Origin of the sequence: Erythrobacter sanguineus (genome assembly GCF_900143235.1) — a bacterium.
GTDB lineage: Bacteria > Pseudomonadota > Alphaproteobacteria > Sphingomonadales > Sphingomonadaceae > Erythrobacter > Erythrobacter sanguineus.
The window spans coordinates 113,025-170,012 of sequence record NZ_FRDF01000007.1 but is presented as its reverse complement, the minus strand read 5'-3'; the positions used below and the strand labels follow the sequence as shown (position 1 = coordinate 170,012).

Genomic DNA, 56,988 nt, shown 5'->3' with positions numbered 1-56,988 from the left:
CGACAATGTCGATGGTGTGACGATTGACGGCGAAGGCAAGGTGCTGCGCTTCACCGGTCTGGTGTTCGACGACGATGGCAAGGTAACGCAAGTGCTGGCGCGCGGGGACGAACGCCCGCGGGTCGATTACCGGCTCGACGGCGAGGGGCGCGTGATGATCCCGGGCATGATCGACGCGCATGTCCATGTCGGGCAAATCGGCTTTGCCGCGATGACGCTCGACCTGTCGGACACGAACAGCCTCGACGAAGCGCTCCAGAAAATCGCACAATTCGCCAATGACAATCCGGGCCGCCCGTGGATTCTGGGGCGCGGCTGGAATCAGGAGAAATGGGGCCTTGGCCGGTTCCCCACCGCCGCCGAGCTGGACGCAGTCGTGTCTGACCGCCCTGTCCTGCTCGACCGGGCCGATGGCCATGCGGCCTGGGCCAACAGCCTTGCCATGGAACAGGCAGGCGTCACTGCTGCCACGAAGGCCCCGGCCGGGGGCCGGATCATCCGCGATGCAGCGGGCAAACTGACCGGGGTTTTTGTCGATAGTGCCATTGGATTGGTGGGCAAGAGCGTCCCTGACCCGCGCCCGGCGGATTACGACAGGGCGCTGGCGCTGGCGCAGGAACGGCTGATCGCCAATGGCGTCACCGCCGTGGGCGACATGGCGGTGAGCATGCATGAATGGCACGCCTATCGCCGCGCCGCCGATCTGGGCCAGCTGCGCATTCGTGTCATGGCCTATGCCAATAGTCCGGAACTCATGGAACTGGTCGGTGGGACCGGCCCGACGCCGTGGCTTTACGATGACCGGCTGCGATTGAACGGGATCAAACTTTACGTCGACGGCGCCCTGGGATCGCGCGGGGCTGCGCTGAAAGAACCCTATGCCGATGAACCGGGCACCAGCGGCCTTGCCCTGACCAAGCCTGCCCAATTGCGCAACCTGATGAGCCGTGCCGCGATGGGCAATTTCCAGACCGCCATCCACGCCATCGGCGATGCTGCCAATGCCGATGTCCTCAACGCGATCGAGGAATTGTCCGAAACCTACACCGGCGACCGGCGCTGGCGGATCGAACACGCGCAGATCATCGACCCGGCGGATATTCCGCGGCTCGGTCAGCACGGGGTGATTGCCTCGATGCAGCCGCTCCACCAGACATCGGACCGCACCATGGCCGAAGCGCGGCTGGGGCCGGACCGGCTGGACGGCGCCTATCCGTGGCGCAGCATCATACAGGCGGGGGGGCGGCTGGCCTTCGGATCTGACGCGCCGGTGGAGCCTGCCGATCCCTTTGCCGGGATGGCCGCCGCGATCAGCCGCACCGATGCCGATGGCGAGCCCTTTGGCGGGTGGTTCCCGCAGGAAACCGTCAGCCGCGAGGCGGCACTGGCCGGATTCACCTCCGACGCTGCCTTCGCCGGGTTCGCCGAGGGACGCTTTGGCCGGCTGATGCCCGGCGAACGCGCTGACTTCCTGCTGGTTGACCGCGATCCGCTGCTTGTCTCGCCAGATGACATCCGTCAGACGAAGATCATCGGCGTGTGGATCGGCGGAATAAAGGTGAGCGGCGAATAATTACTCCGCCGCCGCCTGCTCGGCCTTGTCCGCTGCACGCTCGGCCTCGACCTTGCGCTCCTGCAACCGCATCAGCAGCAACGAAATCTCGAACAACAGCAAAAGCGGTAGGGCAAGGATCACCTGCGAGCCGGGATCAGGCGGCGTGACGATCGCCGAAGTCGCGAAGATGCCGACGATCACATAACGCCGCGCGCCCGCCAACTGCGCGCGGGTGATGATCCCGGCGCGGTGCAGCAACAACAGCAGCACCGGCAGCAGGAAGGTCAGCCCGAAGGCGAGGATGAACTGCATCACCAGGCTGAGGTATTCCCCCGCACTTGGCAGGGCCTGCACCTGCATGCCGCCAGCCTCCCCCCCGAACCCGAGAAAGAATGCAAAAGCCGTTGGCATGACCACGAAATAGGCCAGCGCCGCGCCGCCAAGGAACAGCACCGGGGTGGCGATCAGAAACGGCAGAAACGCCTTTTTTTCGCGCGCATAAAGCCCTGGCGCGACAAACGCCCATAACTGGTTGGCGATCAACGGAAAGCTGATCATGAAACCGGCAAACAGCCCGACCTTCAATTCGACGAAGAACACTTCGGGCAGCTTGGTGAAGATCAACTGCCCCTCGCCATCGGGAAAGGCCTGTTTGAGCGGCGAGACCAGAAAGCCGAGAATTTCGTCAGCGAAGTAGAAACACACGCCAAACCCGATGGCGAGCGCCAGGAGCGATCGGATGATGCGGGCGCGCAATTCGATCAGGTGGTCAAGCAGCGGCGCGCGGCTCTCGTCGAGATCGTCGATCTCAAACATCGGGACTGCCCTTGGGCGCGGGCTCGCCGGTTGCGGAGGGCTTTGCATCGGGTGCGTCCGCTGGTGGCATGTCGGCAGCAGGCGGGCCGGTCATCACTGGTGTATCGGTGGCAGACTTGGCCTCTGCCTCGGTCAGGGCAGAAGATCGGCGCATGATCTCCTCGTTCTGCGCCTTCCACTTCTTTTCCATGTCCTCAAGCTCGGCCTCGCGCACCATGGTGTCGATTCCCGAGCGGAAATGGGCGGAGACCCGCCGCGCCTTGCCGATCCAGCGCCCGGCCGTGCGCATCGCCAAAGGCAGATCCTTCGGCCCGATCACGATGACCGCGACGATGATGATGACCAGCAGTTCCGCAGCGCCGATATCAAACATTATGGGTGCGGACGCGCCGCCTCCTTCAGGCCTTGATCAGGCGCCGGTGGTGTCGTTCTTTTCGGCTGGGGCAGGCGTCTCAGCTGAGCCCGGGCCGGATGCCGGAGGCTCGATCCGGGCCTTGGACGCAGGCTCGTCGGCCTCGCTCATGCCCTTCTTGAAGCTGGAGATGCCCTTGCCGAAATCGCCCATCATTTCCGAAATGCGCCCGCGCCCGAACAGGACGAGGACGACCAGTGCAAGGATGAGAATTTGCCAGATACCGATATTCATGGGGCGAGACTCTTGTTCGTGTGTGCTCCCTATATAGGAGCCTTCGCGGCGCTGCGCCACCCGCCTGTGGCTGGGCCTTTGCGAAGCGGCACCGTCAGGGCGCGTCAGAGCCTTCCTCGTCATCCTCGTCCGGGTCGTCCGGATCGAACCGCATGGCCGCTTCCATCGCCTCGTCCACCGGATCGAGCAGCCCTGCGGCGCGCAATTCGTCGATACCGGGCAGATCGCGGCGCGATTCGAGGCCGAAATGGTCGAGGAATTCAGGCGTGGTGGCATAGATCACCGGGCGGCCCGGCACTTCACGGCGGCCCGCGAGCCTGATCCAGCCCGCCTCCATCAGCACATCCAATGTGCCCGCACTGGTCTGCACCCCGCGGATCGATTCGATTTCCGCGCGGCTGACCGGCTCGTGATAGGCGATGATCGCCAGCACCTCGGTCGCCGCACGGCTCAACCGGCGCACCTGTTCCTTTTCGCGGCGGAGCAGGTGCGCAAGATCGGGTGCTGTCTCGAAATGCCAGCGCTTGCCGCGCTCTACCAGATGCACGCCGCGCGCGGCATAGTGCTGTCCCAGCAATGCCAGCGCCTCGCGCACTTCGGACGGTTCGATCCCGCCGAGATGGGCGGCGAGCGCCTCCACCGTCATCGGCTCCTCGGCAGCGAACAAGGTCGCCTCGACTGCGCGTTCAAGCATGCCGGGCTCGCCCTGCGCGTTCATGCAGTGGCACCTTCCTTCAGGCGACGGATGCGCAGTGGCGCAAACGCCCCGTCCTGTGCCAGTTCGGCCCGTCCCCGCCGCGCCAGTTCCAAGGCCGCAACAAAGCTTGATGCCAGCGCTGAACGCCGCAGCGCCGGTTCGGCATGGGGGGGAAGAAAATCGCGGATTTCCATCCATTCGAGCGTCACGCCGAGCATCGCTGAAACCCGTTCCAGCGCGCTGTCCAATGTCATCACCGGACGGTTGGCAACGTGATAGATCCGCGGGGCGGTGCGCGCCTTCACTTGCCCATAGGCCTGGATTAGCGCGAACATGTCGCTGCGCCATACGGTCTTGCGATCAGTGCGCAGGCCCTCAGGCGCGCCGCGCAGAAACACGTCGCGCCCGATCCGGTCGCGGCCCATCAACCGCGCCGCGGCCTCGCGCATCGCGCCGAGCCGTTGCAGGCGCAATTGCAGACGCAGCGCCAGTTCTTCGGGCGAGGGGTCTTCCTGTTCTTCCTTGGGCAGCAGCAGCGCCGATTTGAGGTAAGCGAGCCACGCCGCCATCACCAGATAATCCGCCGCCAGTTCCAGCCGCATCGCCCCGGCGCGTTCAATATAGGTCAGGTATTGATCAACCAGCGCAAGGATCGAAATCTGCCGCAGATCAACCTTCTGCCGCCGTGCGAGATCAAGCAGCAGGTCAAGCGGGCCTTCCCAGCCATCAAGTTCGAGATACAGCGCCTCGTCACCAGCCTGCGCGCCCTGCACCAGCGCCGCATCGGTGCTGCCTGCGCCGGCATCTGCCAGCATGAAAGGTTCCTCGCCCGTGCTCATGCCGCTGCGCCCGTCAGCGCCAGCAGGGCATCGCGCTGCGCCAGCCATGCGTGGTGATCCGAACCGATGGCAGGCAGGATCCGGGTGCCTGCCAACGCCTTTTCGAGCCGCGCGGCGGTGGCATCCGGCATGGTCGGCAAGATGTTGCAGATGCCTTCCATGTCCGCCATTTTCGCCCAGCAATTGAGAATGATATCGCACCCGGCGGCATGGGCGCGCGCGGCGCGTTCTGGGATGGTGCCGCCAAGAGCTTCCATGTCGATATCGTCAGTCAGCAGCAGGCCATCAAACCCGATCTGGCCGCGGATGACGTCCCTGATGATGGTCGGCGACAAGGTGGCCGGGTTATCCGCGTCCCACACGGGGAAGAGCAGGTGTCCGGTCATCCCGATCAGCGCGTGATTGAGCGAGCGGAACGGGGCAAGATCGGCCTCCAGTTCCGCCGCGCTGGCGCAAACGGTCGGGAGCGCCTTGTGCGTATCGACATCGGTGCGCCCGTGGCCCGGCATGTGCTTGATGCACCCCGTCACTCCGCCCGCCGCCAGCCCTTCGAGCACCGCGCGTCCGATCGCGGCCACTTGCATCGGATCGGCCCCGAACGCACGATCACCAATCACGTCATGCGCGCCCGGCAGCCTGAGATCGAGCGGCGGGTGATAATCGACTGTGATCCCCATCGCCCCAAGTTCCAGCGCCATCGCCGTGGCATTGGCCCGCGCCGCTGCGATGGCGCTGGCCGGAGCGATGCGGTAGAGCCGGGCAAAGGCGTCCCCTGGCGGATAGGCCGACCAGTGCGGCGGGCGCAGGCGGGCGACGCGGCCACCTTCCTGATCGATCGACACCAGCAGATGGTCGCGCCCGTGGATCGACCTCAGATCATCGGTCAGTGCGCGCAATTGTTCCGGATCGAGGCAGTTACGACCGAACAGGATATAGCCTGCCGGATCGGCCTCGCGGAAGAAGGCGCGTTCATCAGCAGTCAGGTGCGTGCCGCTAAGGCCAAAGATTGCCGGAATCATGCGGGCAGGTTCGCAGGCAAGCCGCGATCAGGCAAGCAGGCTATGCATCCGGAACGGGAAAAGCGCTTTCGCAAACGCCTACTTCACCTGACAATCAAGCCCGTCGCCCTTGAGCGCGGCGCACAATGCGTCGGCCTCGGCGCGGGTCGCAGCGATGGCCTGCAAGCGATAGACCGTGCCGATGTCGACCTTGCCCTCGACCACACGGTGCTTCAACCCGCTCAGCACATCGGTGCGCCGCGTGAGATCGCTCCAGCCTTGCTGGGCCCGTTCGCGCGAGGAATAGGCGGCGAGCTGCACGCCCACACCGGACATATCGACTGCCGCAGCCGCGGGAGCAGCGCTGGCCGATGGCGCAGGCTGGGCTGCCGGGGTCACTTCGGGAGCGGCCACGACCGCTTCGCGCGTGCCGCCTTCGCCAACCACGGGGGCGACGTTGCCGGTGCCGGCAAAGGTCTTGCCGCCGGGATTTTCGGGACGTTCCTTGAACGGGCCTTCGGGCGCAGCGATGGTGCTGCCATCGGCCACTGCCTGGTTGCCTGCAGCCCGGTTGGAAACATACCACACCGCGCTGACCACAGCCGCCAGCAACACGAGCAACAAAGCGGCAAAACCGATTATCTGACCAATATCCAGCCCGCCCGCGTCCTCATCCTCCTCATCGGATTCGAGCCACGGCAGGTTGTCGGTGTCAGCCAGATCAAGCTCGCTTTCGGCCACATCCAGTTCCTCGTATTCGGCATTGATCATGGCGAACCCTCACGCCCTTCCCCAAAGCAGCTACATCGTCTCGACCGCGTCGACACCGAGCACGCCGAGACCATTATGGATCACTTGCCCGATTGCCTGTCCAAGGAAAAGCCTCGCTGCGGTCAGGCTCGCGTCCTGTTCCACGATGAACCGTTTTTCCGGACGGTCATTACCCAGATTCCAGAAGGCATGCAGATCGCCGGCCAGATCATAGAGGTAGAAGGCGATCCGGTGCGGTTCACGCGCGCGGGCTGCCGATTCGATCTCGCGCGGGAACTGCGCGGCCCGGCGGATCAGGGCGATTTCCTCCTCGCCCAGCTTGTCCAGCCCTGCCGGATCGGGCGCAAACCCGGCCTCGGCGGCCTTGCGCAGCGTCGAGCGGATCCGGGCATGGGCATATTGCACATAGAAAACCGGGTTGTCCTTCGATGCCTCGACCACCTTGAGGAAATCAAACTCCATCTGCGCCTCGGGCTTGCGGGTCAGCATGGTGAAACGCACCACGTCCTTGCCCACTTCATCGATCATGTCGGCAATGGTGATGAAATTGCCCGAACGCTTGGACATCTTGGCCGGTTCACTGCCGCGCATCAGCTGCACCATCTGCACCAGCTTGACGTCGAACGGGATCGGGCGGCCCTCGCCTTCGGACAGAGCCGCGACTGCCGCCTTGATCCGCTTTACCGTCCCGGCGTGATCCGCGCCCCAGATGTCGATCAGCTCGTCTGCGCTTTCGGCTTTCTGCATATGGTAGGCAAGATCGGCACCGAAATAGGTCCACGCCCCGTTCGACTTCCGGATCGGGCGATCCTGATCATCGCCGAACTTCGTCGAGCGGAACAGCGGCAGGGTCACCGGTTCCCAGTCTTCGGGCGGGGCCTTGCCCTTGGGCGCTTCGAGCACGCCATCATAGACCAGATCATGCTGGCGCAGCCATGCTTCGGCGGCTTCGGGCTTGCCTGCCGCCTGCAGCGCGGCCTCGGAGGAAAAGACATCGTGATGAATGCCGAGCATCGCGAGATCGGACTTGATCAGGTCCATCATCCGCGTGACCGCCTCGGCGCGGAAGATCAGCAGCCATTCATCCTCGGGCGCATCGCGGAACCGCTCGCCCAGTTCGCTGGCCAGCGCTTCGCCGACTGGCTGGAGGTAGGCGCCGGGGTAAAGGCCAGCGGGAATCTCACCAATATCCACGCCGAGCGCTTCGAGGTAACGCAAGTGCACCGACCGCGCGAGCACATCGACCTGACCGCCCGCATCATTGATGTAATATTCGCGGATCACCTCATGCCCGGCCCATTCGAGCAGGGACGCCAGCGCATCGCCCACCACCGCACCGCGGCAATGGCCCATGTGCATCGGGCCTGTCGGGTTGGCTGAGACATATTCGACATTGACCCTCCGGCCAGTGCCCATCTGCGAGCGGCCATATTGGTCGCCCAGCGCGGCAATTGCCTGCAATTCGGTCAGCCACGCATCGGGGGCAAGGCGCAGGTTGATGAAACCCGGCCCGGCAATATCCGCGCTGGTGATCGCCGGATGCGCGGCGAGCTTTGCCGTGATCGCTTCGGCCAGCGCGCGCGGACTGGTGCCTGCGCCCTTGGCCAGCACCATTGCGGCGTTGGTGGACAAGTCGCCGTGTGATGCATCGCGCGGCGGTTCAAGCGTGACATTGGCGAAAGACGTGCCGGCGGGCAGCACGCCATCAGCGACCAGATCGGTCAGCACCTTTTCGATCAGCGCCGCATAGGCGGCATAGAGGGTTTTGGTTTCGGTCATCTATTTCTCGTGCGGATGGCGCAGAATATCGCGCGTGCAAAGAAGGAAGCGCAGGTCCGGGTCAAGCCCGGGCAAGCAAGAGATCGAAATCACCCCTCAGCGCTCCAAGCGCCGCAAGGCCGACCGGCCGCCCACAGGTGCCCCGTAGCGAAGCGGAAGAAACGCACCGAGGACAGGGGCGCGGAGGCGCCCCTGCAAAAAATCAGCGCGTCACATTATACGCCAGCTGCGACTCGGTCAGTTGGAAGCCGACGAGCATTTCGAAGCGGGTGCGGGCAATCGCTGCCTTCACTTCGGGATCGGCGAGCGGATCGAGCGCAGCTTCGGCATCGCCGGCGCGTCGTCGCTTGGTGATCTTGTCGCGGATGTCCTCGGGCAAGGCAGCGTCGGCGCGGTTGACGAAAGAACCTGCCTTGGCGGTTGCCGTGGCGCGTTCCTGTCCGTCGGCAAAGGTCAGGGTGACGTCGGCCACGCGCTTGCTCACCACGGCGCTGCCGCCGCGCAGGACGGTCACGAAATAGGGCAGCGTCACGGTGCGGCTGCCACGGACATCATTGCGCCGGGCGTGCACTTCGAACACGGCCTCGCTGTAGATCTGTTCACCGGTGTCGTTGCAGGTCGCACGCAGATTGGTGATCGCCGCTGTCACATCGAGGCTGGCGGTGCTGCTGTCGTCGGCTGAGCGGAAGGTCGTGACGTCTCCGGTGTAATCGGGAATGCCGACCGCCGGGCACGTGCTCAGCACGGCGGTAATGCCGACGCCCTGTTCGACCACCAGCTCACCCTCGCGGGCACAGCCGGCCAGTGCCGCCATGATGGCAAGGGCAGGAAGGGCACGGGTGCGAAACATCATCAAAAGGCTGTCCTTGAAAACCGGATCAATGCGCGCGAAGGCGCAAGCATGCCCTAGCGAGACGCGTCGCAAAGCGCTAGAGGGGGAGATATGAACGCGCCCTTTCCTGCACCCGAAACCGCCGCCGATGACAAGACTGTCACCGCGAGGCCGCCGCTCAACCTGCTGATCGCGGCCCCGCGCGGCTTCTGCGCCGGTGTCGACCGGGCGATCGAGATCGTCGAAAAGGCGCTCGAACGCTATGGTTCGCCGGTCTATGTCCGGCACGAAATCGTGCACAACAAATACGTGGTCGAAGGTTTGAAGGCCAAGGGCGCGATATTTGTCGAGGAACTGGACGAAGTTCCCGATGATGCGCCAGTGGTGTTCAGCGCCCACGGCGTGCCCAAGGCGGTTCCGGCTGAGGCGAAGCGGCGCAAGCTGCTGTATGTCGATGCGACCTGCCCGCTGGTTTCCAAGGTTCACCGTCAGGCCGAACGCCAGATCGAAAAGGGCCGCCACATCATCTTTATCGGCCACGAAGGCCACCCTGAGGTGATCGGCACCATGGGTCAGGTCGATCCGGGCCAGATGACGCTGGTCGAGACGATCGAGGATGTCGACAAGCTGCCCTTCGATGCCGACGAGCAACTCGCCTACCTCACCCAGACAACGCTTTCGGTCGATGATACCCGCGAAGTGATCGAGGCGCTCGAATGGCGTTATCCCAATATCAGCGGGCCGAAGGCCGAAGACATCTGCTATGCCACCTCCAACCGGCAGGCCGCGGTCAAGGAACTGGCGCAGGACTGCGATCTGGTGCTGGTAATCGGTTCGCCCAATTCGTCCAACGCGCTGCGGCTGGTCGAGGTCGCAGAACGGCTCGGCACACCATCCAAGCTGATCCAGCGCGCGGCCGAGATCGATTTTGCCTGGCTTGACGGGGTCGAGACCCTGGGGCTGACCGCAGGCGCTTCCGCGCCGGAAATCCTCGTTCGCGAAGTGGTGACCGCGCTGGGCGAATATCGCCCGATCCTCGAAAAGACGATCACCGCTGCCGAAGAAAAGATGGTCTTCAAACTGCCGCGACTGCTGACCGAGTAACGCTGGGCTTTGGGGGCATAGGTGGCAGTCTATACCCATCTGGGGGCGGAAGATCTCGCCAGGCTTATCGCGCAATATGACGTCGGCGAACTGGTCTCGGCCAAAGGGATCGCCGAAGGCGTGTCGAACTCCAACTGGCTGGTTGAGACGATAGGTGCCGAAGGATCGGGCGCGCGGTTCATTCTGACGCTGTACGAACGGCGGATCGACTATGCCGATCTGCCCTATTTCCTCGACCTGCTCGATCACCTGTCGGCCAAGGGCTGCCCCGTGCCGCGCACGATGCACGACCGCGCCGGTGCATCCTTCCGGATGGTGGAAGGCAAGGCGGCGGCACTTATCGAGTTCCTGCCGGGTGTCTCGCCGACACGGCCCACGGCGGCGCAGGCGCACAGCGTTGGCGCGGTGCTGGCACGGATGCATCTTGCCGCGCGCGACTTCCCCCTGTCGCGCGCCAACGCGATGGATTTTGCCGCCAGCGCCGCGATCCTCGATGCATGCGGGGCAGATCGGCTCGCTTCGATCCACCCCGATCTGCCGGCGATGCTGGCGCACGCGCATAGCGCTGCCGCGATTGATCTGTCCGCGCTGCCTGCCTCGCAGACGCATACCGACCTCTTCCCCGACAATGTGCTGATGCGGGGGGACAAGGTGACGGGGCTGATCGATTTCTATTTCGCCTGCACCGGGCCGATGGTGCTCGATCTGGCGGTAACCCATGCCGCATGGTGTTTTGATGCGGCGGGCCAATACATCGCCGATTGCGGCACCGCGCTGGTTGCGGGGTATGAAAGCATCCGCAGCCTTGAACCGGCCGAGGTCGCGCTGTTCCCCGCCATCGCCAAGGGCGCGTGCCTCAGATTCGTCGCCAGCCGTGCCGAGGACTGGCTGGAAACGCCCGATGATGCCCTCGTCACCCGCAAGGATCCGATGCAATTCGTGGAACGCTGGCGGTTTTACGACGAAGCGGGCGCGGGGCTGCTTGCCTGATGCCCCTGCCGGCCTTTAGGGCTTGAGCCCATGAAACAGGTCGAAATCTTCACCGACGGCGCGTGCAAGGGCAACCCCGGCCCGGGCGGCTGGGGCGTGTTGCTGCGCATGGGAGGCCATGAAAAGGAGCTTTCAGGCGGAGAGCCGAACACCACCAACAACCGCATGGAACTGACCGCGGCGATCAGGGGGCTTGCCGCCCTGATCGAACCCTGCGCGGTCGATCTTTATTCCGACAGCAAATATGTGCTCGACGGGATGAGCAAATGGATTCACGGCTGGCAGCGCAATGGCTGGATCAATGCCAGCAAGAAGCCGGTGCGCAATGCCGATCTGTGGCACGACCTGATCGAAGCCGCGCGCCCGCATCACGTCAGCTGGCACTGGGTGCGCGGCCATAATGGCCACCCGGAAAACGAACGGGTCGATGCCCTCGCCAGCGCCGAGGCAGGACGGATCGCGGCGGGGGAATAGGCCCCGCCGCAGCTCGTCACATCAGCTGTTGTCTTCAGTCGGGGCGTCAGGCCCGTTCTTCTTGATCGAATCGATCGCATTCTGCGCGCTCGACTTGCTCGAATAGCCCTGAGTCGAAAACATCACTTCCGAATTGTACTTGAATCGCACGCGGAACTCGTCTGCCTTGTCCTTGTAGATTTCGAACTTGTGCGCCATGTCGGCCCCTCCTGATCTGGCGTGGCTCAAATCGTTACCACGCCATTAACCATACAGATTGAACCGCGCTTGGCTAGGCCGTGCGTGCCGTGTCATGCGCAAAAAAGCGTGCTGGTGAATAGGGTTCCGGATCAATGCCTCGCGTCATCGCGTCCGGTTCCAGTCCCAGCGCCAGCCCCGCGCCCAGACGGGCTGCGGCAGGCGCGGTCTGGATGCCGAAGCCTCCCTGCCCTGCAAACCAGAAGAAGCCGCTGTCTGCCGGATCGGGGCCGTAAACCGGCAGCCGATCGGGTGCGAAACTGCGCAACCCGGCCCAGCGCCGCTCGACCCCGGCAATCCGCCAAGCGGTCGCCTGCTCGAAACGATCAATCGCGATCGCGACATCCATTTCTTCGGGCGCGACATCGCCCGGTTCGACGGCGGTTTCATCATGCGGGCTGAGCCACAGGCGGCCCGCATCGGACTTGAAATAAAAATTGCCATTGATGTCGAGCACCAACGGCAGATCGGCTGGCGCCGGCGGATCGACCCGCAATTGCACCACCGTGCGGCGCAGCGGCTGGATGCCGAGCGGGGCGACACCTGCCAGCGCGGCGATAGTGTCGGCCCACGCTCCGGCGGCATTGACGATGCGGGCGGCGCGGAATTCCGTTCCCGCCCCGGTAACGATCCGCCAGCTTCCCGATTCGCGCGTCAGCCGGGTAACCCGTGCGCGGCACACGGTTTCCACCCCGCCCCGGCGGGTGGCGGCGAGATAGTGCTGGTGCAAGCCCGCCACGTCGATGTCGGCGCATGCCGGTTCATGGATGGCGTCGCACCATGCCTCGCGCATGATCGATATGTGCCGATCGATACCTGCACGATCGAGCCGCTTGATCGTCACGCCGGTCCCGGTGAAGCTCGCAAGGAAACGATCCATCGCCGCGCGGTCATCCGCCCGCCCGACATAGAGCGCGCCGCAGGTGGTAAGAAAGCCGTGCTCGCGCAGATAAGGCCCGGACGCGAGCGTCAGGGGCACCACGCCGGGGCCGCCATAACATTCCTCCCAGAATGCCGCCGATCGCCCGGTCGAATGGTAGCCCGGCGCATCCTCCGCCTCAAGCAGCAGCACGCGCGCGTGAGGTGCCAGTTCCGCGGCAATGCTCGCGCCGGCCATCCCGGCCCCGATCACGGCGAAATCATGGATCATGTGGCAGGCGCAACCCGATCGAGAAACTCGGTGATCGCCATCATCGCCCGGTCGCGCACCGCATCAACCTCGCGCAGGATCTCGTGATGCGCCTCTGGCCCGAAGGCCACCATCTCGCCCTTGGTCAGGCGGCGCGCGGCCCGCAGGTTGGCAGGGTGACTCACCAGCTTGTCGGCGCTGGTCGAGAGGATCAGCACCGGCACATCCACCGATTCGAGCGCGCCCGCCCGCTCCAGCCTGCGCGCCGAGGCATAGGCGCGTTCCACCCAGCGCCAGCTGGCCGGGCCCATCACCAGTTCGGGGCGGTGATCGCGCCACCATTGTTCATCGGCGTAACGTTCGGCATCGTGGGTGAGGAGAGCGGCGCGGGCAGCGGGCATTTCACCCGGCTTCTCGCTCCATTTCCAGGCCTGCCGGGCCGGATCGCCGACCACATTCATCAATCGTGCCGCAGCGTGCAGCAAAGGCAGTGGCAGCGGCGGGCCGTTAACCCCGAGCATCGGCGCGCTCAGCACCACCGCATCGGGGCTGACCCGCCGCTCGACCAGTGCGCGCATCAGCAGATGCCCGCCCATCGAATGCCCGGCGAGCACATGCGGGCCGGGCGTCTCGGCAACCCAGCTGTTCCAGAAAGCGCCGAGATCATTGATCCAGATGGAGAAATCCTCGACATGGCCGGTGACCGCGTCCTTGCCGAGCCGCCCTGATCCAGCCTGCCCGCGCCAGTCGGCCGCCGTTACCCGCCAGCCGGCGCGGTGCCATTGTTCCAGCGTCTCAAGGTATTTTTCGTAATGGTCGCCGCGTCCGGGGAAAAACAGGATCGACCCGCGCGGCGCCGACCCGGCGCCCTCTGGAGCAGCCCCTTGATCTCCGGGCCAGTCGATCCGGCGCAATGCGTGCCCGTCGGCCGCATGCCAGATGCTCTCGCGCGCCGCCGGGGGAATTGCCCGGCGGTCGATTGCCGCAAGTTCGCGCCCCCGATCTTCGCAATTGTCGTGAATCTGGAGCCTCCGAGCTTGGTTACTTTTTGGTAAGCCAACACCTGTAGCACTGCCCCCAAGAAGGAACGCCCGCACTTGTCGCGCGGCAACTTCGGGGGCACGATGTTGACGACCACCATTCACTACGGGCTGCTGATTGGCTTGGCAATCGCGCTGGTCTTTGCCGCGTTCACAGACATCCGGCGACGCCAGATCGATAACTGGCTGAACGGCGCGATCGCGCTGGGTGCGCCGCTGTTCTGGTGGGCGAGCGGGATATCGCTCTGGCCTGATGTGGCAATCCAGCTTGGCGTGGCGTTCGCCGCCTTTGTTCTGCTTGCCGGTCTGTTTGCACTCAAGGTGATGGGCGGCGGCGACGTCAAGCTGCTGACTGTCCTGGCGCTGTGGATCCCGCCCCAAATTTTTCTGCAACTGCTGGTGATCATGGCGATTGCCGGCGGGGTTCTGACCATCGCGATGGGCGCCTGGCATTTCCTGCGCCGCCAGAAGGAACGGCTTGCCATTCCCTATGGCGTGGCAATCGCTTTCGGCGGGCTGTGGGTGCTGGCCGCCAACTATCTGCCTGCCACTGCACTGGCGGCAATCTCGCAATGAACCTGATTTTAACCAGTCAGGACCTACGCATCGAAACCATACCTGCCCGCTAACCAACCAAGGGCGATTACGAGGGGGCTATTTCAGCCATGGATAGGAAGAAACTGGTTCTGCTGATCGGCGCGCTGATCATCGCGATCGGAACGGCCTTTGCCGCACGGAGCATCTTCGCCGGAGGCGGAGCCCCTTCGGCCGAAGCCGCCGCCCAGCCGACAGGCCCGCGGGTTCTGGTGGCCAAGCGTGCGCTTACGGCGGGGACAATCATCACGGTCGACGCGCTGGGTTTCCAGCCGTGGCCGGAACAGCTCGTCAAGGACGCCTATTTCATTGACGGCGAAGCCGACATGGAACAGCTGCTCGGCACCGTCGTTCGCTTCCCGATCACTGCAGGTGAGCCTGTGACGCAAGGTTCGCTGGTGGCTCCGGGCGACCGCGGCTTCCTTGCAGCGGCGCTCGGCTCGGGCATGCGCGCCGTAACGGTGCCGGTGTCGGCCATGACCGGCGTGGCCGGCTTCGTCTTCCCCGGCGACCGGGTCGATCTGGTGCTTACCCAGAGCGTCGGCGGCGAAGGTCCGCCGCTCAAGGCCGCGGAAACCGTGCTGCGCAACCTGCGCGTGCTGGCAACCGACCAGACCACGGAATCCACCACCGACGAAAATGGCAAGACCGTGGTCAGCGCGTTCCGCACCGTCACGCTCGAAGTGACGCCCAAGATCGCCGAAAAGGTCGCCGTTGCCCAGACCATCGGCACGCTCAGCCTCGCGCTGCGTTCGCTGGCCGATAATGACGCCGAACTCGAACGGGCGATTGCCGCCGGCGATGTCAACATCCCGGACAATGCGACACCCGAGCAGGAGGAAAAACTGCTCAAGGCGGCGCTGGGTCGTCCGATCGACAAGGGCGCCACCTTCCAGACCGGCGGCGATGTCTCGCGCTTCCAGCGCAAGACCGTGCCCCCGCAGGAAGGCTCGAGCCGCCGGGCCGAATATACGCCCGCAGCCCCGGGGGTTTCGGCCAAGCTCAACAACGAGCCGGTCTACAAGGGCCCGAGCGTCCGCGTGACCCGCGGCAAGGCGACCGAGGAAACCCCGGTTGGCCAGCAGGCGGTGCGCGGGATTGTCGGCAGCCAGGCTCAAGGAATGAACAGCACCGGTCAGGCCATGCCCGCCGTCACCGCCACGCAGACTTTCTGAGGGGGCAATGATGCCAATCACCAAATCCTTCCGCCCGCAATCCAAAGCGGCGGCAACTGGCAAACCCGAGGGGAGCCGCACCATGACACTCAACCTGAAAGCCAAGCTGCTGCTTGCCGCGATCGCGGCAGCGCCGATCGCGGCCATGCCGGCGGCCACAGCCACCGCGCAGCAGGTCGTCAAGCCGACCCAGGAAATCGTCCTGTCGATCGGTCGCGGAGAACTGGTGACCGTGCCCGGCGCAATGGCCGACGTGTTCGTCGCCAACGAAACCGTCGCCGATGTCCAGATCAAGTCGCAGCGCCAGCTTTATGTCTTTGGCCGCGCCGGAGGCGAGACCACGATCTATGCCAGCAACGAACGCGGCGACGTGATCTTTTCGGCCAATATCCGGGTCGGCTCCAACATCGGCAGCGTCGACCAGATGCTGGCGCTGGCGATGCCCGATGCCAAGATCAGCGTTGCCACCATGGGCACCAACACCGTGCTGCTGACCGGCACCATTGGCGCGCCCGAGGATGCCGCCGAAGCCGAGCGTCTGGTTCAGGCCTTCATCGGCGATGACGCCAATGTCATCAGCCGCCTCAGGACCGCGACCCCGCTGCAGGTCAACCTGCATGTCAAGTTCGCCGAGGTGAACCGTTCGCTGCTGCGCGAGATCGGCGGCAACCTTGCAACCGCAGACGGCAGCAGTGGTTTCCGTTTCGGCGTTGGCACCGGGCGGCGCCTCGGTCAGGAAGGTGGTTTCAACTACGGCGGCCCGCTCGCCGTGGGCGAGGCCACCGCCGGGGTAAGCACCAATGTTCCCGTGTTCGGGGCCAACGGCCTGCCGGTCGTCAACCCCGATGGCACGTTCCTGACGGAAACCATTACCGGACCGGGCATTGACTCGCGGGGCGGCACCACGCTCGGGGGACTCGGCCGGTTGTTTGGCATGAACATGCTCGGCGCACTCGATCTTTCGGAGCGCCTTGGATTGGTCACCACCATCACCGAGCCGAACCTGACCGCGCTGTCGGGTGAAACCGCGACCTTCCTTGCGGGCGGCGAATTCCCGATCCCGATCGCGCAGGGCCTTGGCCAGGCGACGATCCAGTTCCGCAATTTCGGGGTCAGCCTCGCCTATACTCCGACGGTTCTGTCCAACGGCCGGATTTCGCTGCGGGTGCGCCCGGAGGTCTCCGAGCTTTCGACCCAGGGGTCGGTAGTACTCAATGGCTTCCAGGTGCCTTCGCTCACCATCCGCCGGACCGAAACCACGGTCGAGCTGGGTTCCGGGCAAAGCTTCATGATCGCGGGCCTGATGAGCGCCAGTTCGCAGAACCTGCTCGACAAGGCGCCGGGTCTGGGTGACGTGCCGATCCTCGGCAACCTGTTCCGCAGCCGCGAATTCCGCCGCGGCGAAAGCGAGCTGGTGATCATCGTCACGCCCTATCTGGTCAAGCCGGTCGACGCCAAGGACATCGTTCTGCCGACCGATGGCTACCGCTCGGCCAATGAATTCCAGCAATTGCTGGGATACCAGAACAATGCCGGCGTCTCGGGCGAACAGCGCCCGGGTCCGACATCCGCCCAGCCCGATGCGCCCCAGCCGCGGGTAAACGATGCCGATCCGGCCGCCATCATTCCCAATGCGCCGGCAAAGCCGCGCCGGGCCGAGAAGAAGAACCGCAAGGACGAGCGCGAGGCCAATGCCGTGGCCCCGGGCTTCAGCCTCTAACGTGAGAAAGGTGAGTACGATGCCTCTTGCACGACTGAACAATCCGGCGATGGGACTGGGCCGCGCGCCTGCCCTCGCCCTCGCTCTCACGCTTGGACTGGGCCTCGCCGGATGTGGCGGGATGCCGACCAACACGACGCTGTACAGCATGAAACAGCCGGTGGTGGAGCGAACCAATTTCACGCTCGACGTGAACACCAATGCCTCGGGCCTGCCGATTTCGGAACAACAGCGCCTCAACGGCTGGTTCGAGACAATGGACCTGCGTTATGGTGACCGTATCGCGATCGAGAACCCCGGCCAGAACCCGGCGGTGACCAATGCGATCCGCGATCTGGCCGGACGCTATGGCCTGATCGTCAGCGATGTCGCGCCAGCGACCGCCGGGATGCTGCAGCCCGGCCAGGCGCGGGTGGTGATCACCCGCTCAAGCGCTTCGGTGCCCGGCTGCCCCGACTGGTCGGCCGGCTCGGACATGAATTACAGCAATGGAACGAGCCCCAACCACGGCTGCGCGGTCAACAGCAATCTTGCTGCCATGATCGCCGATCCGCAGGACTTGCTGGAAGGCAAGAAAGGCTCGGGTGAAACCGTCATCGCCACCTCGAACAAGGCAATCGCGACCTATCGCGAAACGCCGCCTTCGGGCGCTGCCGGTCTGATGGATGCAACCGCCGGTGGTGGCGGTGGCGGCGGCGGCGCTGGCGGAGGAGGTAACTGATCCATGAATGCTCCCTGGAAATCGGGCTTGCCCGGAAATCGTGATCCCTTTGCGGCCTATATCTGCGACGACAATGCCCTCGACGTTCTGCGTCCGGTGGTGGTCGAGCTCGGCTGGCAGCCGGAAAAGTGCAACAAGGGCGGCCTGCGCAACGCAGTGCAATCGCTATCGGTCAGCGCCAGCCCGGCGATCCTCGTGGTCGACCTGTCGGAAAGCGGCGATCCGCTGAACGACATCAATGCGCTTGCCGAGGTGTGCGAGCCGGGCACGGTGGTGATCGCCGTCGGCCAGGTCAACGACGTGCGCCTCTACCGCGACCTGCTGGCCAGCGGCATCCACGACTACCTGCTCAAACCGCTTTCGGCCCAGCAGGTGCATGACGCGATCAGCCAGGCGCTGGCGGTGTTCATGGCGCCCAAGGCAGGCGATACGGATGGGGCCAAGCGCCATATCTCGACCGCTGTCGTGGGCACCCGCGGCGGGGTCGGTGCCTCGACGCTGGCGACTTCCCTGGCGTGGCTGTTCTCGGACCATCACAAGTCGCCGACCGCGCTGCTGGATCTTGATGTGCATTTCGGCACTGGTGCGCTGGCGCTCGATCTGGAACCGGGCCGCGGCCTGACCGATGCGATCGAGAACCCCAGCCGCATCGACCCGCTGTTCATCGAGCGCGCGATGGTGCGCGCGAATGACAACCTGTCGATCCTGTCAGCCGAAGCACCGATCAGCCAGCCGCTGATGACCGACGGTTCGGCCTTCGTGCAACTGGAGGACGAGTTCCGCCAAGCGTTCGAGATGACGGTGATCGATCTGCCGCGCAACATGCTGATCAACTTCCCGCAGCTGATGGCGGACGTGAATCTGGTGTTGCTGACCTGCGAGCTGACCCTTGCTTCTGCGCGAGACACCATCCGGATCCTGTCGTGGCTCAAGACCAATGCGGCGCACGCCCATCCGATGATCGTGGCCAACAAGGTGCAGCCGAGCCTTTCCGAAATCAGCAAGGCAGACTTCGAGGCCTCGATCGAACGCAAGGTCGACTTCGTGGTCCCCTATGATGTCAAGGCGGCGGCGAATGCAGCCAAGCTTGGCCAGGTGTTTGTCGATGCCAACCGTTCAAGCAAGGCGACGGCGGCGATCCGCCTGATTGCCGAGCGGGTGATGGGCGCGGACATGGACGATCTGACGGCAGGCGGCGACGAGAAGAAATCGCTGCTCGGCGGCTTCGACTTCAAGGCCCTGCTTTCCAAGAAGGCAAAGGCAGAACCCGAAGCCACCGAATGAAATCTTGCTGCGGGAAGGCAGGGTGCCGCCATGGTGCGATGCCTTCCCGCAGTCCGAATATCTGAATGCGAGCGCCAGCCGCGCCGCACTAGGCAGGAAGCAACAGCATGGACGTTCTCCAAACCCTGCTCGTCACTGTGGCGATCTTCACCGTGCTGGTTGCGGGGTATCTCCTCGCGTCCGGATCGGGCCTGGCCAAGGCGCAGAAGCGCCGCGTGCAAGCGCTGCGCTACCGCCATTCCGAAAGCGTCGATGCCAAGGTCGATGCCCAGTTCCGGCGCGCAATCGCTGCGCGCAAGCCCAAGACCTTCAAGGTCGCCGGTTCGGGCTCGCGCATAGAGGCGCTGGCTGTCCGGCTTGATCGGACGGGCAAGGGCTGGTCCGTCAGCCAGTATCTTTACATGTCGGCCGGCATTGCGCTTTTCATCGCCGTGCTGATTTTCATCAAGAGCGGCGCATTGCTGCTGTCGCTCGGTATCGGAATGTTCATTGGTGCGGGCCTGCCGCATCTGGTGGTGGGGTTCTTCATCAAGAAGCGCACCAATGCTTTCATCACCAAGTTCCCCGACGGGATCGAACTGCTGGTGCGCGGCCTGCGGTCGGGCCTGCCGGTCACCGAGACACTGGGCGTGGTCGCGCAGGAAGTGCCCGGCCCGGTCGGGATCGAGTTCCGCAGCATTGTCGATCGCATCAAGGTCGGCAAGACGATGGAGGATTCGCTCCAGGACACCGCTGATCGCCTGGGGATTCCCGAATTCAACTTCTTCACCATCACCCTGGCGATCCAGCGCGAGACCGGCGGCAACCTTGCCGAAACGCTTTCAAACCTCGCCGACGTGCTGCGCAAGCGCGGCCAGATGAAGCTGAAGATCAAGGCGATGAGCTCGGAGTCGAAAGCCTCCGCCTATATCGTCGGCTCGCTGCCCTTCATCGTGTTCGGCCTCGTCTACTGGATGAACCCCGAATATCTGGCCGGGTTCTTCACCGATGACCGCCTGATCGTGGCCGGCCTTGGCGGGTTGACGTGGATGGGCATCGGGGTCGCCATCATGGCCAAGATGGTCAGCTTCGAAATCTGATCCGGGAACCAGTGCAATGATTGACCAACCCACCGGACCCATGCTGCTCGGCTTCGACGTTATCATGGTCGGGACCGTCCTCGCCGGGCTTGCCGCCTTTGCGATGGTGCTGGCGATCTACGCCGCCGTCACCATCCGCGATCCGATGGCCAAGCGCGTCAAGGTGCTCGAAGCCCGGCGCGAACAGCTCAAGGCCGGGATCATCACCTCGGCCAGCAAGAAGCGGAACCGGCTTGCCCGCCGCAGCGATACGACCGACAAGGTCAAGGACAGCCTCGGCAGGCTCAACGTCCTGCAGGACAGCCAGATCAAGGTGATCCAGCAGAAGCTGGCCCATGCCGGCTATCGCAACAAGGAACTGGCCGTCATCATCATTGGTGCCCGCGCGATCCTGCCGATCATCGTCGGCGCGCTGGCCGCAATGCTGATCTATGTGGTCGATTACTGGCCCGACTGGGGCCCGATGAAGCGCCTGTTCGCCTTTGCGGGCATCGTGTTCGCTGCCTACAAGGGGCCAGAACTCTTCCTCAGCAACAAGGCCGCCAAGCGCACCAAGGAAATCCAGAAGGGCCTTCCCGATGCGCTCGATCTGCTGGTGATCTGCGCCGAAGCCGGTCTGACCGTGGACGCCGCCTTCAACCGCGTCGCCAAGGAACTGGGCCGCGCCTATCCCGAACTGGGCGACGAATTCTCGCTTACCGCGATTGAGCTCTCCTTCCTCAACGAACGCAAGATGGCGTTCAACAACCTGGCCTACCGCGTCAATCTCGAAGCGGTGAAGGGCGTGGTCACCACCATGATCCAGACCGAACGTTACGGCACGCCGCTGGCCAGCGCGCTGCGCGTGCTTTCGGCCGAATTCCGTAACGAGCGCATGATGCGCGCCGAGGAAAAGGCCGCGCGTCTGCCCGCGATCATGACAGTGCCGCTGATCCTGTTCATCCTGCCGACGCTGTTTGTCGTGATCCTCGGTCCGGCAGCCTGCTCGATCTCGGATGCGCTGATCAACAAGTAGCCGCAAAGAGGCGGGAACGGGCCGGACACAAGGCTCATTCCCGCCCTGCTGCGCTTCCGCCCCCAACCCCGCCAAGCGCCGCGGCGCGTGCGCGCAATCCGGCCAGTAGCCGCCGCAAGGCCTGCTCCTCGTCCGGCGCGAGGCCGGCCAGCAATTCGCGCTCGGTCGCCAGCGCCAGCGGCATCACCTCGCCATGGATCGCCCGGCCTTCGCCGGTGAGTTCGAGCAGGTGAGATCGCCCGTCCACCGGATTGGGCACCCGCGCCACCAGCCCGCGTTCCTCCAGCACACGGGCCGCGCGATTGACCGCAACCTTGTCCATCAGCGTCGCTGCGGTCAGCCCGCGCTGGGTCATCGGCCCGGCCCTGTCCCCACGATCGCCCAGCACCGCCATGATCCGCCATTCGGGCACCTTGAGGCCGAACCGCTTGCGATAACGCTCGGCGATAAGGCCGCTGACCGCGTTCGAGGCGACCGAGAGCTGATAGGGCAGGAAACCGGCCAGCTGGCCATTCCCTTCGCCCTCGCCCACCTGTTCAGGCGACAGGCCCGCTGCCTTACTCATAGGCGCGGTTGTCCCACCAGGGGTAGAAATCGGGCATGTCGGCGCTGACCTTGCCGGGATACATCGGTTTGCGCTTTTCAAGGAAGCTGGCGATCCCTTCGGCAGCATCGGCCCCGCGCGACAGGCGATAGATCGCTCTGGAATCGATCTTGTGGGCTTCCATCGGGTGATCCGCGCTCATCAACCGCCACATCATCGCCCGCGTCATTGCAACCGAGATCGCCGAGGTGTTTTCGGCAATCTCGAGTGCCAGCGCGCGCGCGGCGAACAGCAGATCCTCCGGCGCGTGGACCGATCGCACCAGCCCGCCCGCTTTGGCTTCCCCGGCATCGAAGATGCGGCCCGAATAACACCACTCCAGCGCCTGACTGATGCCGACGATGCGCGGCAGAAACCAGCTCGATGCTGCTTCGGGCACAATCCCGCGCCGGGCAAAGACGAAGCCGTAACGCGCGTGGGCAGCGGCAAGGCGGATATCCATCGCCAGCTGCATCGTCGCGCCCACGCCCACGGCCACCCCGTTGCAGGCGGAAATCAGCGGTTTCTTCGATTCGAACAACCGCAAGGTCAGCAGGCCCCCGCCATCGCGCACGCGGGCATCGGACAGGCTGTCGACCGTATCGCCGCTGGCGAAGACCTGCCCGCCATCTTCCGGCGTGAGGTCCGCCCCGGCACAGAAGGCGCGCTCTCCTGCACCGGTGAAGATCACCGCGCGCACCGCGTCATCCGCGTCAATATCGTCCATCGCCGCGATGATCTCCTCGCCCATGGTGCGGGTATAAGCATTCATCTTGTCCGGGCGGTTCAGCGTGATGGTGGCGATGCCATCGGCCTTTTCGACGATGATCTGGGTGTATTCGGTCATGCAGATTCTCTCCGGAAAGCAGCGTGTCGGGCTGGCTTGATCCAGCCTGTTGGAGACACATGAGACACTGTCCAGAAGCGGAAAACAAGCCTGTCAAAATGGCGGTTGCGAGCGGCGTGAGGCGTGCTGAGGAGGCGGGCGGAGGAGAGGCGGATATCCGGACATGGCACAGACAGGATAGGCCGGTCAGCCGCAGGTAGGAAAGCGAGCAATGGCGGCCCGCCCGCGCGCCCTAGGGCACCCCGTCGCCCAGCAGATCGCCGTCGATGGTCTGGCCGTAATAATCCTCGCTGGCGTGGAACCGCGCGCGCGCCTGTTTGATGGTGCCGGTCTGGCGCGGATCGCGCGGGCGTTCGCGGCTGGTCACGAAGGCGGCGACATCCCACGCCTGCTGATCACTCAGGCTGCCGCCCATGCCCAGCGGCATGTTCGCCTTGATGAAGCCCGCCGCATCCGCCGTTCGTGACATGCCCGCCCCCCAGTTGAACGAGGCCGGGCCCCATAATGGTGGAAAGGCATAGGTGCCCTCGGGCTTCTGCGTGCCCTCGCCGTTTTCGCCGTGGCAGGCGATGCAATGTTCCTGATAGACGCGCGCACCGCGACCCGGATCGGCCCCCTCGGCCGGCATGTCGAGCTTGAGGAAACCCCGCCCCGGAAGCGCCTTGCCGATCGGGGCGCCGGTGGCGAGCCATGCGAAATAGATGCTCAGATCGCGGTAGATATCATCGCCATAAGGCGGCGCAATCCCGGCGGGCGAAGCTTGTGCGTTCATCGAATAGACAAAGCAGCCGCGGATGCGGTCTTCCATCGTGTTGATGGTGTCATTCTTGTTCCGGTAGGCGGGATACATGCCCCACGCGGCCCACATCGGGGAGGCATGGGCGGCGCGTCCGGCATCAAGGTGGCAATTGCCGCAGGTCAGCCCGCTGCCGACATATTGCGGCGCCATTTCCCCGGTGCGCAGGAACAGCGCCTTGCCGCGCCGGATCGCATCGCCTTCCGGCCCATCGGGGATGGTCGCCTCGTCAGGCGGCTGGAAACCGACAGGATCAGGCGCGAGAACAACCGTTTGCGCCAAATGGTTGGCGGGCGTGCGGGAAAGGAACACCGCCAGCCCCGCGACCACCGCAGCCAGCAGTGCCAGCAACGCGATGATCGGGCGCGAGGCCATGCGGCGTTCCTCCCTGATACTTAACGCGGGGCCATCCGGATCGCGCCGTCCAGACGCACGTCCTCGCCGTTGAAATAGCCGTTTTCGATCATGCACATGGCAAGCTTGGCATATTCATCGGGCATGCCCAGACGCTTGGGGAACGGCACTGATGCGGCCAGCGCATCACGCACGTTCTGCGGTGCAGCGGCCAGCAGCGGGGTGTCGAAGATGCCCGGTAGGATGGTGTTCACCCGGATGCCTTCGTTCATCAGGTCGCGCGCAATCGGCAGGGTCATGCCGATCACGCCGGCCTTTGACGCGGAATAGGCCGCCTGACCGATCTGGCCGTCCTCGCCTGCAACAGATGCGGTGTTGACGATCGCCCCGCGCTCGCCGTTTTCGTCCAGCGGGTCGAGGCTCAGCATTCCGGCAGCCGACTTGGCGATGCAGCGGAAGGTGCCGATCAGGTTCACCTGAATGACGAAATCGAAGGCAGACACGGGAAAGTGCTTGATCGATCCGTCTTCCTTGCTCCGGCTGGCGGTCTTGATCGCATTGCCGATCCCGGCGCAGTTCACCAGAATGCGCTCCTGCCCGTGGGCTTCGCGCGCCTTGGCGAACCCGGCGTCGACGTCCTCGTCGCTGGTCACGTTGACCTTGCAGAACACGCCGCCGATCTCGGCCGCCATGGCGTTGCCCTTTTCCTCGTTCATGTCAAAGATCGCTACACGCGCGCCCTTGGCGGCCAGCGCGCGGGCGGTGGCAGCCCCGAGGCCCGAAGCGCCGCCGGTGACGATGGCGGGGGTGTTGGCTGAAACTTCCATTATTCTCTCCTGATTATCAGATAGGGGGCGAGGCTCAGAGGCTCTCGATGATGGTCACGTTGGCGACGCCGCCGCCTTCGCACATGGTCTGGAGGCCATATTTCTTGCCGTGACGCTTGAGCGCGTAAACCAGCGTCGCCATCAGCTTGGTGCCCGATGCGCCCAGCGGGTGGCCGAGCGCAATCGCGCCGCCGTGGACGTTGAGCCTGTCCGGATCAGCGCCGGTGTGCTTGAGCCAGGCGAGCGGGACAGATGCAAAAGCCTCGTTGACTTCATACAGGTCGATGTCGGCCATGGTCATCCCGGCGCGCTGCAAGGCGCGGTCGGTGGCGAACAGCGGTTCTTCCAGCATGATCACCGGATCGCCCGCCGTCACGGTCAGGTTGTGGATGCGCGCCAGCGGGGTGAGGCCGTGCGCCTTGAGCGCGGCTTCGGACACCACCAGCACCGCGGACGAACCATCGCAGATCTGGCTGGCCGAAGCCGCGGTGATCGCCCCGTCGGGCGACAGCAGCTTGACGCCCGCGATGCCTTCCAGCGTCGCGTCAAAACGGATGCCTTCATCGACGGTGTGCATCGCCGTGCCTTCGGGGGTCTCGATCTCCACCGCCACGATTTCGGACTCGAACGCACCAGCCTTGGTCGCGGCAATCGCCTTTTCGTGGCTGGACAGCGCGAAACGGTCGAGATCATCCTTGGAGAAGCCGTGCTTCTTGACGATCATCTCAGCGCCCATGAACTGGCTAAAATTGATGCCCGGAAACTTTTCCTCGATTCCGGCGGCCTTGCTGAAAAGGCCTTCCTTCATGTGCAGCGTGGCATTGGTGCCCATCGGCACGCGGGTCATGCTTTCCACACCACTGGCGATCACGACGTCCTGCGTCCCGCTCATCACGGCTTGGGCGGCAAACTGGATCGCCTGCTGGGAAGAACCGCACTGGCGGTCGATGGTCACGGCAGGCGTGGACTGCGGCAGCAGCTTCGATGCCAGCACGCCCATGCGCCCGACCTGCATCGCCTGTTCCCCGGCCTGGCTGACGCAGCCGGTCACGACATCATCAATCGCTGAGGGATCGATCCCGCTGCGCTCGACGATGGCGTCCAGCGACCGCGCCAGCAGATCCACCGGATGGACCCCAGCCAGACGCCCGCCGCGCCGCCCCCCCGCAGTACGGACAGCTTCGACGATATAGGCAGTGCTCATTGCTCTCTCCTTGGAAATTCGTGCAGGCGGCAAATCAGTTGCGTATCGCCACTTGCCTTTGCGCTACCCGCCTATTGAAGCATTTTGCGCAAATCAAGCGGGCAATATGTTGGTCGCATGCACGGCGGGCTTGCCCGTGGCCGGTGCCGGGGATAGCCCGATCATCATGAGCGCCGCCGGATGAACGACACTGTTTCCCATGATATGGCCCAGCAGGCGCTGGCGCGCGGCGATCCGGCGGCGCTGGCGCTGTTTGACCGGTTGCTGGCGCGCGATCCCGGCAATGCGCGGCTGTGGCTGGGCAAGGCGCAGGCGCTGGAACTCGCCGGCGACCGGCGCGGCGCGCGGATCGTGGCGCAACAGATCGCCGGTCAGGCCCCGGGCTTCACCGCCGCGCTGACCTATCTGGCCGGGATGCTGCTGGCCGCGGGCGAACCCGATTTTGCCGCGCCCTTCCGGCAGGCCGCAGCGCGCGCGCCGCACGATCCCAACATTCCCGCCGCCCATGTCGAAGCGCTCGCCGCCGCCGACCTTTCAGCCGAGGCCGCGGCGATCGCCGCCGAGGCCCGCACGCGTTTCCCCCATGAACCGCATTTCGCCCTGCTCGAAGCGATCCATGCCGGGGCGGCGGGCGAATGGGACCGGGCCGATGCCCTCTATGCCGCGCTGGCCGATGATCGCCCCCAGCGGCTGTTGCACGAGGCTCGCCACCGGCTGCGCGGCCAAGATCCCCTGACAGCCGAGCATCTGCTCGCGCAGGTGCTGACGGCGGAACCCGGCGATATCGCCGCATGGGCCCTGCGCGGCATTGCATGGCGGCTGGCCGATGATCCGCGGGCCGCATGGCTGCACGAACAGGCCGGGCTGGTCCGGCTCCAGCCGCTCGCGGCGCGCGCCGGACTGATCGCGGAAGCTGCCGCGCTGCTGCGCGATCTGCACAAGGCCGCAGCGCTGCCGCTGGGGCAATCCTTGCGCGGCGGAACCCAGACGCGCGGCATCCTGTTTCAGCGCAGCGAGCCGGTGCTGGGCGAACTCCACGCCGCGATCCGGGCGACGCTGGAAGCCTATCGGGCGGCGCTGCCGCCCGCCGACGCGGACCATCCGCTGCTGCGCCACCGCGATGTGCCATGGCGGCTGGCGGGATCATGGTCGGTACGCCTTACCGGCGGCGGGGATCACCACACGGCGCATATCCATCCGCAGGGGATCGTCTCTTCGGCACTCTACATCGTGGTACCCGAGGAGGCGCAGGACACCGGGCAGCGGCAGGGATGGCTGGAAATCGGCCGCCCCCCGCCCGATCTGCGGCTGACGCTGGAACCGCTCGCGGTGATCGGCCCGCGCGAAGGCCACCTCGCGCTGTTTCCCTCGACGCTGTATCATGGCACCACGCCCTTCGGCGCGCAGCCGCAGACACGATGCGAACGTCTGACGGTCGCTTTCGATGTGATTGATGTCCGTGCAGCACCGACATCGCCCAGAGCCGGTTCAGGCCCGGCCGCCGGGGCTTCAAACCTGCTGTAAGCCACGCAATTTCAAGCCATCGAACCGTGTTGCATCAGTGCCGAAGCGTGCCGGAAAGCCATTCGAAATACTGTTGCAATGAAGTTACATCCACAGGGCGAACAGCCTGCGCGCGCCCAGAAACGCTTGGCATCCTTCATGGCATCGGCCAACGGTCTGCCCCTGCGTGTGATACCACCTATGACAGGTGCAATATCCCACCTGAAATCTGACCGGTCCCGGCATCTTAAGACAGGCTGGCGGTCAAGCAATTAGGGGCCTCCCTTACAAGGCACCCTTAAAACAGAGGGAACGTTACGAATATGAAGATCTCGACAAATCTCAGGCTGAGTGTCGGCACGGTCGCACTTGGCCTCGCCCTTACCTCATCTCCTGTTCTTGCACAGGACGCCGAGGAATCCGCCGAGACCGCGACCGAAGATGCTGCGGTCAACGCGATCGTCGTGACCGGCTCGCGCATCACTAGCCCGAACCTGCAGCTTTCAAGCCCGGTGACTTCGGTTAGCGAAGACGAAATCAATTATCAGCAGCCGGTTTCGATCGAACAAGTGCTGCGGAACCTTCCGTCGACCGTTCCTTCGGTTGGTGCCCAGACCAACAACGGCAACAATGGTTCGGCACGGATCAACCTGCGTGGCCTTGGCAGCAACCGTAACGTTGTGCTGCTGAATAGCCGCCGCGTGACCCCGCGCGACACTGATGGCGTGGTCGATCTTAACGTGATTCCGATCGCCCTGCTGCAGCGCGTTGACGTGCTGACGGGCGGCGCCACGACTGCTTATGGTGCAGACGCCATCGCCGGTGTTGTGAACTTCGTTACCCGGAGCGATTTCAGCGGCTTTGATGCGCGCTTTGCTCAGGGCGTCACCGAGCGCGGTGATGGCCAGAACTTCCGTGCTGACCTCACCATGGGTGCCAACTTCGATGATGGGCGCGGCAACGCGGTGCTCAGCATGGGCTACACCAAAACCTCGCCGGTGCTTCAGGGCGACCGCAATATCGGTTTGGAATCGCTGAGCACGGCCACCGGCAACCCGCAGGGTTCGGCGACGGCTGCCCCGGCATCGATCCTGTTTCCGTTCAACGGCCGTGTGTCCGAAGATGGCAACAGCTTCCTGGATGACCGCAACAACAATTTCAATTTCAACCCGATCAACCTGTTCCAGACCCCGCAAGAGCGTTACAACATCTACGCTCAGGCGAACTACGAAGTGGCCAAGAACGTCGAGGCCTATGCTGAAGCAATGTACGTCAAGAGCATTGTTGAAGTGAACCTCGCTCCTGCCGGGATTTTCGGCAGCTCGGTTACAACGCCGCTCAACAGCCCGTTCCTCTCGGCTCAGCAGAGCAATTTCCTCTGTCAGGAAGCCGCCGGTGTTTCCGGCAGCGGCATCCTCGCGGGCGCTAACTGCGCCAACGAAATCGCAGCAGGAACCCCGGTAACCGTGGCAGTTGGCCGCCGCTTCGTCGAAGCAGGTCCGCGTGTTCAGCGTTTCGAAACCGACATGTTCAACATCACCGCGGGTCTGCGCGGCAAGTTGACCGATACGGTGAACTGGGACGTGCACGGCACCTATGGCCGCAGCAATGGTAGCGAAGTTCGCACTGGCTGGGGTCTGTTGAGCCGCGCTCGTAGTGCTGTTGCAGGCTGTCCGGCTGGTTCGGCGGCTGGTTGTGTGCCGTTGAACGTGTTTGGCCCGGAAGGCAGCATCACACCTGAAGCACTGGAATTCATCGACGTTCCGACCCGCGCGTTCCGCGACACGACGTTCCTGAACATTTCGGGCGTGGTTGATGGTGACCTCGGCTTCTCCAGCCCGATTGCAGAAACGCCGGTCGGCTTTGCGGTCGGTGCCGAGTATCGTCGTTACACCGCAGGTTCGGAAGGTGATGGCCTTTCGCGGATCCCGGGCGAAGTTCTGGGCGCCGGTGCAGCTGCTCTGCCGATCCGCGGTGAATTCGACTCCAAGGAATTCTTCCTCGAAGTCATTGCACCGCTGGTCGAAGACAAGCCGTTCTTCTACAACCTGACCCTCGAAGGCGGCGTGCGTTATGCCGATTACTCGACGGTCGGTGGCGCTTTCACCTGGAAGGCTGGCGGTAGCTGGTCGCCGATCCCCGAAGTGAAGTTCCGCAGCATCTACACCGCAGCTATTCGTGCGCCGAATATCGCGGAATTGTTCCAGCCGCAGGTGACGGGTCTGACAGGTCGTTCGACCGATCCGTGCGAAGGCAGTCTGGCTGATATCGCAGCTCGTGGCGCAAACTTCCAGGCACTGTGTAACGCGCAGCTTGCACTGGTTGGCGCACCGACGTCGCTGCTGGGTTCGATCAACACCCCGATCGCTGGCCAGATCCAGTCGACCTCGGGTGGTAACCCGAACCTCGATCCGGAAGAAGCTCGTACTTTCACCGCTGGTGTGGTGTTCACCCCGAACATCCTCAGCAGCTTCTCGGTGAGCGTTGATTACTTCAACATCACGGTCACCGACGCCATCACCACCCCTTCGCAGGGCGACGTGATCGACGGCTGCTTCCAGGCAACTCCGGTGCCCGGAACCTGTAACCAAATCCTCCGTAACCCGCTTACGGGGAGCCTCAGCGGACCTTCGGATACGACCTTCGGTCCTTTCCTCGCGCTGTCGAACCTTGGTCGCATCAAGACCTCTGGCTTCGACTTCGCACTCAACGCTGCGCAAGATTTTGATTTTGGTCAGATCGCGCTCGGCGTGAACGCAACCTACACTGAGCAAAATCTGTTTCAGGCAACTCCGCTGTCGATCAATCGCGAATGCGTGAACTTCTACAGCATCAACTGCGGCACGCCGCAGCCTGATATCTTCGTGAATACCCGCCTGACCTACAGCAGCCCGTCGCGTAACACCGACATTAGCCTGTTGTGGCAATATCTGGCCAACACGCAGATCGAACCGCGTGCACCGAACCCGCAGCTCCCGGTCGGCGAACCGACCACGGGTGGTCCGGCCAACGTGTTCCCGGCATTCGCCACGATCCCGGCGTTCAGCTACTTCGATCTGGCCCTGCGTCAGCGGGTTATGGATAACATCACCGCCACGCTGACTGTATCGAACCTGTTCGATAAGCAGCCGCCGAACACGGGCAACCAGGCCGGCACCTCGTCGACGAACTCGGGCAACACCTTCCCGACGTTGTACGATCCGCTCGGTCGCCGTTTCGTATTTGGTATCCAGATGAACTTCTAAACTCCGGGTACCACGGTAAAATAAAGTGCAAGGGGGTAGTCGAAAGGCTGCCCCCTTGTTCTTTTTCTGGTCCCAAACTTGCCCAATGGGCCGTGTAATTCAGCTGCCTATCGACTAAGATGCCAATGTCATGCGCAACTTCCCTGCCTCGCTCTCTGTCTCCGAACTTGCTCGTCATGCACTGGATTTGCGCGACAGAGACGATCCCGAAGGCGCTGTCACGGTGCTGGAAACCGCGCTTGGTCGGCATCCCGACGAAGCCATCCTATGGCAATGCCTCGGCCTAGTTCATCGCGCACTGCTCGACAGCGAGCCTGCCATCGCTGCACTGCAAAAGGCAGCCCGATTGCGCCCGCAAGACGGGAAGATCATGCAGGCGTTGGCCCATGTCACGCTGGAGGCCGGCCTCCCCGCGACCGCAATTTTCGATCAGGCCCGCGCACTGATGCCACAAGATGGCAGCGTATTGATCGGGCGATCCGCCGCTCAGCTGGCGGAAGGTGACGTCAACGCAGCAATCGGCGATATCGAAGCTGTGTGCGAAACCTCGCCATTATGGCTCGAAGGTCATCGCGCGCTTGCTGATCTCAAATGGCTGGTGGGACAGCAGGAAGAGTTTGTCAGCAGTTACAAGATTGCCTTGGCCCGCGATCCAGGATCATTGCCATTGTGGCTCAACCTGCTTGATCGTTATCAACGGGTTGAACGCTTTGACTGGGCAGCACAGGCACTGAGCGCGGCTTACGATGCGTTGGGCGAGCGCGACGAACTGGCCCCGATCGCGGCGATCTGCGCCAGCGAATTGGGCAATCAGGTCGAAGCCGATGCGCTATTTGCCCGATTGCTATCCCAACCGCATCACTTGCAGGACATTGATCTGCTGGTTCGTGCGGTGCGGCATCTGGTGCGGACCAACCGTCCATCTCAGGCTGTAACCTTGGCTGCGCATGGGCTCGAATCTCCCGAAGCCAACAAGTTGTGGCCCTATGTCGCAACCGCTTGGCGGATGATGGATGACCCGCAATGGCACTGGCTTGAAGGCGATGAACGGCTCGTCAATCGCATCCAGCTGTATGAACCGCAAGAATTGATCGGGATTTCCCGGACCTTGCGTTCGCTGCACCGTATGGCACATCAACCCGCTGGCCAGTCCGTACGGATCGGAAGCCAAACTGATGGGCCGCTATTTGCGCGGATCGAACCTGAAATCCGGGATTTGCGCCGTCGGATCGAACAGGCAGTCAGATCCCATATTGCCAGTCTTGGCCCCGAAGATCCCCGTCATCCAGTGTTACACCGCCGTCCGCCAAAAGTGCGTTTTGCCGGAAGCTGGTCGGTGCGCCTGCAGGGGGCAGGGCATCACAGCAACCATGTCCACCCACAAGGCTGGCTCAGTTCCGCACTTTACATCGCAGTTCCGGCAGATGCCGAAAGCGGGCCGCCACCTGCGGGCCATCTGCAACTCGGGGTCCCTCCGGCTGAACTGGGCATCGACCTGCCACCGATTCGGGTGGTTGCGCCCGAGCCGGGCTGGCTGACACTTTTTCCCTCCACCATGTGGCATGGCACCGTGCCGATCGCAGATGGTGAACGAATGACGGTTGCCTTCGATGTGAAAGGCTGAAGGGCAGCTTGCAGCGACTTTTCCGCTTGTCCGTCAGGCAGCCGTCATGGTCAGCGCGCCGTCACCCTCATCAATATGCAGCGTCGCGCCGTCGGGCAGTTCGCCCTCCAGCAGCATCTCGGCGAGCGGGTCCTGCAAGTAACGCTGCACCGCGCGTTTCAGCGGGCGTGCACCGTAGACCGGATCATAGCCCACCCGCCCAAGCCAGCGCAGCGCCGCATCGGTCAGGTCGATCGTGATCTTGCGGTCCGCGAGCAGTTTCTGCACCCGCTTCACCTGGATCGCGACAATCGGCGCCATGTGTTCCTGTCCAAGCCGGTGGAACAGGATGATCTCGTCCAGCCGGTTGAGGAATTCGGGGCGGAAATGCCCGCGCACCACGTCCATCACGTCCTTTTCCACCGTCGCCGGTTCGGCCCCGTCGGGCAGGTTAGCGAGATACTGGCTGCCGAGGTTTGATGTGAGGATGATCAGCGTGTTGCTGAAATCCACCACCCGGCCCTGCCCATCGGTCAGCCGCCCATCGTCAAGTACCTGCAGCAGCACGTTGAAGACGTCAGAGTGCGCTTTCTCGACCTCGTCGAACAACACCACCTGATAGGGGCGGCGGCGCACGGCTTCGGTCAGCACCCCGCCTTCTTCATAGCCGACATAGCCCGGCGGCGCGCCGATCAGCCGGGCGACCGCGTGCTTTTCCATGAATTCGCTCATGTCGATGCGCACCATCGCGCTGTCATCATCGAACAGGAACCCGGCCAGCGCCTTGGTCAGTTCGGTCTTGCCGACACCCGTGGGGCCAAGGAACAGGAAACTGCCCAAGGGCCGCCCCGGATCCTGCAATCCGGCCCGCGCACGGCGCACCGCCTTGGACACGGCCTCGACCGCTTGTGTCTGGCCGATCACGCGCTTGCCGATGATGGCTTCCATCTGAAGCAGCTTTTCGCGCTCGCCCTCCATCATCTTGTCGACCGGCACACCGGTCCAGCGGCTAACGACGCCAGCGATGTCCTCTTCGGTCACCTCCTCGCGCAGTAGCGCGTTCTCGCTGTGGCTCTCGGCCTCGGCGAGCTGTTTTTCGAGCGCGGGGATGGTGCCGTAGGAAAGCTCCCCCGCCTTGGCGAGATCACCGGTGCGTTGGGCCTGTTCAAGCTCCAGCCGGGCAGCGTCGAGCCCTTCCTTGATCTTGCCTTCAGCCTCGATCTTGTCGCGCTCGTTCTGCCAGCGGGTGGTGAGTTCGCTCGATTGCTGTTCAAGGTTCGCCAGTTCTTCGCGCAACGCGACCAGCCGATCCTTCGAGGCCTGATCGGTCTCTTTCTGGAGCGCCTGTTCCTCGATCTTCAGCTGGATGATGCGCCGGTCAAGCGCCTCGATCTCCTCGGGCTTGGACTCCACCTCCATACGAATGCGCGACGCCGCCTCGTCCATCAGGTCGATCGCCTTGTCAGGCAGGAAGCGGTTCTGAATGTAACGGTCAGACAGCTTCGCGGCGGCCACAATCGCGCCGTCGGTGATGCGCACGCCGTGGTGCAGCTCGTACTTGTCCTTGATCCCGCGCAGGATGCTGATCGTATCCTCGACCGTCGGCTCGTCGATATAGACCGACTGGAAACGGCGTTGGAGCGCCGGGTCCTTCTCGACGTATTTCTGGTATTCATCCAGCGTGGTCGCGCCGATGCAGTGCAATTCGCCGCGCGACAGGGCGGGCTTGAGCAGGTTCGAGGCATCCATCGAACCTTCCGAAGCGCCCGCGCCGATCAGGGTGTGCATCTCGTCGATGAACAGGATGATCTGACCATCCGCATTCTTCACCTCGTCGAGCACGCTCTTCAGCCGTTCCTCGAATTCGCCGCGATATCTCGCGCCCGCGATCAGCGAGCCCATGTCGAGCGACATGAGCGTGCGGCCTTTTAGGCTGTCAGGCACGTCGCCATTGGCGATGCGCAGCGCGAGCCCTTCCGCGATGGCGGTCTTGCCGGTGCCGGGTTCGCCGATCAGCGCGGGGTTGTTCTTGGTGCGCCGGGCGAGGATCTGGATCGTGCGGCGGATTTCCTCGTCGCGGCCGATCACCGGATCCAGCTTGCCGTCGCGCGCCGCCTGCGTCAGGTCGCGGGCGAATTTTTCCATCGCGTCATAGGTGCTTTCGGCGCTGGCGCTGTCGGCGCGCTTGCCGCCGCGCAGTTGCTCGATCGCGGCATTGAGCGATTGCGGCGTGATGCTGGCGGATTTGAGCGCCTCGCCCGCCGCGCCCTGCGACAGCGCAAGCGCGACCAGCAGGCGCTCCACCGTAACGTAGCTATCGCCCGCCTTGTCGGCAATCTGCTCGGCAGAATCGAGCACCCGGACCGCGTCATTATCGAGCCCCGGGGTTGCCTGCGCACCGCTGCCGGTGACTGCCGGAACCTTGCCCAACCCTTCATCAACAGCCGCCACCGCCAGCGCAGGCGTGCCGCCCGCGCGCTGGATCAGCCCTGCGGCCATGCCCTCGCTATCTTCAAGCAGCGCCTTCAGCAGGTGCAACGGCGTGATCCGCTGGTGGTTCATGCGGATCGCCACGGTCTGCGCGCTTTGCAGAAACCCCTTTGCCCGGTCGGTGAATTTTTCGAGATTCATCTGGTCAAACCCCTCAATCAAACTTCTGCACCGAGGTAGTGTTGCAATTTGGCAACACAAGTCCCGGCCCGCAAATTTCGCTCCTGAGCCCTGTGCAATAGTTGGGATGCCCTGCGGCCAAGGCAAGGGGTCTTGTGCCACTAATACACCTGCCTGCCCTCCCTTGACCTCGTGACGCCGCCAAGCGATGGAGCCGTCAAGCGATTTGGGAGAGAAATCGGCATGAAATGGGTCAAGGGCGGCGCCATCGCGCTGGCGGCGGTTGTGGTGCTGGCATTCACGGTGCTCGCCACGTGGGAGCCGTTTTTTGCCAGCGCGGCCAATCCGGCTTCAGGCCGGGTCTACAAGGCCGAAATCATCCGCGACGAATTCGGGGTGCCGCATATCTACGGGCCAACCGATGCCGACACCGCCTTCGGGGTCGCGATCGCCCATGCCGAAGATGACTTCTTCACTCTGCAGGACGTGGTTGCGATGAGCCGCGGGCGCTATGGCGCGATCGCGGGCGAGGACGGGGCGAAGGTGGATTACGTCTACCACCTGATCGACGCGCGCGGCACGGCCGAGGCCAAGTATCCCAAACTGCCCGAGGACACCCGCGCCCTGTTCGAAGCCTATGCCGCCGGCCTCAACCACTATGCCGAAGCGCATCCGGACGAGTTGAAACTGGGCAACCTGTTCCCGGTCAGCGGGATGGATGTGGCCGCCGGATTTGCGCTGCGCCAGCCGTTCTTCTTCGGGCTGGATTCGGTCATCGGCCCGCTGGTGGCGGGCGAGGACCTGCGCCGCGAACACGGCCCGGACATCCCCGGCTTCCCGCGCCCGCCGCTGCCCGGCGCGCAGCCCGCCGAGGCAGCAACGCCCGCACCGCAGCAGGCGCGTGCACTGGTATTGCCGCTGGGCGAGGACGCGGAACACATGGGCTCCAACGCCTTTGCGGTCGCGCCCGAAAAATCCGGCGGGCCGACAACCCTGATTTCCAATTCGCACCAGCCGCTGCGCGGCGGGGTGGCGTGGTATGAACTGGTTGTGGAAAGCGGTGAAGGCTGGCATTTCGCCGGGGCGAATTTCCCCGGCTCGCCCTTCCCCTTCCTTGGCCATAACGAACATCTGGGCTGGACCAACACGGTCAACACGCCCGACATGATCGACATCTACCAGCTCGAACTGGATGATACCGGAACCCGTTACCGGCTCGATGGCGAATGGCGCGATCTGGACAGCGAATGGGTGACGCTGCCGGTCAGGCTCGGCCCGGTGGTGCTGCCGATCCGCCGCGAGGTGCTGCGGTCTGTCCACGGCCCGGTGATCCGCAACGACAAGGGCGCGTTTGCGGTGCGTTATGGCGGGATCGGTCGGCTCGAACAGCTCGATGCCTATTACCGCATCAACAAGGCGACGAGTTTCGATGAGTGGGAGGCGCAGATCGCGCGGCTGGCAATCCCTTCGACCAACTTCATCTATGCCGACAAGACCGGCACCATCGCCTATGTCTACAACGCCGCAATCCCCGACCGGCCCGAGGATGTGGCGGCGAACTGGCGATCAATCCTGCCGGGCGACCGCGTGGATCTGATCTGGGACGGCGCGGTCGAATATGCCGAACTGCCCAAGCTGGTGAACCCCGCGAGCGGATGGATCTACAATTCCAACAACGAACCCTTCACCGCCGCAGGCGCGGGCAGCGATCTGTCGCCCGATGATTTCTCGCCCGTGCTCGGTATCGAGCGCAAGCAGACCAACCGGTCGTGGCGCGCCTACAAGCTGTTGAGCGAGGCGAGCGTGCTCGACCGCGCGACGCTGGAGGCGATCAAGTACGACACCGGATATGAGCGCGAAGGCTATGTCGCGCGGCTGTTTGATGCGCTGGCAGCGATGGAAGCAGGCGGCAGCCTCGCCGAAGCGCGCGATCTGCTGCTGTCATGGGATTTCACCGCCGATGGGCAAGGCAAGGCCGATGCCATCGCGCTGCTGGTGATCCGCGATTTCATGTCGGCGGATTACGGCAACAAGCCGTTTCCGGACGTGAAGGAGAAGGTGGAGGCCGCCGCCGGGCACCTGATGACCCATTTCGGGCGGCTCGACCCGCCGATGGCCGATCTGCTGCGGCTGCGGCAGGGCGGCAGGGATCTGCCATTGGACGGCGGTTCCGACACGCTGCGCGCCTCAACCACATGGGACGTGGACGCGGACGGGCGATTGAGCCTCAAGCACGGCGACAGCTTCATCCAGTGGGTCGAATGGATGCCGGGCCAGCCGGTCGTCTCGCGTTCGATCCAGCCCTTTGGCGCGGCCACCACCCGGCCCGAAAGCCCGCATTACAACGACCAGATGCAATTGTTTGTCGAACACAAGCTGAAACCGGTCTGGTTCTGGCGTGATGATGTGCTGGCGAATGCGGGAACGCGCACGGCCGTGACCAACGCCCGCTGAGCACAAGTCCCGGTCCCGGCCCGGCGATTTCGCACGCGAACAGATACCGGCATGACCCGTCATTTGGCCGCGACGGGCCTTCCGGCGCTGGTGCTGGCACTTGCCCCGCCCTTCGCACCGGAGCGGGCGCGCGCGCTGCGGCCGGAAAGCGACCGGATGGGCTGCCTGCTGGGCGCGCAGCTGCGCACCGCAGCTTGAAATTCCTGGCCCGCCGATCGAATTGCGCGAACTGGAAGTCGAAAAAATAAGATCATGATAGCGCGCTTCCCTGACAAATCCCGGTTGAAGCACGCTGACATAAGTGTAAATAAAGCCAATCATTCGAGTGGCCGGGAGGGTCCTGCCACGCGCATTTCCAAGCCCGGGTCGCGTCATGATCCGGGTCCACACCAAGGAGTTGGACTATGTCTGTTGCAGGTACCTACAAGGCCGTCGTGAAAAGCCCGATGGGCGATCAGAACGGGACATTCACCGTGGTTCCGGGCGAAGGCGACAGCTTCACCGGCTCGCTGGTCGGCAGCCTTGGCTCGATGGACGTGGTCGATGGCACGATCGACGGCGATACGCTGACCTGGAAGATGAACATGACCGTGCCGATGCCGATGACGCTCGATTGCGAAGCGACCGTTGCTGGCGACCAGTTGACCGGCACTGTCAATGCCGGTGCATTCGGCGCGATGCCGCTGACCGGCCAGCGCGAAGGCTGATCGCCTTTTCCTGACAGGACACCGCAAGGGCCGCCGACGTTCGCGTTCGGCGGCCTTTTTGCGTTGGCGCGCGGGCGGTTGCCAGCCCAGCCCTGCACGGGCTACTCTGGCGTGTCTGGACAAGGGAGAGACGCAAGATGAAGCTTCACGTCATTCTTACCGGTGCCGCCGCGCTGGCGCTCACCGCCTGCAGCGGCAACACGGCCAGCGGCAACATCGCCGCCGAACAGGCCGCGCAGGAAGCAGCCAGCGCCCCTGCGGTAGAAGAAACGCCGGTCGCATCCACCTTCCCCGAAAGCGTCGGAGCCTTTGGTGATGGCTACCCCGAAGCCGGCGATCCGTGCCGCAATCTGGGCGAAACCGCTGCAACTTCGAACTATCTTGACGACAGCGCCATTCTCGCCGGCTGTCCCGACACCGCCTCGGCCGAGGCGCTGGGCGGCGAGATCGTGGATACCGTCGATGGCATCATCATGGTCATGGTGCCGCAGGGCGACACCATGGCCCCGCCAACCACGCTGGAAGGCGCCGCCCCGGAGGAATAGGCAATGCTGGCCAAGTCGCTGATTGCAGGGGTCGCCCTGCTGATGCTTGCTGCCTGCGCCACCACCCCTGAGCCCCATATGCTGACCGGCAGCACATGGAAGCTCACCGCGATGGACACCTCGGGCAGCACCACCACGCTGACCCCGGCGCTGCAGGCGCGGCACACGCTGTCCTTCAGCGACGAGGGCGCGCTTGTGCTGCAACTCGATTGCAACCGCGGGCGCGCCTCGTGGTCGGCGGGTCAGCCGCGAAACGGTGCCGGGGCGATCAATATCGGCCCGATCGCCAGCACCCGCGCCCTATGCCCGCAACCCAGCTTCGGCAACGAGATGGCAAGCGGACTGTCCGAGGCGCAGACCTATGCCCTGACGGTGGACCGGGGCGCGTTGGTGATCGAAACCGGCATGCTGCGCTTCACCTTTGCTGCGATGGAATAATCCGGCGGGACAGACTGGGCAAATGTTAGACTAAAGTCGCTCTCGCACTGGGCATCCCGCTCGCTTAGCCTTGCGGCATGATCGGGCGCTGTGCCGCGCGCCGTTCATGCCCAGGAGAGGGGGACGCAAGATGAACCAGCAAACGCCGAACGGCGAGGTTAAGGGCGAGATGAATGGCGGGGTCACAGGGCATGACGAGCCCGGCGAAGCCCCGCAGAGCCTGCCTGATATCAACCAGACCACCGCCGACGGCGAAACCAATCTGCGCGAAGACGCCTATTGGCACGAAAACCTGCGCCTGCTGGGCGTGCTGATGGCGATCTGGTTCGCTTGCTCCTTCGGCGCGGGCATCCTGTTTCGCGAATGGCTCGATCAGTTCATGCTCGGCGGTTACCCGCTCGGCTTCTGGTTCGCCCAGCAGGGTTCGATCTACGTCTTCATCGCGCTGATCTTCTTCTACGTCGTGCGCATGAAGCAGATCGAACACAAATATGATCTCGACGATTGAGGGGGCCGGACAATGGACACACAAACCCTGATCTACCTCTTCGTAGGGGTAAGCTTTGCGGTCTATAGCGGCATCGCCATCTGGAGCCGTGCGGGATCGACCAAGGAATTCTATGTCGCGGGCGGCGGGGTCAACCCGGTGGTCAACGGCATGGCGACCGCCGCCGACTGGATGAGCGCGGCGAGCTTTATCTCGATGGCCGGGATCATCGCCTTTGTCGGCTATGATGCGTCGGTCTACCTGATGGGCTGGACCGGCGGCTATGTGCTGCTGGCGCTGTTGCTCGCGCCATACCTGCGCAAGTTCGGCCAGTTCACCGTGCCCGATTTCATCGGCACGCGGTACTACAGCAAGGCGGCGCGCGTGGTGGCGGTGATCTGCCTGATCTTCATCAGCTTTACCTATATTGCCGGGCAGATGCGCGGGGTCGGGATCGTGTTTTCACGCTTTCTTGATGTCGACATCACCACCGGCGTGATCATCGGCATGGGCATCGTGTTCTTCTATTCGGTGCTCGGCGGGATGAAGGGCATCACCTATACCCAGGTGGCGCAGTTCTGCGTGCTGATCTTCGCCTATATGGTGCCGGCCTTCTTCCTCAGTTTCATGATCACCGGCAATCCGATCCCGCAGCTGGGTCTCGGTTCGACGGTGAATGACGGGTCGGGGCTGTATGTGCTGCAAAAGCTCGATCTGGTGCTGACCGATCTGGGCTTTGCAGAATACACCGCTGGCCAGAAAAGCATGGTCGATGTGTTCTGCATCACGCTGGCGCTGATGGTCGGCACGGCAGGCCTGCCGCACGTGATCGTGCGCTTTTTCACCGTGCCCAAGGCATCGGACGCGCGGCTGTCGGCGGGCTGGGCGCTGGTCTTCATCGCCCTGCTCTACACCACTGCGCCTGCGGTCGGCGCGTTCGCGCGGCTGAACTTCATCGATAACGTCAACGAGCAATCTTACAGCGAAGCCCCCGGCTGGTTCACCAACTGGGAACGCAATGACCTGATCGCCTTCAAGGACAAGAACGGCGACGGGGTGATGCAATACCGCAAGGGCGATGCCTTTGCCGGGAAACCCGAATTCACCGGCGAGACCGGCGCATCGGGCGAACGGGCGGTGGCCAACACCCCGGTCGCAGGCAATGCCAACGAGGTCTATGTCGATCAGGACATCATGGTGCTGGCCAACCCGGAAATCGGCAAGCTGCCGGGCTGGGTGATCGCGCTGGTGGCGGCAGGCGGTCTGGCGGCGGCGCTCTCCACCGCGGCGGGGCTGTTGCTGGTGATCTCCGCATCTGTCAGCCACGATCTGCTGAAACAGACCTTCCGGCCGAACATCTCGGAAAAGGGCGAATTGCGCGCGGCGCGGATCGCGGCGACGGCGGCGATCGTGATTGCGGGCTATCTCGGCATCTACCCGCCGGGCTGGGTCGCGCAGGTCGTGGCCTTTGCCTTCGGCCTTGCCGCAGGCAGCCTGTTCCCGGCGATCTTCATGGGCATCTTCTCCAAGCGCATGAACAAGGAAGGGGCCATAGCAGGCATGGTGTCGGGGCTGGCCTTCACCTTCGGCTATATCGTCTACTTCAAGCTGATCGCCGCGCCCGAAGCGAATGTGGCGGCCAACTGGCTGTTCGGGGTTTCGCCGGAAGGGATCGGGGTGATCGGGATGCTGATCAATTTCGGCATCGCCATCGCGGTGTCATCGGTCACGGCTGGCCCGCCCATCGAAGTGCGCAAGCTGGTCGATTCGATCCGCGTGCCGCGCGGCGCGGGTGAGGCTCACGTGCATTAAGGCCAGCGCGCCAAGATGCTGACGCATCACGCGCTGGAAATGCTCAGGCGCCGCACGGGCTTAACCAAGACTTGCACTGACACCCCTCGGGTCGCACCGGGGAAAGGGACGGCATCCGGCAACGGGTGCCGCCCCTTTGCATGTGCGGGTGCTTGCCAATTTGCCGGATTGGCGTAGTTTTTCGCCCGAGGGAGAGGACGGGACAATGATGCTGGGAGCCGCGATTGCAGCGGCGATTGTCTATCTGGGCGGGCTGTTCTGGCTGGCCGCGTGGCGCGACCGGACGCAAAGCCCCCGGCTGCTGCGCCATTCCGGAACCGTCTACGGCCTCAGCCTTGCGGTCTATTGCACCAGCTGGACCTTCTTTGGCGGGGTCGGAACGGCGGCGACCGGGGGGCTGGATTACCTGCCGATCTATCTTGGGCCAATTCTGGTCTTCACGCTGGGCTTTGGGCTGGTGCGCAAGATTCTGGCCCAGGCCAAGGCCCAGCATTCGACCTCGATCGCCGATTTCCTCTCGGCCCGCTATGGCAAGAGCGCGGGGCTGGCCGCGCTGGTCACGGTGATCGCGACGATCGGTGCGCTGCCGTACATGGCGCTGCAACTGGAATCGGTCGGGGCGGCGCTGATGACGCTGGATCCGACCTTGCGGGTTCAGCTGGCCGCCGATGAACTGGTGCTGCTGGTGACCGGGCTGATGGGGCTGTTCGCGATCCTGTTCGGATCGCGCCGCGCAGATCGCGCCGGGGACAACGCCGGTCTGGTGCTGACCATCGCGGTGGAGGCGGTGGTCAAGCTTGCCGCGCTTCTGGCGCTCGGCGCGCTGGCGGTCTGGCTGCTGCTGACCAGCGATGCGGTTGATCCGCCGGCCGCGCCCGCGCTGCTCGCGCCGGACCAGATCGACGCGCGCTTTGCCGTCCTCACCCTGATCGCCGCCGCCGCCGCGCTGTGCCTGCCGCGCCAGTTCCACATGAGCTTTATCGAAGCACCGGGCGAGCGCGCCAGCCCGGCGATGCAATGGGTGTTTCCGGCCTATCTTGCGCTGACAGCGCTGGTGATCGTGCCGATCGTGCTGGCGGGGCTGGCGCTGCTGCCTGCGGGGACCGATCCCGATACCATCGTGCTGGCCCTGCCGCTGGCGAGTGGGAATAATGCGCTCGCGCTGCTGGTGTTTCTTGGCGGCTTTTCGGCGGCGGCGGGGATGATCGTGGTCGCCAGCGTGGCGCTGTCGATCATGATCACCAATGATCTGATCGCGCCCTTGTTGCTGCGCCGCGCGCTTGCGGGGAAGGCCGATCGCAGCCGCATGCCTGCGCGCCTGCTGCTGATCCGGCGGGTGGTGATCGCGGCGCTACTGGCATGCGCTTTTGCGTTTTATCGCGGTTTTGCCGGGATCACCGATCTTGCAGGGCTCGGCACGCTGGCCTTTGCGGCTGCGGCGCAATTCGCGCCGGGACTGGTGCTCGGCATGATCAGCCAGCGCGGCAACCGGGCGGGGATGCTGACGGGGCTTGCAGCAGGGTTTGCGCTGTGGCTGGTGCTGCTGATCTGGCCCGCGGCCACCGGCAGCGCGCCCCCGGTCAGCATCCATGCCGATCCTCTGGTCTCGGGGGTGGTGATCAGCCTTGGGGTCAACGCATTCCTTTACTGGCTGGGCTCGTCCATCATCCGCCCATCGCTGCTCGATCAGGCGCAGGCCGCCGCCTTTGTCGGCACGCCGATGCCGGGCAGCATACCGCGCCGCACCACGGCCAAGCGGGTGGGCGATGTGCGCGTGCTGCTGACGCAATTCGTCGGACGCGAGCGCGCCGATGCCGCGCTGGCCGCCCTGCCCTTGCGCAATGGCGATCCGGCTGACGCAGCGGTGCTGGAACTGGCCGAGCGGATGATTTCGGGCGTGATCGGCACGTCTTCGGCGCGGATGCTGGTGGCATCATGGGCGGGCGGCGATCCGATCCCGCTGCCCGAAGTGGTCGCCATGTTCGGCGAGACCAATCGCCGCCTCAACTTCTCGGGCGAGCTGCTCCAGACCGCAATCGAAAGCATCGATCAGGGCGTGGCGCTGGTGGATGGCGAGATGCGGCTGGTGGCGTGGAACAGCCGTTACCAGCAATTGTTCGATCTGCCCGACCATCTGGTGCAGGTCGGCACGCCAATTGCCGATCTGATCCGCTTCAACCTCGAACGCGGTCACGCTTCAGAAGCCGAGATCGCCGAACAGGTGGCGCGGCGACTAGATCACATGCGCGCCGGAACCGAACACCGGATGGAGCGCGAACAGTTCGATGGCCGGGTGCTGCGCATCGTCGGCGCGCCGACGCCGGGGGGCGGCTATACCACCTCCTATACCGACATCACCGCCGATCGCCGCGCCGAACAGGCGCTGGAGGAAAAGGTCGCGACACGCACCCGCCAGCTGAGCGCCGCGAACGCGGCTCTGGCGCAGGCGACCCGGTCGAAAACCCGGTTTCTGGCCGCGGCCAGTCATGACCTGATCCAGCCGCTCAACGCCGCCCGCCTGTTCGCTTCGGCGCTGGGAGAGGAAGTCGCCGGACGGCCGCAGCTGGAACGGCTGGTGGCTGATCTGGATGGTTCGATCATTGCGGCAGACCGGCTGATCCGCGCGCTGCTCGACATCTCCAAGCTCGACAGCGGCGGGGTAGTGGCGGTGCCTGAACCGGTCGCGCTCGATCAGCTGTTCGAGGATGTGGCGCGCGAATTTGCGCTTCAGGCGCAGGCCATGGGCTTGCGCCTGCGACGGGTGCGGACCAGCGCCTGGGTGATGGCAGACCGCGCGCTGCTGACCAGCGTGGTGCGCAATCTGGTGAGCAACGCTGTGCGCTATACCGCCAGCGGCGGCGTGCTGATCGGGGTGCGGCGGCGCGGCGATGGCGTGCTGATCTGTGTCCACGACAGCGGGCGCGGGATTGCGGCGGGCGATATCGAGCGTATCTTCGGCGAATTCGAACGCGGCGTATCCAGCGACCGCGAGGGGCTTGGGCTTGGTCTGGCGATCGTGCGGCGGGCGGCGCGGCTGCTCGACATCGCAATCGAGACGACATCCGAGGTCGGGCGCGGCAGCCGCTTTGCCTTTGCCATGCCGGTGTTGCGACGCGAGCTGGCTCCGGCGAGGGCACCTGCCCCGGCGCGCGCGCCGGGACGGCTGGGCGAAGCGCGAGTGTTGGTGGTGGATAATGATGCCACCGCGCTGGCCGCCACGGCGGCGCTGCTCGGCAAGTGGGGGCTGACCGTCACCTGCGCAGCAAGCGGCGCGGAGGCGGCAGCGGCGACGCCCCATGCCCCGGATATCGCAATCATGGACTTTCGGCTTGACGGGGCAGAACGCGGCGATGCCGCCTATGCGATGCTGTGCGAGGCCTGGCGGGCCAGCCCGCCGGTGATCCTGCTCACGGCAGAAGCTTCCGACGAAACAGAAGCGGCAGCGGCGCGGATGGGGGCCAATCGCCTGCTCAAGCCATCATCGCCCGCGGCCCTGCGCGCGCTGATCGCGACCTGTCTGGCGCAGAGCCGTGCGGCGAACGGTCAGGCCGTGCCGGAATCGGCCACCGGCTGATCAACGTCGAGCTTTGCCGCCAGCAGCACCGCCTGGGTGCGGCTGTTCACCCCCAGCTTGCGCAGGATCGCGGTGATATGCGCCTTCACCGTTGCCTCGCTGATGGTCAGTTCATAGGCGATCTGCTTGTTCAGCAAGCCCTGCCGGATGCCGGCAAGGATGCGCCGCTGCGCCGGGGTCAGGCTGGCGATGCGGGCGAGATCATCGTCCGTACTCTCGCCCGTTTCGGGGAACCACCCGTCCCCGTCGCGCACCGCGCTCAGCCCTTCGCGCATGGCATCGAGACTGGATGATTTGGGGATGAACCCCGCCGCCCCCAGCTGCGCCGCAGCCGCGGCAACGCGCGGTTCTTCGCTGGCGGAGACGATCACGATCGGCAGCGCGGGATAATCCTGCCGCAGGTCCATCAGCACACTGAGGCCGGTCGAATCCGCCATGTGCAGATCAAGCAGCAGCGCCTCTGCTTGCCTGCCATCTTCCCCCGCCTGCAAGGCTGCACGCGCATCGGCGGCACTGCTTGCCTCGATGATCGCCGCCGCCGGCCAGACCTTGCCGACCGCATGGGCCAGCGCGCTGCGGAACAGCGGGTGATCATCAGCAATGATGACGCGCCCCGTCATGGCCTCAGCGGTTCTGCCGCCCTTCGATCAGCCGGTCGACCAGCGAAGGATCGGCCAGCGTTGAGGTATCGCCCAGCGCGCCGAATTCGTTCTCGGCGATCTTGCGCAGGATCCGGCGCATAATCTTGCCCGAGCGGGTCTTGGGCAGGCCATCGGTGAAGTGGATGATATCGGGCGTGGCAATCGGTCCGATTTCCTTGCGCACATGGGTCTTCAGTTCGGCCAGCAGCGCGCCTGATCCTTCCTCACCGGCGTTCAGGGTGACATAGCAATAGATGCCCTGCCCCTTGATATCATGCGGGTATCCGACAACCGCGGCCTCGGCCACCTTGGGGTGGAGCACCAATGCGCTTTCGACTTCGGCCGTGCCCATGCGGTGGCCCGAAACGTTGATGACATCATCGACGCGGCCCGTGATCCAGTAATATCCGTCCGCGTCGCGCTTGCACCCGTCGCCGGTGAAATATTTGCCGGTATAGGTGCTGAAATAGGTCTGCACGAAGCGGTCATGATCGCCGTAAACCGTGCGCGCCTGCCCCGGCCAGCTGTGGGTGATGCACAGATTGCCCTCGGCCACGCCGTCGAGCACTTGTCCCTCATGATCGACCAGTTGCGGGCGGATGCCGAAGAACGGCAGGCCCGCGCTGCCCGGCTTCATGTCGTGGGCGCCGGGCAGGGTGGTGATCATGCAGCCTCCGGTTTCGGTTTGCCACCAGGTGTCGATGATCGGGCAGCGGCCCTTGCCCACCACGTCGAAATACCAGCGCCAGGCTTCCGGATTGATCGGCTCCCCGACGCTGCCCAGCAGGCGCAGCGAAGCGCGGCTGCGGCTGGTCACGTGATCATCGCCTTCGCGCATCAGGGCGCGGATGGCGGTGGGCGCGGTGTAGATGATGTTGACCTGATGCTTGTCCACCACGTCCCAGAACCGCCCGTGATCGGGGTAATTGGGCACGCCTTCGAACACCACCGCAGTCGCCGCGTTCATCAGCGGGCCGTAGACGACATAGGAATGCCCCGTCACCCAGCCGATATCGGCGGTGCACCAGAACACTTCGCCCGGTTGGTAGTCGAAAATGTAGTGAAAGGTCGTTGCCGTCCACACGCCGTAACCGCCGGTGGTGTGGAGCACCCCCTTGGGCTTGCCGGTCGAACCGGAGGTGTAGAGGATGAACAGCGGGTCTTCCGCGTCCATCACCTCGCAGGGGCAATCATCATCGCTGGCAAGATCGGCCAGCCAGTGGTCGCGGCCTTCCTGCATCGCAATGTCGCCGCCAGTGTGGCGCACCACCAGCACCCCGTCGACCGGCGTCGCATGGGCGGCAAGGCCCAGCGCCGCATCGACATTGGCTTTCAGCGGCACGCGCTTGCCGCCGCGCAGGCCTTCGTCGGCGGTGATGACGAAGCGGCTGCCGCAATCCTCGATCCGGCCAGCCAGCGCCTCGGGCGAGAAGCCGCCGAACACCACCGAATGCACCGCGCCCAGACGCGCGCAGGCGAGCATCGCGGTGACCCCTTCAAGGATCATCGGCATGTAGATCGTGACCCGGTCGCCCTTCCTGACCCCCAGCGCCTTGAGCGCGTTGGCCATGCGGACGACTTCACGGTGAAGTTCGCCATAGGTCAGGCTGCGGCTGGGGGTGGCCGGATCGTCAGGCTCGAAAATCAGCGCCGTGCGGTCGGCGTGTTCGGGCAGGTGCCGGTCCACCGCATTGTGGCACAGGTTGAGCGTGCCGTCCTCGAACCAGCTGATGCCGACCGGATCATAGGCCCATTCGCCGCCCTGCGTGGGCGCCTTGAACCAATCGAGCCGCTGCGCCTGTTCCAGCCAGAAGGCATCGGACGCCTCGATCGAGCGGCGATACATCTTGGCATATTGCTCGGGCAGGCAATGGGTTTCGGTGTGGGCCTGCGGCCGCTGGACGGCGTGGATCATGACGACTCTCCCTCGTTCGCCTGCGTCTTACACGAGGCTACACGCCCTGCGCCCTCAGACAAAGGTCTTACGACCATCGGCTAATTGTGCACCGGCCCGCGCCCCAGCCATTGTGGCCCGCACAAGAAACGACGGGAGGGGTTTGATGGAGCAGTTGCGCGCAGGTGGCGCGGTGCGGGCGGCATTGCTCGCGGCAACCGCCTTGTCGGCCAGCCCGGCCCTGGCGCAGGATGCCAGCGTGGAGGCCCGTATCGAACGGCTGGAGCAGCTGGTCGAAGGGCTGATCGAACGGCTGGATGCCGAGGCGGGCAATCATTCGGCGCAGGACAACGCCATGCGCGCCCAGCAGGCCGAAATGCGCGACCAGAGCGCCGCATTGCTGGCTGCCACGCGGGATCTCAAGGATCGTCAGGCCGAACTCGCCCAGCAGATCGCCGTGCCCAAGGCGCAGGAAGACAAGGGCTTCCGCGTCGGCAACACTACCGTTGCCTATGCCGGCTACGTCAAGGTCGATGCCATCGCGCAAGCCACCAGCGGCGGGCAATTGCCAAGCGGCAGCCTGCTGCGCGACTTCCTGATCCCCGGCCTGATCCCGGTCGGCGGGAAGGCTTCGGGTTACGACACCGACTTCAGCGCCCGCCAGACGCGCTTCATCCTGAAAACCGCGACCGATGTCGGGCCAGAACACAAGCTCAATTCGCATATCGAGCTGGATTTCATGGTTACCGAAGGCGGCGATGAACGGGTCAGCAATTCTTACGTCCCGCGCATGCGGCAGGCGTTCATCACCTATGATAACTGGCTGTTCGGGCAGGCATGGTCGACCTTCCAGAATGTCGGCGCACTGCCCGACAGCCTCGATTTCATCGGCCCCACGCCGGGCACGGTGTTCGCCCGCCAGCCGATGGTGCGGTGGAGCAAGAACGGCTGGCAGATCGCCGCCGAACAATCCGAAACCGTGGTGACATCGCGCACGGGCGGGCGGGTGATTACCGGCGATGATACCATCCCCGATATCGTGGTGCGGTATGATCACAGGCGCGACTGGGGCACGCTGACCGCGGCGGCAATCGGACGCAAGCTGACGATGTCTGACGATGATTTCGGCAATGCCGATGATGCGCTGGGATATGGCCTCAGCCTGTCGGGCAAGGTCAGGGTGGGCGCGCGCGACGACATCCGTTTCATGGCCACCGCGGGCGATGGTCTGGGGCGCTATATCGGGGTCAACATCGTCAATGACGCAGCCGTGGATGAAAGCGGCAATCTTGATCCGATCTTAACCTGGTCAGGCTTTGCCGCCTACCAGCACTGGTGGGGCAAGCGCCTGCGCTCGGTCGTGTCGGGGGCCTATTTCAAGGCCGATAACCCGGTGATGCTGACCACCAATCAGGTCACAGACGAAAGCTGGAGCGGGTTGGCGAACCTCATCTGGACCCCCGTCGACCCGCTCGATATCGGCATTGAGCTGATGTATGCGCAGCGCACGCTTGAAGATGGCCGGTCGGGCGATCTCAGGCGCCTGATGCTCTCCACCCGCTACAACTTCTGATCGGCTCCTGCCCGACCCGGCCAGGCCCAATCATGCAAAACCCCGCCAGCAGCGCGCTGGCGGGGTTTGCCATGCCTGTCGTCCGAGGTCAGAAGCGGTAGGCAACGCCTGCGCTGATCACCCACGGATCAAGCTTGTGTTCGGTTTCGATCGCCAGCGTATTGCCGGCAAACCAGCGCGCGGTGGTATCGATGAAGTAACGCTTGGCATCAAAGCTCAGGCCAAACCCCTTATCACCCAGCGGCACGTCGAAACCGGCCTGCAGTGCAAAGCCGAATTCATCCGACAGGTCGGTATCGGTGACCCCCAGCGGGATCGTCGCCGCGCCCGGCTTGTCAGAGAGCCACATGAAATAGGCCACGCCGCCACCGACATAGGGCTTCACCGCGCCCAGATCGAAATGGTACTTTGCCGTCACCGTTGCCGGCAGCAGCAGCGCGTCCGACACCAGTTCGGCCCCCACCGGCAGGCCCGCCGTGGCATCGACATCGTGCTGGGTGGTCCCGGCAATCGTCTCGATCGAGACATTGTGGGTGAGGAAATATTCCACCGCGATGGTCGGGACGTAATTGTCGCTCGCCTTGGTCTGGGTGTTTGCCGGCAAGCCCACAAGATCGACATTGACCGCGGTGATCTTGCCATCGGGCAGCACGCCGGTGGCAAGCACCTTGAACTGGATGTCGCCCGCCCTTTCGGTATCGTCCTGCGCCATTGCCGGGGTCGCGGCCAGCACGAGAGCTGCACCGCCAAGCATCAGAAAAGTCTTCATGTCACTCCGTCCTTCAACGGCAGCAGTGACCGCCTTGCGCGGCCCATGATGCTTGCTGCCTATGGCTGCCCGATAGCCGCAGGTGCGCAGCGCTCTCATTGATCCTGATCAAAGACCTGCATGCGCCATTCGTTCATTGCAGCCCCATCATGGCGACGATCAGCACCTCTTTCGGGCATGACAGTATCGCGGCTTTCCGCGATGCCTTGCCGGCGGGAACCGGCGCGCAGCCGACCGCCGACCGGCTGTGCGCGATCGGCTATGGCCTGCATCTGGCCAAGGGCGAGGAACTTGCACCCGATCCGCGCGATGACCGGCTGGTCCATATCGCCAGCGGTTCGGCCAAGCTGGTTGCCCGGCCAGTGGCGGCCTCGCCGGTCAATCAGGTGCTCGCCTTCCATTTCGGCGGCGACATGATCTCGGTCCCGCGCCAGAGCGCCAGTGAAACCTGGGGCGGTTTCCGCCTCGCGGCGCTGACCGATTGCGATCTCTTGGTGTTCCCGGCGGAACGTTTTCTCGACATTGCCCAGGGTGATCCGGCGGTGCTGCGATCGGTGCTTGCCCGCAGCTTGCAGGCGCTGCATCGCAGCCGCACGCGGATGATGCAGATGGGCCACAAGTCCGCAGGCGCACGGATCGCCGACTTCCTCGTGTCGATGGCCGAACGGCTGACCGGCTGCACCAAGGGGGCCTGCGCCTTCGCCCTGCCGATGAGCCGCCGCGATATCGGCGACAGCCTTGGCCTCACCATCGAAACCGTCAGCCGCCAGTTCACCGAACTGCGCGAGGCCGGTCTGGTGGAGACCGAAGGGCGTTCCAAAGTCTGTCTTTCGGACGTTGCCGCGCTGGCAAGACTGGCCGGAAGGCCCACCAGTCAAGCAGGCATGACACCCAAAAACTGACACGAATTTGATCTGGATCAACAACGCAATTGCCGGGGCACGCTAGAAGGCGGCTTGACGGAAGGGACATATCATCATGGAAGCAGTCGTAAGGCGGCTGGGGGTCTGGGCGCTTGTCCTGCTCGCAGCCATTAGTGCTATCGCGCTCACCCCGGACAGCGGGTTTGCGATCCACATGGGGATCGTTGCGCTGGTGGCGGTAATTCTGATCTTTGCCACGCTGGGCAGCTATGATCCGCTGGCGCGCGCGCAGAGCATCTTCAAGATGCCCCCCGGCCCATCGCGCTATGATGACGACGTGATCCGCTGGGGCGTGATTGCGACGATGTTCTGGGGCCTTGCGGGGCTGCTCGCGGGCGTGTTCATCGCTGCGCAGCTGGCCTTTCCGTGGCTCAACCTTGAACCCTACCTCAATTTCGGCCGGGTGCGCCCGCTGCACACCTCTGCGGTGATTTTTGCCTTTGGCGGCAATGCGCTGATTGCGACCAGTTTCTATGTCGTGCAACGCACCTGCCGCACCACGCTGGCCTTCCCCGGCCTCGCCCGTTTCGTGTTCTGGGGGTATCAGCTGTTCATCGTGCTGGCCGCCACCGGCTACCTGCTCGGCATCACCCAATCAAAGGAATATGCCGAGCCGGAATGGTATGTCGACCTGTGGCTGACCGTGGTGTGGCTGGCCTATCTGGCGGTGTTTGTCGGCACGCTGCTGCGCCGCCATGAACCGCATATCTACGTCGCCAACTGGTTCTATCTCGCCTTCATCGTCACCATTGCGATGCTGCACGTGGTCAATAATCTGGCCGTGCCTGTAAGCTTCCTCGGCACGCGGAGCTATTCGGCCTTTGCCGGCGTGCAGGATGCGCTGACCCAGTGGTGGTATGGCCACAATGCGGTGGGTTTCTTCCTCACCGCGGGCTTCCTCGCGATGATGTATTACTTCGTGCCGAAGCAGGCGAACCGCCCGGTCTATTCCTACCGCCTGTCGATCATCCACTTCTGGAGCCTGATCTTCCTCTACATCTGGGCGGGTCCGCACCACCTGCACTACACCGCCCTGCCCGACTGGGCGCAGACGCTGGGCATGGTGTTTTCGATCATGCTGTGGATGCCCAGCTGGGGCGGGATGATCAACGGGCTGATGACGCTGAACGGCGCGTGGGACAAGGTCCGCACCGATCCGATCATCCGCATGATGGTGCTCGCGCTCGCCTTTTACGGGATGAGCACCTTTGAAGGCCCGATGCTGTCGATCAAGGCGGTGAACAGCCTGTCGCACTATACCGACTGGACCATCGGCCACGTCCATTCCGGCGCGCTGGGGTGGAACGGGATGATCACCTTCGCCTGCGTCTACTTCCTGGTGCCGCGCCTGTGGCAACGCGAACGGCTGTATTCGCTGCGGATGATCAACTGGCACTTCTGGCTCGCAACGCTGGGGATCGTTTTCTACGCCGCCAGCATGTGGGTCGCCGGGATCACGCAAGGCCTGATGTGGCGCGAATATGGCTCGGACGGCTATCTGGTGAACAGCTTTGTCGACACCGTCGCGGCGCTGCACCCGATGTACCTGATGCGGGCCTTCGGCGGGCTGCTTTACCTCACCGGTGCCGTGATCATGGCCTACAACGTGTGGATGACGATCGCGGGCAAGCTGCGCGATGAAGCGCCGATGGGCGACACCGCGCATGATGAAGCTGCCGACCGGCCGATATCGCCGAAACCTCTGGCCGAACCGCAAGCCCAGCCGGCTGAATGAGCGGGCGAGAAGGAAAGCGAAACATGACTGATACCAATCGCAAGGAACCCTTCGAAGGCCACAAGAAGCTGGAGAAGAACGTCACCCTGCTCGCGGCGGCCACTTTCGTGACCGTGGCGATCGGCGGGATCGTGGAAATCGCGCCCCTGTTCTGGATCGACAACACGATCGAGAAGGTGGAGGGGATGCGTCCTTACACTCCGCTCGAACAGGCGGGCCGCGACATCTACATCCGCGAAGGCTGCTATACCTGCCACAGCCAGATGATCCGCCCGTTCCGCGACGAGGTCGAACGCTATGGCCATTACAGCCTCGCGGCGGAATCGATGTATGATCACCCCTTCCAGTGGGGTTCGAAACGCACCGGGCCGGATCTGGCGCGGGTCGGCGGGCGCTATTCTGACGAATGGCATGTCCAGCACCTCAAGGCCCCGCGCAGCGTCGTGCCGGAAAGCATCATGCCCAATTACAGCTTTCTGGCCGAAACGAAGCTGAAGGTGCCCGATCCTTCGGCCACCCTCGTCGCATTGCGACGGGTGGGCGTGCCCTATAGCGATATCGACATCGAAATGGCCCCGAACGACCTGATGGCGCAGGCCAATCCCGATCTTGACGCGGGCGATCTGGTGGAGCGCTATCCCAAGGCGCAGATCCGCGATTATGACGGCGATCCCAAACGCGTGACCGAAATGGACGCACTGGTCGCCTATCTCCAGATGCTTGGCACGCTGGTCGATGTAAACAGCGCCGCTGCGCAGGAAAATCTGGCCGAGGAGAAAGGGCGGTGAGCCTCTACGAAACCTTGCGCCACTTCGCCGATTCCTACGGGCTGGCGGTGATCTTCGCGCTCTATCTGACGCTTTGCCTGTGGCACTTCCGCCCCGGGGCGAAGCGCCACGTGGAGGCGGCCAAGCACTCGATTTTCAAGGATGACCATGATGGGCAATGATCGCACCAATAATGGTCGGCGCATCGACGAGCCGACCGGCACCGAAACCGTCGGCCACGAATGGGACGGCATCGAGGAACTCAACACCCCGTTGCCGCGCTGGTGGCTGTGGACCTTCTACGCCACCATTGCCTGGGCGGCGGTTTATGTCGTGCTCTATCCGGCCTGGCCGCTGATCGACAAGGCGACCTCTGGCACGCTCGGCTGGTCAAGCCGGGGCCAGCTTGCCAAGGAAATGAGCGCCGCGGATCTTGCGCGGCAGGGGATTTTCGAACAGATCGCCGCGACCGATATCGAAAAGCTGATCGCCTCGCCCGAACTGATGGGGCAGGCGGTTGCCGGCGGCGCGGCGGCGTTCAAGGTCAATTGCGTCCAGTGCCACGGCGCGGGCGCGGCGGGTTCGGCGGGCTATCCCAACCTCAATGATGATGACTGGATCTGGGGAGGCACCCTGACCGAGATCGAATATTCGATCACTCACGGCATCCGCTGGGAAGGCGCCGACGCGACCCGCGTCAACTATATGCCAGCATACGAAGGCATGTTCGATGCGGGCGAGGTCAATGCGCTGGCCGCTCACGTGCTTTCGTTGTCGGGCAAGGGCACATCCACCGCCGTCGGCGCGACCCTGTTCGCCGATAATTGCGCAGCGTGCCACGGCCCGGCGGGCGGCGGGATGCCGGAAATGGGCGCGCCAGCGCTGAATGATGCGATCTGGCTGTTCGGCGGGACAGAGGCCGAGGTGAAGAAGCAGATCCTTGCCCCGCGACATGGCGTCATGCCGGCATGGAAGGACCGGCTTGATCCGGTGACGATCAAGATGCTGGCAGCTTACGTGCACTCGCGCGGGGGGGGCCAGCAGGCAGCCCCGGCACAGGATGACGTCATGGCCGAAACCGAAGTGGCGCAAGCCGCACAGGCGGAAACTGATGGCTGATCCCAAGGATGTCGAGCGCCCCGCACCGCCTGCGAAAGAACCGCGGGACTGGGCCGGGGCGCTCCCGGACAAGGCGCCCCGATCTGCCGCATCCGGTCCGCCCTCCGCCGATGCGGGGGGCCACGGCTTTATGGGCAGCGAACTCTACCAGAAGGGCCAGACCGTCCATAACAAGCGGATCGATGGCCCGTTCCGGCGCTTCAAATGGCTGGTGATGCTGGTCACGCTGGCGATCTATTACGTCACCCCGTGGATCCGCTGGGATCGCGGGCCTTATGCCCCCGATCAGGCGGTGCTGATCGACCTTGCGCATCGCCGCTTCTACATGTTCGATATCGAGATCTGGCCGCACGAATTCTACTTCGTCGCCGGCATGCTGATCATGGCGGGTATCGGCCTGTTCCTTGTCACCAGCGCGGTGGGCCGGGCGTGGTGCGGCTATGCCTGCCCACAAACTGTGTGGACCGACCTGTTCCAGCATATTGATCGCCTGATCGATGGCGACCGCAATGCAAGGCTGAGGCTGGACAAGGCACCATGGACAGCATCCAAGATCGCGCGGCGGCTTTCCAAATGGTCGATCTATCTTGTCATCAGCATGGCGACGGGCGGCGCATGGATCCTCTATTTCGCCGATGCGCCGACCTTGCTGGTGGACTTCTTCACCCTCGAAGCCGCGCCGGTTGCCTATGCCACGGTCGCAATCCTGACCGGCACCACCTTCTGGCTGGGCGGGTTCATGCGCGAACAGGTGTGCATCTACATGTGCCCCTGGCCGCGCATCCAGACTGCGATGCTCGATGAAAGATCGCTGATCGTCACCTACAAGGACTGGCGCGGAGAACCGCGTGGCAGCGTGAAAAAGGCAGCGAAGAACCCCGATCAGTACGGCGACTGCATCGATTGCCTGCAATGCGTCGCGGTGTGCCCGACGGGCATCGACATCCGCGAAGGCCAGCAGGTTGGCTGCATCACCTGCGCATTGTGCATCGATGCCTGCGACAAGGTCATGGCAGATATCGGCCGCCCGCGCGGGCTGATCGACTATGCGACATTGGAACAATGCGAAGCCGAAGCCGCCGGCGCCCCTGCGCAACCGGCATGGAAGGCGCTGTTGCGGGTGCGCACCTTCATCTATTTCGGCATCTGGGGCGCAATCGGGGCGGCGATGCTGTTTGCGCTTGGCACGCGCACGCACACCGATCTCACCGTTTCGCCCGACCGCAATCCGCCCTATATGCTGCTGAAGGATGGTTCGGTGCGCAACGCCTACACCTTGCGCCTGCGCAACATGGAATCGCGCCCGCGCGACATGGAAGTGGCACTGACCGGCCTGCCTGCGGGCGCGGTGATGTGGACCGATGCGGTTGCCCTTGAAAACGCCGCGCCCGAACAGATCATCGCGGTGCCTGCCAACGAAACCAAGGTGGTGCGCGCCTATGTGATGCTGCCGCCGGGGACACGCGCCGATGCCTTCACCTTCCGCCTGACCTCGCTCGACGAACAGGGCGAACAGGACGTTGCGACAACCACCTTTGCCATGCCGGGGAATGAATGATGGCCGCCAATCGCAAGGAATTTACCGGCAGGCACATGGCGATGGTGTTCGTCGGCGGGTTCGGGATCGTCATTGCGGTCAATCTGGTCATGGCCAGCTTTGCGGTGGGCGGATTTCACGGCGTGGTGGTGGAAAATTCCTATGTCGCCAGCCAGAACTTCAACACCTGGCTTGATGCTGCGGAAAAATCGCGGGCGCTGGGCTGGGACGTTCAGGCTGAACGGCGCGGCGATGGGCGGTTGATGCTGACGACCGAAGGTGTGCCTGCGGGCGCGGCGATCACCGCCGAATTGCGCCGTCCGATTGGCGCAAAGGACTTTGCCAGCCTCACTTTCGCACCGGCAGGCGAAGGCCGCTGGCTATCGATCGAGACGGTCGCCGAAGGGCGCTGGACCATGCGGATGGCGATTGCCGCTGCCGGGCAGGACTGGGCCGGGGAAAGCGAGCTGAAGTGAACGCCGTGGCCCCCATCATCGCTGCCGCTGACGAACGCACGCTCACCGCGACCCGTTTCACTGTGCCGGGGATGCGCTGTGCGGGCTGCATCGCCAAGATCGAGCGCGAATTGCCCAAAGTCGACGGCATCATCGCCGCCCGCGCCAATTTTTCCGCAAAGCGCGTGGCAATCCAGCACGATCCGGCGATAGGCGAAGACCGCCTGACCGAAGCCTTGTGCAACCTCGGCTTTGAAGCGCAACCCGTGGCCGACAATCCGCTGGGGCAAGAAACCGGGGAACGCCAGCAGCTGATGCGCGCCTTGGGCGTGGCGGGCTTCGGGATGATGAACGTTATGCTGCTGTCGGTCAGCATCTGGTCCGGCGCCGAAGGGCCGACGCGCGATCTGTTCCACTGGCTTTCGGCGCTGATTGCCCTGCCGGTGATCGCCTATTCGGGGCGGCCCTTCTTTGCTTCGGCATGGATGGCG

52 protein-coding genes (2 of these 52 running past the window's edge) are annotated in these 56,988 nt (G+C 64.2%); 31 read left to right on the top strand and 21 right to left on the bottom strand.

The genetic code is table 11. From position 1 onward, the window contains the following. Positions 1-1,573, top strand: the 3' portion of a protein-coding gene (locus BUA05_RS07510) for an amidohydrolase (protein WP_245790126.1). Its footprint begins 83 nt before the window's first position; only the last 1,573 of its 1,656 coding nucleotides appear in the window; its start codon lies off the left edge, out of view; it ends in the stop codon at positions 1,571-1,573. Here the strand turns inward: BUA05_RS07510 and tatC are convergent, their stop codons facing one another. From tatC to BUA05_RS07465, 9 genes are all read right to left on the bottom strand, one after another. Next, a complete protein-coding gene (gene tatC, locus BUA05_RS07505; RefSeq protein WP_072674032.1) occupies positions 1,574-2,371 on the bottom strand; it encodes a twin-arginine translocase subunit TatC in 798 nt (265 codons plus the stop codon). Then, positions 2,364-2,744: a Sec-independent protein translocase protein TatB gene (tatB, locus tag BUA05_RS07500; protein ID WP_084662521.1), complete on the bottom strand. Its 381-nt coding sequence runs from the start codon at positions 2,742-2,744 to the stop codon at positions 2,364-2,366. The genes tatC and tatB overlap by 8 nt, the downstream gene beginning before the upstream one ends. A 36-nt stretch (positions 2,745-2,780) precedes the next feature. Then, a complete protein-coding gene (tatA, locus tag BUA05_RS07495; RefSeq protein ID WP_072674031.1) occupies positions 2,781-3,017 on the bottom strand; it encodes a twin-arginine translocase TatA/TatE family subunit in 237 nt (78 codons plus the stop codon). 94 nt (positions 3,018-3,111) lie between these two features. Then, the gene (gene scpB, locus BUA05_RS07490; RefSeq protein ID WP_072674030.1) at positions 3,112-3,735 is read right to left on the bottom strand and encodes an SMC-Scp complex subunit ScpB; all 624 of its coding nucleotides are present in this window, start codon (positions 3,733-3,735) and stop codon (positions 3,112-3,114) included. Then, the gene (locus tag BUA05_RS07485) at positions 3,732-4,529 is read right to left on the bottom strand and encodes a segregation and condensation protein A (RefSeq protein WP_072674068.1); all 798 of its coding nucleotides are present in this window, start codon (positions 4,527-4,529) and stop codon (positions 3,732-3,734) included. The genes scpB and BUA05_RS07485 overlap by 4 nt, the downstream gene beginning before the upstream one ends. Before the next feature lie 20 nt (positions 4,530-4,549). Further along, positions 4,550-5,572, bottom strand: a complete 1,023-nt coding sequence (nagZ, locus tag BUA05_RS07480; protein ID WP_072674029.1) for a beta-N-acetylhexosaminidase — start codon at positions 5,570-5,572, stop codon at positions 4,550-4,552. Positions 5,573-5,650: 78 nt separating this feature from the next. Then, positions 5,651-6,322 (bottom strand): SPOR domain-containing protein, encoded by a 672-nt coding sequence (locus BUA05_RS07475; RefSeq protein WP_072674028.1) that lies wholly within the window; start codon positions 6,320-6,322, stop codon positions 5,651-5,653. Between the two features lie 30 nt (positions 6,323-6,352). Continuing rightward, positions 6,353-8,101 (bottom strand): arginine--tRNA ligase, encoded by a 1,749-nt coding sequence (argS, locus tag BUA05_RS07470; protein WP_072674027.1) that lies wholly within the window; start codon positions 8,099-8,101, stop codon positions 6,353-6,355. A gap of 202 nt (positions 8,102-8,303) precedes the next feature. Then, positions 8,304-8,954: a hypothetical protein gene (locus BUA05_RS07465; RefSeq protein ID WP_072674067.1), complete on the bottom strand. Its 651-nt coding sequence runs from the start codon at positions 8,952-8,954 to the stop codon at positions 8,304-8,306. A 90-nt stretch (positions 8,955-9,044) separates the two neighbouring features. On the opposite strand from BUA05_RS07465, the gene ispH reads away from it, so the two are divergent. From ispH to rnhA, 3 genes are read left to right on the top strand one after another with little or no spacing between them, the layout of a single operon-like run. Next, positions 9,045-10,037 (top strand): 4-hydroxy-3-methylbut-2-enyl diphosphate reductase, encoded by a 993-nt coding sequence (ispH, locus tag BUA05_RS07460; protein ID WP_072674026.1) that lies wholly within the window; start codon positions 9,045-9,047, stop codon positions 10,035-10,037. A gap of 21 nt (positions 10,038-10,058) precedes the next feature. After that, positions 10,059-11,027 carry a homoserine kinase gene (locus BUA05_RS07455; protein ID WP_072674025.1) on the top strand — a complete coding sequence of 323 codons (969 nt, stop codon included), beginning with the start codon at positions 10,059-10,061 and terminating at the stop codon, positions 11,025-11,027. 30 nt (positions 11,028-11,057) lie between these two features. After that, positions 11,058-11,501 carry a ribonuclease HI gene (gene rnhA, locus BUA05_RS07450; protein WP_072674024.1) on the top strand — a complete coding sequence of 148 codons (444 nt, stop codon included), beginning with the start codon at positions 11,058-11,060 and terminating at the stop codon, positions 11,499-11,501. 21 nt (positions 11,502-11,522) lie between these two features. Here the strand turns inward: rnhA and BUA05_RS07445 are convergent, their stop codons facing one another. The 3 genes from BUA05_RS07445 to BUA05_RS07435 form a co-directional block, all read right to left on the bottom strand. Next, complete coding sequence (locus BUA05_RS07445; protein ID WP_072674023.1) at positions 11,523-11,699, bottom strand: YegP family protein; 177 nt, start codon at positions 11,697-11,699, stop codon at positions 11,523-11,525. 73 nt (positions 11,700-11,772) lie between these two features. Continuing rightward, complete coding sequence (locus tag BUA05_RS07440; RefSeq protein ID WP_072674022.1) at positions 11,773-12,888, bottom strand: NAD(P)/FAD-dependent oxidoreductase; 1,116 nt, start codon at positions 12,886-12,888, stop codon at positions 11,773-11,775. Next, positions 12,885-13,889, bottom strand: a complete 1,005-nt coding sequence (locus BUA05_RS07435) for an alpha/beta fold hydrolase (protein WP_072674066.1) — start codon at positions 13,887-13,889, stop codon at positions 12,885-12,887. The genes BUA05_RS07440 and BUA05_RS07435 overlap by 4 nt, the downstream gene beginning before the upstream one ends. A gap of 102 nt (positions 13,890-13,991) precedes the next feature. Here BUA05_RS07435 and BUA05_RS07430 point away from each other — a divergent pair, with 102 nt between their 5' ends. The 7 genes from BUA05_RS07430 to BUA05_RS07400 all read left to right on the top strand — a co-directional run bounded on the left by BUA05_RS07430 (position 13,992) and on the right by BUA05_RS07400 (position 21,495). Next, complete coding sequence (locus tag BUA05_RS07430; protein ID WP_072674065.1) at positions 13,992-14,483, top strand: A24 family peptidase; 492 nt, start codon at positions 13,992-13,994, stop codon at positions 14,481-14,483. An 89-nt stretch (positions 14,484-14,572) separates the two neighbouring features. After that, on the top strand, positions 14,573-15,676 hold the full coding sequence (gene cpaB / locus BUA05_RS07425; RefSeq protein WP_072674021.1) for a Flp pilus assembly protein CpaB: 1,104 nt from the start codon (positions 14,573-14,575) through the stop codon (positions 15,674-15,676). A gap of 82 nt (positions 15,677-15,758) precedes the next feature. Then, positions 15,759-17,396, top strand: a complete 1,638-nt coding sequence (locus tag BUA05_RS07420; protein ID WP_072674064.1) for a type II and III secretion system protein family protein — start codon at positions 15,759-15,761, stop codon at positions 17,394-17,396. 19 nt (positions 17,397-17,415) lie between these two features. Further along, entirely contained in the window at positions 17,416-18,117 is a 702-nt protein-coding gene (locus BUA05_RS07415; RefSeq protein ID WP_072674020.1) for a CpaD family pilus assembly protein, read from the top strand. Positions 18,118-18,120: 3 nt separating this feature from the next. Next, on the top strand, positions 18,121-19,401 hold the full coding sequence (locus tag BUA05_RS07410; RefSeq protein WP_072674019.1) for a pilus assembly protein CpaE: 1,281 nt from the start codon (positions 18,121-18,123) through the stop codon (positions 19,399-19,401). A gap of 107 nt (positions 19,402-19,508) precedes the next feature. Further along, positions 19,509-20,480, top strand: a complete 972-nt coding sequence (locus tag BUA05_RS07405) for a type II secretion system F family protein (protein ID WP_072674018.1) — start codon at positions 19,509-19,511, stop codon at positions 20,478-20,480. Between the two features lie 16 nt (positions 20,481-20,496). Further along, the gene (locus tag BUA05_RS07400) at positions 20,497-21,495 is read left to right on the top strand and encodes a type II secretion system F family protein (protein ID WP_072674017.1); all 999 of its coding nucleotides are present in this window, start codon (positions 20,497-20,499) and stop codon (positions 21,493-21,495) included. 34 nt (positions 21,496-21,529) lie between these two features. Here the strand turns inward: BUA05_RS07400 and BUA05_RS07395 are convergent, their stop codons facing one another. The 5 genes from BUA05_RS07395 to BUA05_RS07375 form a co-directional block, all read right to left on the bottom strand. Continuing rightward, complete coding sequence (locus BUA05_RS07395; protein WP_072674016.1) at positions 21,530-22,060, bottom strand: MarR family winged helix-turn-helix transcriptional regulator; 531 nt, start codon at positions 22,058-22,060, stop codon at positions 21,530-21,532. Further along, the gene (locus tag BUA05_RS07390; protein WP_072674015.1) at positions 22,053-22,925 is read right to left on the bottom strand and encodes a crotonase/enoyl-CoA hydratase family protein; all 873 of its coding nucleotides are present in this window, start codon (positions 22,923-22,925) and stop codon (positions 22,053-22,055) included. Before BUA05_RS07390 ends, BUA05_RS07395 begins: the two co-directional genes overlap by 8 nt. A 232-nt stretch (positions 22,926-23,157) precedes the next feature. Further along, on the bottom strand, positions 23,158-24,096 hold the full coding sequence (locus BUA05_RS07385) for a c-type cytochrome (protein ID WP_072674014.1): 939 nt from the start codon (positions 24,094-24,096) through the stop codon (positions 23,158-23,160). Positions 24,097-24,116: 20 nt separating this feature from the next. Further along, on the bottom strand, positions 24,117-24,902 hold the full coding sequence (locus tag BUA05_RS07380; protein ID WP_072674013.1) for an SDR family NAD(P)-dependent oxidoreductase: 786 nt from the start codon (positions 24,900-24,902) through the stop codon (positions 24,117-24,119). A gap of 34 nt (positions 24,903-24,936) precedes the next feature. Beyond that, positions 24,937-26,106, bottom strand: a complete 1,170-nt coding sequence (locus BUA05_RS07375; RefSeq protein ID WP_072674012.1) for an acetyl-CoA C-acetyltransferase — start codon at positions 26,104-26,106, stop codon at positions 24,937-24,939. A 180-nt stretch (positions 26,107-26,286) separates the two neighbouring features. On the opposite strand from BUA05_RS07375, the gene BUA05_RS07370 reads away from it, so the two are divergent. The 3 genes from BUA05_RS07370 to BUA05_RS07360 all read left to right on the top strand — a co-directional run bounded on the left by BUA05_RS07370 (position 26,287) and on the right by BUA05_RS07360 (position 32,478). Next, positions 26,287-27,630, top strand: coding sequence for a putative 2OG-Fe(II) oxygenase (locus tag BUA05_RS07370; protein ID WP_072674011.1), 1,344 nt, complete (start codon positions 26,287-26,289; stop codon positions 27,628-27,630). A gap of 302 nt (positions 27,631-27,932) precedes the next feature. After that, complete coding sequence (locus tag BUA05_RS07365; RefSeq protein ID WP_072674010.1) at positions 27,933-30,854, top strand: TonB-dependent receptor plug domain-containing protein; 2,922 nt, start codon at positions 27,933-27,935, stop codon at positions 30,852-30,854. 187 nt (positions 30,855-31,041) lie between these two features. Next, positions 31,042-32,478 carry a 2OG-Fe(II) oxygenase family protein gene (locus BUA05_RS07360; protein ID WP_178139157.1) on the top strand — a complete coding sequence of 479 codons (1,437 nt, stop codon included), beginning with the start codon at positions 31,042-31,044 and terminating at the stop codon, positions 32,476-32,478. Positions 32,479-32,511: 33 nt separating this feature from the next. Here BUA05_RS07360 and clpB read toward each other — a convergent pair whose 3' ends face one another. Beyond that, positions 32,512-35,088 (bottom strand): ATP-dependent chaperone ClpB, encoded by a 2,577-nt coding sequence (gene clpB / locus BUA05_RS07355; RefSeq protein WP_072674063.1) that lies wholly within the window; start codon positions 35,086-35,088, stop codon positions 32,512-32,514. A gap of 222 nt (positions 35,089-35,310) precedes the next feature. Here clpB and BUA05_RS07350 point away from each other — a divergent pair, with 222 nt between their 5' ends. The 8 genes from BUA05_RS07350 to BUA05_RS07320 all read left to right on the top strand — a co-directional run bounded on the left by BUA05_RS07350 (position 35,311) and on the right by BUA05_RS07320 (position 45,084). Continuing rightward, positions 35,311-37,521, top strand: a complete 2,211-nt coding sequence (locus BUA05_RS07350) for an acylase (RefSeq protein WP_084662520.1) — start codon at positions 35,311-35,313, stop codon at positions 37,519-37,521. Positions 37,522-37,572: 51 nt separating this feature from the next. Further along, complete coding sequence (locus BUA05_RS14745) at positions 37,573-37,719, top strand: hypothetical protein (protein WP_158093670.1); 147 nt, start codon at positions 37,573-37,575, stop codon at positions 37,717-37,719. 206 nt (positions 37,720-37,925) lie between these two features. Further along, positions 37,926-38,228, top strand: a complete 303-nt coding sequence (locus tag BUA05_RS07345; RefSeq protein WP_072674008.1) for a hypothetical protein — start codon at positions 37,926-37,928, stop codon at positions 38,226-38,228. A gap of 137 nt (positions 38,229-38,365) precedes the next feature. Then, the gene (locus tag BUA05_RS07340; RefSeq protein ID WP_072674007.1) at positions 38,366-38,773 is read left to right on the top strand and encodes a hypothetical protein; all 408 of its coding nucleotides are present in this window, start codon (positions 38,366-38,368) and stop codon (positions 38,771-38,773) included. Between the two features lie 3 nt (positions 38,774-38,776). Further along, complete coding sequence (locus BUA05_RS07335) at positions 38,777-39,211, top strand: META domain-containing protein (protein WP_072674006.1); 435 nt, start codon at positions 38,777-38,779, stop codon at positions 39,209-39,211. Positions 39,212-39,341: 130 nt separating this feature from the next. After that, a complete protein-coding gene (locus tag BUA05_RS07330) occupies positions 39,342-39,719 on the top strand; it encodes a DUF4212 domain-containing protein (protein WP_245790125.1) in 378 nt (125 codons plus the stop codon). Between the two features lie 12 nt (positions 39,720-39,731). Continuing rightward, entirely contained in the window at positions 39,732-41,510 is a 1,779-nt protein-coding gene (locus tag BUA05_RS07325) for a sodium:solute symporter family protein (RefSeq protein ID WP_072674005.1), read from the top strand. 205 nt (positions 41,511-41,715) lie between these two features. Then, entirely contained in the window at positions 41,716-45,084 is a 3,369-nt protein-coding gene (locus BUA05_RS07320; RefSeq protein WP_072674004.1) for a PAS-domain containing protein, read from the top strand. Here the strand turns inward: BUA05_RS07320 and BUA05_RS07315 are convergent. Both BUA05_RS07315 and acs read right to left on the bottom strand, forming a co-directional pair. Further along, positions 45,054-45,704 (bottom strand): response regulator transcription factor, encoded by a 651-nt coding sequence (locus BUA05_RS07315; protein ID WP_072674003.1) that lies wholly within the window; start codon positions 45,702-45,704, stop codon positions 45,054-45,056. The genes BUA05_RS07320 and BUA05_RS07315 overlap by 31 nt on opposite strands. A gap of 4 nt (positions 45,705-45,708) precedes the next feature. Continuing rightward, on the bottom strand, positions 45,709-47,640 hold the full coding sequence (acs, locus tag BUA05_RS07310; RefSeq protein WP_072674002.1) for an acetate--CoA ligase: 1,932 nt from the start codon (positions 47,638-47,640) through the stop codon (positions 45,709-45,711). Positions 47,641-47,785: 145 nt separating this feature from the next. On the opposite strand from acs, the gene BUA05_RS07305 reads away from it, so the two are divergent. Continuing rightward, positions 47,786-49,192 (top strand): DcaP family trimeric outer membrane transporter, encoded by a 1,407-nt coding sequence (locus BUA05_RS07305; RefSeq protein WP_072674001.1) that lies wholly within the window; start codon positions 47,786-47,788, stop codon positions 49,190-49,192. 88 nt (positions 49,193-49,280) lie between these two features. On the opposite strand, the gene BUA05_RS07300 is transcribed toward BUA05_RS07305, so the two are convergent. Further along, complete coding sequence (locus tag BUA05_RS07300; protein ID WP_072674060.1) at positions 49,281-49,961, bottom strand: OmpW/AlkL family protein; 681 nt, start codon at positions 49,959-49,961, stop codon at positions 49,281-49,283. A gap of 149 nt (positions 49,962-50,110) precedes the next feature. Between BUA05_RS07300 and BUA05_RS07295 the strand changes: the two genes are divergently transcribed. From BUA05_RS07295 to BUA05_RS07260, 8 genes are all read left to right on the top strand, one after another. Further along, complete coding sequence (locus BUA05_RS07295; RefSeq protein WP_143150275.1) at positions 50,111-50,863, top strand: Crp/Fnr family transcriptional regulator; 753 nt, start codon at positions 50,111-50,113, stop codon at positions 50,861-50,863. A gap of 76 nt (positions 50,864-50,939) precedes the next feature. After that, complete coding sequence (ccoN, locus tag BUA05_RS07290) at positions 50,940-52,619, top strand: cytochrome-c oxidase, cbb3-type subunit I (protein WP_072673999.1); 1,680 nt, start codon at positions 50,940-50,942, stop codon at positions 52,617-52,619. 23 nt (positions 52,620-52,642) lie between these two features. After that, the gene (ccoO, locus tag BUA05_RS07285) at positions 52,643-53,407 is read left to right on the top strand and encodes a cytochrome-c oxidase, cbb3-type subunit II (protein ID WP_072673998.1); all 765 of its coding nucleotides are present in this window, start codon (positions 52,643-52,645) and stop codon (positions 53,405-53,407) included. Next, positions 53,404-53,568, top strand: coding sequence for a cbb3-type cytochrome oxidase subunit 3 (locus BUA05_RS07280; protein ID WP_072673997.1), 165 nt, complete (start codon positions 53,404-53,406; stop codon positions 53,566-53,568). Before ccoO ends, BUA05_RS07280 begins: the two co-directional genes overlap by 4 nt. Further along, positions 53,549-54,505 (top strand): cytochrome-c oxidase, cbb3-type subunit III, encoded by a 957-nt coding sequence (gene ccoP, locus BUA05_RS07275; RefSeq protein ID WP_084662519.1) that lies wholly within the window; start codon positions 53,549-53,551, stop codon positions 54,503-54,505. The genes BUA05_RS07280 and ccoP overlap by 20 nt, the downstream gene beginning before the upstream one ends. A gap of 130 nt (positions 54,506-54,635) precedes the next feature. Further along, entirely contained in the window at positions 54,636-56,063 is a 1,428-nt protein-coding gene (gene ccoG, locus BUA05_RS07270) for a cytochrome c oxidase accessory protein CcoG (protein WP_072674058.1), read from the top strand. Next, positions 56,063-56,518, top strand: coding sequence for a FixH family protein (locus BUA05_RS07265; RefSeq protein WP_072674059.1), 456 nt, complete (start codon positions 56,063-56,065; stop codon positions 56,516-56,518). Before ccoG ends, BUA05_RS07265 begins: the two co-directional genes overlap by 1 nt. Continuing rightward, positions 56,515-56,988, top strand: the start of a protein-coding gene (locus BUA05_RS07260; protein WP_084662518.1) for a heavy metal translocating P-type ATPase. 1,656 nt of this gene lie beyond the right edge of the window; only the first 474 of its 2,130 coding nucleotides appear in the window; the start codon lies at positions 56,515-56,517; the stop codon falls past the right edge of the window. The genes BUA05_RS07265 and BUA05_RS07260 overlap by 4 nt, the downstream gene beginning before the upstream one ends.

Excerpts from the sequence above, each read along its gene's own strand:
- tatC (WP_072674032.1), bottom strand. The coding sequence starts at position 2,371 with ATGTTTGAGATCGACGATCTCGACGAGAGCCGCGCGCCGCTGCTTGAC.
- tatB (WP_084662521.1), bottom strand. The coding sequence starts at position 2,744 with ATGTTTGATATCGGCGCTGCGGAACTGCTGGTCATCATCATCGTCGCG.
- tatA (WP_072674031.1), bottom strand. The coding sequence starts at position 3,017 with ATGAATATCGGTATCTGGCAAATTCTCATCCTTGCACTGGTCGTCCTC.
- scpB (WP_072674030.1), bottom strand. The coding sequence starts at position 3,735 with ATGAACGCGCAGGGCGAGCCCGGCATGCTTGAACGCGCAGTCGAGGCG.
- BUA05_RS07485 (WP_072674068.1), bottom strand. The coding sequence starts at position 4,529 with ATGCTGGCAGATGCCGGCGCAGGCAGCACCGATGCGGCGCTGGTGCAG.
- nagZ (WP_072674029.1), bottom strand. The coding sequence starts at position 5,572 with ATGATTCCGGCAATCTTTGGCCTTAGCGGCACGCACCTGACTGCTGAT.
- BUA05_RS07475 (WP_072674028.1), bottom strand. The coding sequence starts at position 6,322 with ATGATCAATGCCGAATACGAGGAACTGGATGTGGCCGAAAGCGAGCTT.
- argS (WP_072674027.1), bottom strand. The coding sequence starts at position 8,101 with ATGACCGAAACCAAAACCCTCTATGCCGCCTATGCGGCGCTGATCGAA.
- BUA05_RS07465 (WP_072674067.1), bottom strand. The coding sequence starts at position 8,954 with ATGATGTTTCGCACCCGTGCCCTTCCTGCCCTTGCCATCATGGCGGCA.
- ispH (WP_072674026.1), top strand. The coding sequence starts at position 9,045 with ATGAACGCGCCCTTTCCTGCACCCGAAACCGCCGCCGATGACAAGACT.
- rnhA (WP_072674024.1), top strand. The coding sequence starts at position 11,058 with ATGAAACAGGTCGAAATCTTCACCGACGGCGCGTGCAAGGGCAACCCC.
- BUA05_RS07445 (WP_072674023.1), bottom strand. The coding sequence starts at position 11,699 with ATGGCGCACAAGTTCGAAATCTACAAGGACAAGGCAGACGAGTTCCGC.
- BUA05_RS07440 (WP_072674022.1), bottom strand. The coding sequence starts at position 12,888 with ATGATCCATGATTTCGCCGTGATCGGGGCCGGGATGGCCGGCGCGAGC.
- BUA05_RS07430 (WP_072674065.1), top strand. The coding sequence starts at position 13,992 with ATGTTGACGACCACCATTCACTACGGGCTGCTGATTGGCTTGGCAATC.
- cpaB (WP_072674021.1), top strand. The coding sequence starts at position 14,573 with ATGGATAGGAAGAAACTGGTTCTGCTGATCGGCGCGCTGATCATCGCG.
- BUA05_RS07420 (WP_072674064.1), top strand. The coding sequence starts at position 15,759 with ATGACACTCAACCTGAAAGCCAAGCTGCTGCTTGCCGCGATCGCGGCA.
- BUA05_RS07415 (WP_072674020.1), top strand. The coding sequence starts at position 17,416 with ATGCCTCTTGCACGACTGAACAATCCGGCGATGGGACTGGGCCGCGCG.
- BUA05_RS07410 (WP_072674019.1), top strand. The coding sequence starts at position 18,121 with ATGAATGCTCCCTGGAAATCGGGCTTGCCCGGAAATCGTGATCCCTTT.
- BUA05_RS07405 (WP_072674018.1), top strand. The coding sequence starts at position 19,509 with ATGGACGTTCTCCAAACCCTGCTCGTCACTGTGGCGATCTTCACCGTG.
- BUA05_RS07400 (WP_072674017.1), top strand. The coding sequence starts at position 20,497 with ATGATTGACCAACCCACCGGACCCATGCTGCTCGGCTTCGACGTTATC.
- BUA05_RS07395 (WP_072674016.1), bottom strand. The coding sequence starts at position 22,060 with ATGAGTAAGGCAGCGGGCCTGTCGCCTGAACAGGTGGGCGAGGGCGAA.
- BUA05_RS07390 (WP_072674015.1), bottom strand. The coding sequence starts at position 22,925 with ATGACCGAATACACCCAGATCATCGTCGAAAAGGCCGATGGCATCGCC.
- BUA05_RS07385 (WP_072674014.1), bottom strand. The coding sequence starts at position 24,096 with ATGGCCTCGCGCCCGATCATCGCGTTGCTGGCACTGCTGGCTGCGGTG.
- BUA05_RS07380 (WP_072674013.1), bottom strand. The coding sequence starts at position 24,902 with ATGGAAGTTTCAGCCAACACCCCCGCCATCGTCACCGGCGGCGCTTCG.
- BUA05_RS07375 (WP_072674012.1), bottom strand. The coding sequence starts at position 26,106 with ATGAGCACTGCCTATATCGTCGAAGCTGTCCGTACTGCGGGGGGGCGG.
- BUA05_RS07370 (WP_072674011.1), top strand. The coding sequence starts at position 26,287 with ATGAACGACACTGTTTCCCATGATATGGCCCAGCAGGCGCTGGCGCGC.
- BUA05_RS07365 (WP_072674010.1), top strand. The coding sequence starts at position 27,933 with ATGAAGATCTCGACAAATCTCAGGCTGAGTGTCGGCACGGTCGCACTT.
- clpB (WP_072674063.1), bottom strand. The coding sequence starts at position 35,088 with ATGAATCTCGAAAAATTCACCGACCGGGCAAAGGGGTTTCTGCAAAGC.
- BUA05_RS07350 (WP_084662520.1), top strand. The coding sequence starts at position 35,311 with ATGAAATGGGTCAAGGGCGGCGCCATCGCGCTGGCGGCGGTTGTGGTG.
- BUA05_RS14745 (WP_158093670.1), top strand. The coding sequence starts at position 37,573 with ATGACCCGTCATTTGGCCGCGACGGGCCTTCCGGCGCTGGTGCTGGCA.
- BUA05_RS07345 (WP_072674008.1), top strand. The coding sequence starts at position 37,926 with ATGTCTGTTGCAGGTACCTACAAGGCCGTCGTGAAAAGCCCGATGGGC.
- BUA05_RS07340 (WP_072674007.1), top strand. The coding sequence starts at position 38,366 with ATGAAGCTTCACGTCATTCTTACCGGTGCCGCCGCGCTGGCGCTCACC.
- BUA05_RS07335 (WP_072674006.1), top strand. The coding sequence starts at position 38,777 with ATGCTGGCCAAGTCGCTGATTGCAGGGGTCGCCCTGCTGATGCTTGCT.
- BUA05_RS07330 (WP_245790125.1), top strand. The coding sequence starts at position 39,342 with ATGAACCAGCAAACGCCGAACGGCGAGGTTAAGGGCGAGATGAATGGC.
- BUA05_RS07325 (WP_072674005.1), top strand. The coding sequence starts at position 39,732 with ATGGACACACAAACCCTGATCTACCTCTTCGTAGGGGTAAGCTTTGCG.
- BUA05_RS07320 (WP_072674004.1), top strand. The coding sequence starts at position 41,716 with ATGATGCTGGGAGCCGCGATTGCAGCGGCGATTGTCTATCTGGGCGGG.
- BUA05_RS07315 (WP_072674003.1), bottom strand. The coding sequence starts at position 45,704 with ATGACGGGGCGCGTCATCATTGCTGATGATCACCCGCTGTTCCGCAGC.
- acs (WP_072674002.1), bottom strand. The coding sequence starts at position 47,640 with ATGATCCACGCCGTCCAGCGGCCGCAGGCCCACACCGAAACCCATTGC.
- BUA05_RS07305 (WP_072674001.1), top strand. The coding sequence starts at position 47,786 with ATGGAGCAGTTGCGCGCAGGTGGCGCGGTGCGGGCGGCATTGCTCGCG.
- BUA05_RS07300 (WP_072674060.1), bottom strand. The coding sequence starts at position 49,961 with ATGAAGACTTTTCTGATGCTTGGCGGTGCAGCTCTCGTGCTGGCCGCG.
- BUA05_RS07295 (WP_143150275.1), top strand. The coding sequence starts at position 50,111 with ATGGCGACGATCAGCACCTCTTTCGGGCATGACAGTATCGCGGCTTTC.
- ccoN (WP_072673999.1), top strand. The coding sequence starts at position 50,940 with ATGGAAGCAGTCGTAAGGCGGCTGGGGGTCTGGGCGCTTGTCCTGCTC.
- ccoO (WP_072673998.1), top strand. The coding sequence starts at position 52,643 with ATGACTGATACCAATCGCAAGGAACCCTTCGAAGGCCACAAGAAGCTG.
- ccoP (WP_084662519.1), top strand. The coding sequence starts at position 53,549 with ATGACCATGATGGGCAATGATCGCACCAATAATGGTCGGCGCATCGAC.
- ccoG (WP_072674058.1), top strand. The coding sequence starts at position 54,636 with ATGGGCAGCGAACTCTACCAGAAGGGCCAGACCGTCCATAACAAGCGG.
- BUA05_RS07265 (WP_072674059.1), top strand. The coding sequence starts at position 56,063 with ATGGCCGCCAATCGCAAGGAATTTACCGGCAGGCACATGGCGATGGTG.